The 53,608-nt window shown below is 49.1% G+C and carries 73 protein-coding genes (1 of these 73 cut by a window edge); 7 read left to right on the top strand and 66 right to left on the bottom strand.

Translation table 11 applies throughout. From position 1 onward, the window contains the following. The 19 genes from FHS19_RS33835 to FHS19_RS33740 form a co-directional block, all read right to left on the bottom strand. Positions 1-387, bottom strand: partial view of a hypothetical protein gene (locus tag FHS19_RS33835; protein ID WP_183587762.1) — the 5' portion only. It extends 114 nt beyond the left edge of the window; the window shows 387 of its 501 coding nt (coding positions 1-387); the start codon lies at positions 385-387; its stop codon lies beyond the left edge, outside the window. Between the two features lie 179 nt (positions 388-566). Continuing rightward, complete coding sequence (locus tag FHS19_RS33825) at positions 567-1,328, bottom strand: nucleoside triphosphate pyrophosphohydrolase family protein (protein ID WP_246426958.1); 762 nt, start codon at positions 1,326-1,328, stop codon at positions 567-569. Between the two features lie 441 nt (positions 1,329-1,769). Continuing rightward, on the bottom strand, positions 1,770-3,560 hold the full coding sequence (locus FHS19_RS33820; protein WP_183587759.1) for a DNA cytosine methyltransferase: 1,791 nt from the start codon (positions 3,558-3,560) through the stop codon (positions 1,770-1,772). A 2-nt stretch (positions 3,561-3,562) separates the two neighbouring features. Then, a complete protein-coding gene (locus tag FHS19_RS33815) occupies positions 3,563-4,009 on the bottom strand; it encodes a hypothetical protein (RefSeq protein ID WP_183587758.1) in 447 nt (148 codons plus the stop codon). 18 nt (positions 4,010-4,027) lie between these two features. Then, positions 4,028-4,663: a RuvC family protein gene (locus tag FHS19_RS33810; protein WP_183587757.1), complete on the bottom strand. Its 636-nt coding sequence runs from the start codon at positions 4,661-4,663 to the stop codon at positions 4,028-4,030. A gap of 15 nt (positions 4,664-4,678) precedes the next feature. Beyond that, on the bottom strand, positions 4,679-5,062 hold the full coding sequence (locus FHS19_RS33805; protein ID WP_183587756.1) for a hypothetical protein: 384 nt from the start codon (positions 5,060-5,062) through the stop codon (positions 4,679-4,681). Next, positions 5,034-6,377 (bottom strand): replicative DNA helicase, encoded by a 1,344-nt coding sequence (locus FHS19_RS33800; protein ID WP_183587755.1) that lies wholly within the window; start codon positions 6,375-6,377, stop codon positions 5,034-5,036. Before FHS19_RS33800 ends, FHS19_RS33805 begins: the two co-directional genes overlap by 29 nt. Next, a complete protein-coding gene (locus FHS19_RS33795; RefSeq protein ID WP_183587754.1) occupies positions 6,367-6,729 on the bottom strand; it encodes a replicative helicase loader/inhibitor in 363 nt (120 codons plus the stop codon). Before FHS19_RS33795 ends, FHS19_RS33800 begins: the two co-directional genes overlap by 11 nt. Next, complete coding sequence (locus tag FHS19_RS33790) at positions 6,683-7,591, bottom strand: replication protein (RefSeq protein WP_183587753.1); 909 nt, start codon at positions 7,589-7,591, stop codon at positions 6,683-6,685. The genes FHS19_RS33795 and FHS19_RS33790 overlap by 47 nt, the downstream gene beginning before the upstream one ends. Positions 7,592-7,607: 16 nt before the next feature. After that, on the bottom strand, positions 7,608-8,267 hold the full coding sequence (locus FHS19_RS33785; protein WP_183587751.1) for a hypothetical protein: 660 nt from the start codon (positions 8,265-8,267) through the stop codon (positions 7,608-7,610). Next, positions 8,268-9,020: an MBL fold metallo-hydrolase gene (locus tag FHS19_RS33780; RefSeq protein WP_183587749.1), complete on the bottom strand. Its 753-nt coding sequence runs from the start codon at positions 9,018-9,020 to the stop codon at positions 8,268-8,270. Further along, positions 9,017-9,241, bottom strand: coding sequence for a hypothetical protein (locus FHS19_RS33775; RefSeq protein WP_183587772.1), 225 nt, complete (start codon positions 9,239-9,241; stop codon positions 9,017-9,019). Before FHS19_RS33775 ends, FHS19_RS33780 begins: the two co-directional genes overlap by 4 nt. A 145-nt stretch (positions 9,242-9,386) precedes the next feature. After that, a complete protein-coding gene (locus FHS19_RS33770) occupies positions 9,387-10,304 on the bottom strand; it encodes a RecT family recombinase (RefSeq protein WP_183587747.1) in 918 nt (305 codons plus the stop codon). A 15-nt stretch (positions 10,305-10,319) separates the two neighbouring features. After that, positions 10,320-10,472, bottom strand: a complete 153-nt coding sequence (locus tag FHS19_RS33765) for a DUF6906 family protein (protein ID WP_183587745.1) — start codon at positions 10,470-10,472, stop codon at positions 10,320-10,322. After that, entirely contained in the window at positions 10,459-10,650 is a 192-nt protein-coding gene (locus tag FHS19_RS33760; protein WP_183587743.1) for a hypothetical protein, read from the bottom strand. Before FHS19_RS33760 ends, FHS19_RS33765 begins: the two co-directional genes overlap by 14 nt. After that, positions 10,647-12,215 carry an ATPase gene (locus tag FHS19_RS33755; RefSeq protein WP_183587741.1) on the bottom strand — a complete coding sequence of 523 codons (1,569 nt, stop codon included), beginning with the start codon at positions 12,213-12,215 and terminating at the stop codon, positions 10,647-10,649. The genes FHS19_RS33760 and FHS19_RS33755 overlap by 4 nt, the downstream gene beginning before the upstream one ends. A gap of 58 nt (positions 12,216-12,273) precedes the next feature. Then, on the bottom strand, positions 12,274-12,657 hold the full coding sequence (locus FHS19_RS33750) for a type II toxin-antitoxin system PemK/MazF family toxin (protein WP_221224197.1): 384 nt from the start codon (positions 12,655-12,657) through the stop codon (positions 12,274-12,276). Between the two features lie 132 nt (positions 12,658-12,789). After that, the gene (locus FHS19_RS33745; RefSeq protein ID WP_183587739.1) at positions 12,790-12,948 is read right to left on the bottom strand and encodes a hypothetical protein; all 159 of its coding nucleotides are present in this window, start codon (positions 12,946-12,948) and stop codon (positions 12,790-12,792) included. Further along, a complete protein-coding gene (locus FHS19_RS33740; RefSeq protein ID WP_183587737.1) occupies positions 12,941-13,201 on the bottom strand; it encodes a helix-turn-helix domain-containing protein in 261 nt (86 codons plus the stop codon). Before FHS19_RS33740 ends, FHS19_RS33745 begins: the two co-directional genes overlap by 8 nt. 261 nt (positions 13,202-13,462) lie before the next feature. On the opposite strand from FHS19_RS33740, the gene FHS19_RS35580 reads away from it, so the two are divergent. Next, positions 13,463-14,386 carry a helix-turn-helix domain-containing protein gene (locus FHS19_RS35580; RefSeq protein WP_183587735.1) on the top strand — a complete coding sequence of 308 codons (924 nt, stop codon included), beginning with the start codon at positions 13,463-13,465 and terminating at the stop codon, positions 14,384-14,386. Continuing rightward, the gene (locus FHS19_RS33730) at positions 14,379-14,792 is read left to right on the top strand and encodes a hypothetical protein (RefSeq protein WP_183587733.1); all 414 of its coding nucleotides are present in this window, start codon (positions 14,379-14,381) and stop codon (positions 14,790-14,792) included. Before FHS19_RS35580 ends, FHS19_RS33730 begins: the two co-directional genes overlap by 8 nt. An 83-nt stretch (positions 14,793-14,875) precedes the next feature. Here the strand turns inward: FHS19_RS33730 and FHS19_RS33725 are convergent, their stop codons facing one another. The 4 genes from FHS19_RS33725 to FHS19_RS33710 form a co-directional block, all read right to left on the bottom strand. Then, positions 14,876-15,427 carry a hypothetical protein gene (locus FHS19_RS33725; RefSeq protein ID WP_183587731.1) on the bottom strand — a complete coding sequence of 184 codons (552 nt, stop codon included), beginning with the start codon at positions 15,425-15,427 and terminating at the stop codon, positions 14,876-14,878. A gap of 58 nt (positions 15,428-15,485) precedes the next feature. Next, entirely contained in the window at positions 15,486-16,088 is a 603-nt protein-coding gene (locus FHS19_RS33720; RefSeq protein ID WP_183587729.1) for a replication-relaxation family protein, read from the bottom strand. Continuing rightward, positions 16,085-17,308, bottom strand: coding sequence for an FtsK/SpoIIIE domain-containing protein (locus tag FHS19_RS33715; RefSeq protein ID WP_183587727.1), 1,224 nt, complete (start codon positions 17,306-17,308; stop codon positions 16,085-16,087). Before FHS19_RS33715 ends, FHS19_RS33720 begins: the two co-directional genes overlap by 4 nt. 119 nt (positions 17,309-17,427) lie before the next feature. Then, entirely contained in the window at positions 17,428-17,634 is a 207-nt protein-coding gene (locus FHS19_RS33710) for a hypothetical protein (protein WP_183587725.1), read from the bottom strand. Between the two features lie 543 nt (positions 17,635-18,177). Here FHS19_RS33710 and FHS19_RS33705 point away from each other — a divergent pair. After that, entirely contained in the window at positions 18,178-18,276 is a 99-nt protein-coding gene (locus FHS19_RS33705) for a sporulation protein YjcZ (protein ID WP_145156462.1), read from the top strand. A gap of 71 nt (positions 18,277-18,347) precedes the next feature. On the opposite strand, the gene FHS19_RS33700 is transcribed toward FHS19_RS33705, so the two are convergent. From FHS19_RS33700 to FHS19_RS33685, 4 genes are all read right to left on the bottom strand, one after another. After that, on the bottom strand, positions 18,348-18,755 hold the full coding sequence (locus tag FHS19_RS33700; RefSeq protein ID WP_183587723.1) for a YmaF family protein: 408 nt from the start codon (positions 18,753-18,755) through the stop codon (positions 18,348-18,350). Between the two features lie 43 nt (positions 18,756-18,798). Then, complete coding sequence (locus tag FHS19_RS33695) at positions 18,799-19,617, bottom strand: DUF2935 domain-containing protein (RefSeq protein WP_183587721.1); 819 nt, start codon at positions 19,615-19,617, stop codon at positions 18,799-18,801. 197 nt (positions 19,618-19,814) lie between these two features. Beyond that, a complete protein-coding gene (locus tag FHS19_RS33690) occupies positions 19,815-20,150 on the bottom strand; it encodes a YolD-like family protein (RefSeq protein ID WP_183587719.1) in 336 nt (111 codons plus the stop codon). A gap of 16 nt (positions 20,151-20,166) precedes the next feature. Continuing rightward, the gene (locus FHS19_RS33685; RefSeq protein ID WP_183587717.1) at positions 20,167-20,445 is read right to left on the bottom strand and encodes a hypothetical protein; all 279 of its coding nucleotides are present in this window, start codon (positions 20,443-20,445) and stop codon (positions 20,167-20,169) included. Between the two features lie 507 nt (positions 20,446-20,952). Here FHS19_RS33685 and FHS19_RS33680 point away from each other — a divergent pair. After that, entirely contained in the window at positions 20,953-21,810 is an 858-nt protein-coding gene (locus FHS19_RS33680) for an ATP-dependent DNA ligase (RefSeq protein ID WP_183587715.1), read from the top strand. 123 nt (positions 21,811-21,933) lie between these two features. Here FHS19_RS33680 and FHS19_RS33675 read toward each other — a convergent pair whose 3' ends face one another. The 17 genes from FHS19_RS33675 to FHS19_RS33595 form a co-directional block, all read right to left on the bottom strand. Then, positions 21,934-22,899, bottom strand: coding sequence for a DUF4062 domain-containing protein (locus FHS19_RS33675; protein WP_183587713.1), 966 nt, complete (start codon positions 22,897-22,899; stop codon positions 21,934-21,936). 267 nt (positions 22,900-23,166) lie between these two features. After that, positions 23,167-23,364, bottom strand: coding sequence for a hypothetical protein (locus tag FHS19_RS33670; protein ID WP_246426957.1), 198 nt, complete (start codon positions 23,362-23,364; stop codon positions 23,167-23,169). A gap of 596 nt (positions 23,365-23,960) precedes the next feature. Next, positions 23,961-24,290, bottom strand: coding sequence for a hypothetical protein (locus FHS19_RS33665; protein WP_183587711.1), 330 nt, complete (start codon positions 24,288-24,290; stop codon positions 23,961-23,963). 158 nt (positions 24,291-24,448) lie between these two features. Further along, positions 24,449-25,252, bottom strand: a complete 804-nt coding sequence (locus FHS19_RS33660) for an N-acetylmuramoyl-L-alanine amidase (protein WP_183587709.1) — start codon at positions 25,250-25,252, stop codon at positions 24,449-24,451. After that, positions 25,233-25,517, bottom strand: a complete 285-nt coding sequence (locus FHS19_RS33655; RefSeq protein WP_183587707.1) for a phage holin family protein — start codon at positions 25,515-25,517, stop codon at positions 25,233-25,235. The genes FHS19_RS33660 and FHS19_RS33655 overlap by 20 nt, the downstream gene beginning before the upstream one ends. 23 nt (positions 25,518-25,540) lie before the next feature. Then, entirely contained in the window at positions 25,541-25,855 is a 315-nt protein-coding gene (locus FHS19_RS33650) for a hemolysin XhlA family protein (RefSeq protein ID WP_246426956.1), read from the bottom strand. Between the two features lie 63 nt (positions 25,856-25,918). Further along, on the bottom strand, positions 25,919-26,059 hold the full coding sequence (locus FHS19_RS33645; protein WP_183587705.1) for a hypothetical protein: 141 nt from the start codon (positions 26,057-26,059) through the stop codon (positions 25,919-25,921). Positions 26,060-26,075: 16 nt separating this feature from the next. Then, entirely contained in the window at positions 26,076-26,390 is a 315-nt protein-coding gene (locus FHS19_RS33640) for a hypothetical protein (RefSeq protein ID WP_183587704.1), read from the bottom strand. A gap of 14 nt (positions 26,391-26,404) precedes the next feature. Continuing rightward, positions 26,405-28,015 carry a phage tail protein gene (locus tag FHS19_RS33635; protein ID WP_183587702.1) on the bottom strand — a complete coding sequence of 537 codons (1,611 nt, stop codon included), beginning with the start codon at positions 28,013-28,015 and terminating at the stop codon, positions 26,405-26,407. 10 nt (positions 28,016-28,025) lie between these two features. Further along, a complete protein-coding gene (locus FHS19_RS33630; RefSeq protein ID WP_183587700.1) occupies positions 28,026-28,580 on the bottom strand; it encodes a phage tail protein I in 555 nt (184 codons plus the stop codon). Beyond that, a complete protein-coding gene (locus FHS19_RS33625; RefSeq protein WP_183587698.1) occupies positions 28,573-29,700 on the bottom strand; it encodes a baseplate assembly protein in 1,128 nt (375 codons plus the stop codon). The genes FHS19_RS33630 and FHS19_RS33625 overlap by 8 nt, the downstream gene beginning before the upstream one ends. Further along, positions 29,700-30,020, bottom strand: a complete 321-nt coding sequence (locus FHS19_RS33620) for a GPW/gp25 family protein (protein ID WP_183587696.1) — start codon at positions 30,018-30,020, stop codon at positions 29,700-29,702. The genes FHS19_RS33625 and FHS19_RS33620 overlap by 1 nt, the downstream gene beginning before the upstream one ends. Continuing rightward, positions 30,017-30,421 carry a phage tail protein gene (locus FHS19_RS33615; RefSeq protein ID WP_183587694.1) on the bottom strand — a complete coding sequence of 135 codons (405 nt, stop codon included), beginning with the start codon at positions 30,419-30,421 and terminating at the stop codon, positions 30,017-30,019. The genes FHS19_RS33620 and FHS19_RS33615 overlap by 4 nt, the downstream gene beginning before the upstream one ends. 12 nt (positions 30,422-30,433) lie before the next feature. Further along, positions 30,434-30,895 carry a phage baseplate assembly protein V gene (locus tag FHS19_RS33610; protein WP_183587692.1) on the bottom strand — a complete coding sequence of 154 codons (462 nt, stop codon included), beginning with the start codon at positions 30,893-30,895 and terminating at the stop codon, positions 30,434-30,436. Beyond that, positions 30,895-31,941 carry a phage late control D family protein gene (locus tag FHS19_RS33605; RefSeq protein ID WP_183587690.1) on the bottom strand — a complete coding sequence of 349 codons (1,047 nt, stop codon included), beginning with the start codon at positions 31,939-31,941 and terminating at the stop codon, positions 30,895-30,897. Before FHS19_RS33605 ends, FHS19_RS33610 begins: the two co-directional genes overlap by 1 nt. Continuing rightward, a complete protein-coding gene (locus tag FHS19_RS33600) occupies positions 31,938-32,150 on the bottom strand; it encodes a tail protein X (protein ID WP_183587688.1) in 213 nt (70 codons plus the stop codon). Before FHS19_RS33600 ends, FHS19_RS33605 begins: the two co-directional genes overlap by 4 nt. Then, complete coding sequence (locus tag FHS19_RS33595) at positions 32,147-34,774, bottom strand: phage tail tape measure protein (RefSeq protein WP_183587686.1); 2,628 nt, start codon at positions 34,772-34,774, stop codon at positions 32,147-32,149. The genes FHS19_RS33600 and FHS19_RS33595 overlap by 4 nt, the downstream gene beginning before the upstream one ends. Before the next feature lie 21 nt (positions 34,775-34,795). Between FHS19_RS33595 and FHS19_RS33590 the strand changes: the two genes are divergently transcribed. Further along, positions 34,796-35,008 carry a hypothetical protein gene (locus FHS19_RS33590; RefSeq protein WP_183587684.1) on the top strand — a complete coding sequence of 71 codons (213 nt, stop codon included), beginning with the start codon at positions 34,796-34,798 and terminating at the stop codon, positions 35,006-35,008. Positions 35,009-35,241: 233 nt separating this feature from the next. On the opposite strand, the gene FHS19_RS33585 is transcribed toward FHS19_RS33590, so the two are convergent. The 21 genes from FHS19_RS33585 to FHS19_RS33485 all read right to left on the bottom strand — a co-directional run bounded on the left by FHS19_RS33585 (position 35,242) and on the right by FHS19_RS33485 (position 51,480). After that, complete coding sequence (locus FHS19_RS33585; RefSeq protein ID WP_183587682.1) at positions 35,242-35,583, bottom strand: phage tail assembly protein; 342 nt, start codon at positions 35,581-35,583, stop codon at positions 35,242-35,244. Between the two features lie 21 nt (positions 35,584-35,604). Then, a complete protein-coding gene (locus FHS19_RS33580) occupies positions 35,605-36,120 on the bottom strand; it encodes a phage major tail tube protein (RefSeq protein WP_183587680.1) in 516 nt (171 codons plus the stop codon). Positions 36,121-36,137: 17 nt separating this feature from the next. Beyond that, positions 36,138-37,577, bottom strand: coding sequence for a phage tail sheath family protein (locus FHS19_RS33575; protein ID WP_183587678.1), 1,440 nt, complete (start codon positions 37,575-37,577; stop codon positions 36,138-36,140). A 3-nt stretch (positions 37,578-37,580) separates the two neighbouring features. After that, positions 37,581-37,904: a hypothetical protein gene (locus tag FHS19_RS33570; RefSeq protein WP_183587676.1), complete on the bottom strand. Its 324-nt coding sequence runs from the start codon at positions 37,902-37,904 to the stop codon at positions 37,581-37,583. Further along, positions 37,894-38,412: a hypothetical protein gene (locus tag FHS19_RS33565; protein WP_183587674.1), complete on the bottom strand. Its 519-nt coding sequence runs from the start codon at positions 38,410-38,412 to the stop codon at positions 37,894-37,896. The genes FHS19_RS33570 and FHS19_RS33565 overlap by 11 nt, the downstream gene beginning before the upstream one ends. Beyond that, positions 38,409-38,975, bottom strand: coding sequence for a phage tail protein (locus tag FHS19_RS33560; protein WP_183587672.1), 567 nt, complete (start codon positions 38,973-38,975; stop codon positions 38,409-38,411). Before FHS19_RS33560 ends, FHS19_RS33565 begins: the two co-directional genes overlap by 4 nt. Next, the gene (locus tag FHS19_RS33555; protein WP_183587670.1) at positions 38,972-39,328 is read right to left on the bottom strand and encodes a hypothetical protein; all 357 of its coding nucleotides are present in this window, start codon (positions 39,326-39,328) and stop codon (positions 38,972-38,974) included. The genes FHS19_RS33560 and FHS19_RS33555 overlap by 4 nt, the downstream gene beginning before the upstream one ends. A gap of 14 nt (positions 39,329-39,342) precedes the next feature. Further along, positions 39,343-39,534 (bottom strand): hypothetical protein, encoded by a 192-nt coding sequence (locus FHS19_RS33550; RefSeq protein WP_183587669.1) that lies wholly within the window; start codon positions 39,532-39,534, stop codon positions 39,343-39,345. Between the two features lie 21 nt (positions 39,535-39,555). Next, positions 39,556-40,596, bottom strand: coding sequence for a major capsid protein (locus tag FHS19_RS33545; protein WP_183587667.1), 1,041 nt, complete (start codon positions 40,594-40,596; stop codon positions 39,556-39,558). A 15-nt stretch (positions 40,597-40,611) separates the two neighbouring features. Then, complete coding sequence (locus FHS19_RS33540) at positions 40,612-41,004, bottom strand: head decoration protein (protein WP_183587665.1); 393 nt, start codon at positions 41,002-41,004, stop codon at positions 40,612-40,614. Next, complete coding sequence (locus tag FHS19_RS33535; protein WP_183587663.1) at positions 41,004-42,092, bottom strand: head maturation protease, ClpP-related; 1,089 nt, start codon at positions 42,090-42,092, stop codon at positions 41,004-41,006. The genes FHS19_RS33540 and FHS19_RS33535 overlap by 1 nt, the downstream gene beginning before the upstream one ends. Then, positions 42,092-43,699, bottom strand: coding sequence for a phage portal protein (locus tag FHS19_RS33530; RefSeq protein ID WP_183587661.1), 1,608 nt, complete (start codon positions 43,697-43,699; stop codon positions 42,092-42,094). Before FHS19_RS33530 ends, FHS19_RS33535 begins: the two co-directional genes overlap by 1 nt. A 74-nt stretch (positions 43,700-43,773) precedes the next feature. After that, the gene (locus FHS19_RS33525) at positions 43,774-44,004 is read right to left on the bottom strand and encodes a DUF6148 family protein (RefSeq protein ID WP_183587659.1); all 231 of its coding nucleotides are present in this window, start codon (positions 44,002-44,004) and stop codon (positions 43,774-43,776) included. A 29-nt stretch (positions 44,005-44,033) separates the two neighbouring features. Further along, positions 44,034-45,893, bottom strand: coding sequence for a phage terminase large subunit family protein (locus FHS19_RS33520; RefSeq protein WP_183587657.1), 1,860 nt, complete (start codon positions 45,891-45,893; stop codon positions 44,034-44,036). After that, positions 45,890-46,399 (bottom strand): hypothetical protein, encoded by a 510-nt coding sequence (locus FHS19_RS33515; RefSeq protein WP_183587655.1) that lies wholly within the window; start codon positions 46,397-46,399, stop codon positions 45,890-45,892. Before FHS19_RS33515 ends, FHS19_RS33520 begins: the two co-directional genes overlap by 4 nt. 516 nt (positions 46,400-46,915) lie before the next feature. Next, positions 46,916-47,314 carry a hypothetical protein gene (locus FHS19_RS33510; RefSeq protein WP_183587653.1) on the bottom strand — a complete coding sequence of 133 codons (399 nt, stop codon included), beginning with the start codon at positions 47,312-47,314 and terminating at the stop codon, positions 46,916-46,918. Positions 47,315-47,365: 51 nt separating this feature from the next. Continuing rightward, positions 47,366-48,034, bottom strand: a complete 669-nt coding sequence (locus FHS19_RS33505; protein WP_183587652.1) for a helix-turn-helix domain-containing protein — start codon at positions 48,032-48,034, stop codon at positions 47,366-47,368. Positions 48,035-48,049: 15 nt separating this feature from the next. Then, the gene (locus tag FHS19_RS33500) at positions 48,050-49,330 is read right to left on the bottom strand and encodes a glycosyl hydrolase family 28-related protein (protein ID WP_183587650.1); all 1,281 of its coding nucleotides are present in this window, start codon (positions 49,328-49,330) and stop codon (positions 48,050-48,052) included. Positions 49,331-49,359: 29 nt separating this feature from the next. Then, on the bottom strand, positions 49,360-50,505 hold the full coding sequence (locus FHS19_RS33495) for an SGNH/GDSL hydrolase family protein (protein ID WP_183587648.1): 1,146 nt from the start codon (positions 50,503-50,505) through the stop codon (positions 49,360-49,362). Further along, positions 50,506-51,228: a hypothetical protein gene (locus FHS19_RS33490; protein ID WP_183587646.1), complete on the bottom strand. Its 723-nt coding sequence runs from the start codon at positions 51,226-51,228 to the stop codon at positions 50,506-50,508. It abuts the gene before it with no gap. Between the two features lie 72 nt (positions 51,229-51,300). Then, positions 51,301-51,480 (bottom strand): hypothetical protein, encoded by a 180-nt coding sequence (locus tag FHS19_RS33485; protein WP_183587644.1) that lies wholly within the window; start codon positions 51,478-51,480, stop codon positions 51,301-51,303. A 95-nt stretch (positions 51,481-51,575) separates the two neighbouring features. Here FHS19_RS33485 and FHS19_RS33480 point away from each other — a divergent pair, with 95 nt between their 5' ends. Continuing rightward, the gene (locus FHS19_RS33480; RefSeq protein WP_183587641.1) at positions 51,576-51,758 is read left to right on the top strand and encodes a YjzC family protein; all 183 of its coding nucleotides are present in this window, start codon (positions 51,576-51,578) and stop codon (positions 51,756-51,758) included. A 16-nt stretch (positions 51,759-51,774) separates the two neighbouring features. Further along, the gene (locus tag FHS19_RS33475) at positions 51,775-52,044 is read left to right on the top strand and encodes a hypothetical protein (protein WP_183587639.1); all 270 of its coding nucleotides are present in this window, start codon (positions 51,775-51,777) and stop codon (positions 52,042-52,044) included. A gap of 246 nt (positions 52,045-52,290) precedes the next feature. Here the strand turns inward: FHS19_RS33475 and FHS19_RS33470 are convergent, their stop codons facing one another. After that, entirely contained in the window at positions 52,291-53,517 is a 1,227-nt protein-coding gene (locus tag FHS19_RS33470) for a HEPN domain-containing protein (RefSeq protein ID WP_183587637.1), read from the bottom strand. Positions 53,518-53,608 lie beyond the last annotated feature (91 nt).

Raw genomic sequence — 53,608 nt, 5'->3', positions numbered from 1 at the left:
CGTGCCGTCCTGGTTGATCTTACCGCGGACGCCTTCACGGTATTGCTCCTGTTGCTCCCGGAACTCGTCGATATCCATCTGAGACTCCGTAATCGAGAGCAGCACGTCGGAGCCGGCCATCTTGTAGAATTCGAACGTCTGGGCGGCCGAGGAATCACCTTTGACCTCGAACTCCAGGACTGTCTTTTTCGAATCCTTGGAGCACTTCTTGAATTCGGCGGTTAGCTCCACTCCGTCCAGGCCTTCGATCTGCAGGATCACGACCTCCCGGGTCAGCTGGTTTAGCTCCGGACGTTTTTCGTCCTCGCCGGTTACGTAGAATTGGACCTGTTCCTTTTTGGAGTCCTTCGTTTGTTTATTAAAATGAGCTTTGATTTGGATTTGCATTGGTTATTTCCCCTCTCGATTGGATGATAGTTTAATTGCTTGGCCTTGCGGTTTATCGAAAATTACCTTGAGCGGCGATAGTAGGCTGACCGTCATTTCAAACATCTCCTGCTGCTCCCTCGTGAGAGAGACGGGATACAGCGTGCCGTCTTTGCAATAGAACAGGACGGGCTGGTCTTTCAATACTCCCCACCTCGTTTCACGTACTTGCCGCTATACCCTTTCCGAGGAGCGGTGATCTCATATTGAAGCTCGCTGCCTTTCGGCGCCGGCGGCTTGTCTGCTCCAATTGCCTTGAGATGTGCGGCCAAACGCTCAGGCGACCAGATTTCGGTTTTCATTCCAGCATCCATTCCTCTCATAGCTTTTTCCCTCCATGCCGGATCGGCCGGGTAGCGTTGTAGGCCATCTTTTTCGGCGATTGATTGCACCAGGTCGATTCCGTAGAATGCAGCCAGCTTTTCAACGTTCTGGATGACAATGGCGAACCTGAAAGCTTGCCAGTCATCTGTTCGAGATAAATCGGACAAATTGTCATGAATGATGTTCAGATTCTCGGCAAAGGAGTTTTCTTCTCTGACTTCAAAACCCTCTCGAGGAGTTGCTTCCCCCACCCAGTTCTCAAACGCTTCTCCGAGCCCGTACCGCCCACAGGCGTCGAACACGCGGATCACGATGTCAGCCAACTCGGAAGGGATGCCACAGGGCTTCCAAGTGGGCTCAAGGAATAGCCCGTGTTTGACGACAAACCCTTCCTCTGTCTTTTCCTCATACCAAGCCTTGTCAGGCTCGTGACCGTTCCGGTGATTCTCCAGTGCCTCCGAGGCTTCCGAATGGATCAATGCCACGATCTCACCAAAGCTGCGCGGCTCGTCCCACCAGCCTTTTACCTTCGCATTCTCATGTGCTTCCTGCACCAATTCATTAATGGATTTGTTCATACCGTTCATCTCTCCCATTCATTTATTCAAATATTGTAAGAGAACAAGGCCTCTCTTTTTGCTTATACCAATGGTTTTCCAGCCTGCTGCCTTAAAGCAGCAGCCCGGATTTATACTACGAATTTTGGATGAATCAACATATGTGATGATCCCGCCTGGTGGCGGCCCTCCCCATTCCGAAAGTGTTGCAATCACCGCAGCGTGGATCATATCAGAACTCCGATGTTTTGATTCATTCCGGAATATTGTGCACTCCCAAGCATCTAGGCCGTCATCTCGTATCCCCGACCATGTAACCCATACCGCGTCTCCGTCGGCCGTTCTAAGCGTCAGATTCTTCCCAGGTCTAGTGAACATTGGATGCCCGGGATGCTGACGCGAGTAATGGCGATCTGCGAGCAGCCGGCATGATCTATTGCGGAATGTCCAACATAATCTGATTCACAGTGAAAACTCCATCTGCCCAGCTCCGACCGCTTCTTTGTAACGTTCCAACGTCAGTGCATTTCCGGATCCCGTGCAGAGCTCTGGAAGGTTCGTCCGGACCAGTGCCTCAGCGAATGGCGGCGGTACGGCGTTCCCGCAGCGTGCGACCTGTGCGCTCTTGGAATACTTCCGGCCGTCGGCATCCGTATCGATGATGTAGTTTCGCGGGAAGCCTTGGGCCGCGAATAATTCGTGCGGCTCCAGCATCCGCATGCCGACATCAACGATCTGATAATCTACTCCGTGGATCGTTACCAAGCCGAACCTGTCCTTTGTGGTGACCGTGTGCAGCGGTTCATCCAACTGCTGGCCGTTGTCGGCGTTGCCATAATATTTGAGTAGGAAGGCTCGAACCTCCCCGACGTGCATCCCGCCGGCGGTGATCGTAGGCATCGGCTCCGTGGCTGGCTGTCCGTCTTGGCAGGTGCCGCGCAGCTTGACCAAATGTGATGTAACAATGCCGGACTTTCCACCACCTCCAGCTGTCACCGTGCCGAGAGGTACGTCTGCCGAGCTACCTACCGACTCCCCGAAATGCCGGACGACGTGCGCCGTTACCAATGCGTTATGGTCGACTGTGGTCACCGTTGAGAGTGGTTCGCCCAGTTCCGTTCCTGGCCCGGTGTAATTGCCGCCGTAATGTTTCGCTAAGAAGGCTGCCACCAGTGCATGCTTTCTCCCACCAGAGACCACCGTTCCAAGTGGTTTATGGAGACCCGGAACCCTAGGCGCTTGGCCTGGTCCTTCGCCATATCCTATTTCGATAAGCGTCGGACTAACCAACATATGATGATTACCAGTGGTAACGGTGCGTAATGGTTCATTAGGCTGGCTTCCCGGATGGCCTGTTGTATTCACAGCCAATACAGGGGTTACGATTCCCCAGCCGTTTTTTGCTGTCACGGTTTGGAGTGGTTCATCGATTGCCTGCCCACGGAAATCCATGCCGTGATGATTAACCTTGATGACGAATGGGGCAATAAATGGATTTGGATTTTCCAAAATAAAGCGTTGCAGTCCTCGTGCTATCCGTCGTTCTGTATTCTCAGCCAGCGACTTCTTCCGTTCAAAGATACTCGGACACGGAATGGACCAATCAATGATCTCCGCAGCAGTGCGCCACGGTTTCCGTTTGCCTGCAAGCACTTCCGGGCTGTCAGGAGCGCCGTGCGTCGGCTCCGGCCAGACAATGGGGCGACTATCGCACCTAGCGACTAAGAAAAGACGTTTGCGTATCGTTGGGGCACCGTAATCACAGGCCCTCAGCTCTCGCCATTCAACTCGGTAGCCTTGCCGCCGCAAGGCATTGACGAAGCAGTTAAACGTTCGACCTTTCCGGTCAGGATCCGGATATCCATCTTTCATCAGAGGGCCCCAAGTTTTGAACTCCTCAACGTTTTCCAACATGATGACCCTGGGTCGAACCGTGGCCGCCCAGCGCACTGCAACCCAGGCAAGCCCGCGTATTCCCTTTTCGACTGGCTTGCCGCCTTTCGCTTTGCTGAAGTGCTTGCAATCGGGGGAGAGCCAGACCAGACCCACCTGGCGCCCGCTGGTGACCTCCCGAGGATCGACATCCCAAACGCTCTCGCAATAGTGCTCCGTATCCGGGTGGTTTGCCCGGTGCATAGCGATAGCTGCCGGATCATGGTTAATCGCGATATCGACGCTCCGGCCGGTTGCGAGCTCAATTCCAGTGCTCGCCCCTCCTCCACCGGCGAAATTGTCGACGATGATTTCAGTCAAACTTAAACCCTCCTATCGGCTGGAATTCGCTTCTGATCTAGGGGTTTCGTGGCAGCATTTTTATAAGACCAGCCACTTCTCACACGGTCCCGAAACCGCTCAGCGCCTATTCCGTTTTTTTCTGCCAATTCAATCATGTCTGCCGGGTATTTAACTTTTGGCCCAGGTTTTGCAACTGCTTTCCCCAGAGGCTCCGTCGCAGCTTTTTCTTCCACCCAACCTTTCCGAACCCGTTCATAGAAAGCACCACGATTGATACCATTTTTCTCAGCGATCGCGAGCCACTTAGTACGATCAGTCCGTCTCCTAACTGGCTGACACGTTGCCTTTGCCTTATTCCATCCATTTTTGTAGAACCTCTGCTTCAGCAGCTCTTTACTGATTCCGTTTGACTCGGCTAACGCGTAATCTTCTGGCATGAGTTCGTATTCCATGAAATCCTCGTCCATACCAAGTCGCTCCTCTCCTCAAAATAAGAACGGTTGTTCCGTCAAATGGGTGTGACTGCCCGCCGCCGCAGGCTTCCCTGGGCGTTTGTTCGATTTATGCTGTGGCTTCTTCGCTGCAGCCGGGTTGACTATTGAGGTAATAACCTCACCTTGATACATCCTGTATGATGCCAGTGTTGTTAGCCCCTTACGGACTCGGTACACCGCCTCCGCAATCTTGGCGATTATATAGGCGTCGGTCACGTTATCACTCGGGTGCTTGTATCCAAAATGCTCGAGGGCCGCGGCCGCCATCGCTTTCTTTTTCTCGTTGCTTGGAACCCGGCCGACGTTGACGTATTTCTTGGTACGCTGAGGGTTAACATCGACGTACTCCATTCCCTTTCGATAGATCATCGACCTGAGCCCGCCGTGGATCATTCCTGTCGTTACTCCCGACTGCGTACCCATGGCCGGCTGCTCTATCGCGATGATGTCGCCGGGCTTCAGCAGCTTATAGACTTGATTCTCCAAAGAGACCAGTTGCTCCGTCGTTAGCCCGCCGGGCATCTTTTTCCCCACCCCAATGACCTCAGTCTCCACCAGGACATTCCCCAACTCGTCCAGAGCAACGAAGCCCGTTTTGGTGGCCGGATCAATTCCAACGAACCTCATTGTTTATCCAACCTCCTATTCATCCAGCCAGGCCATAATTTTGGATGCTGGAGTTGTATCAGCCTCTGGCTGCTCCTTCAACGGCTCCGGCTTTTCCGGGGTATCATTGGTATCATTGTTTCCCGGTGGCTCCGTATCAACGCTCTGAGCTGCCTCCGGTTCCCGTTCTTGCCATTGATATCCTATCTCCTCGTACGCCTTTTTTAGATAGGGATACTCCAGGACGAGCCCGCCGCGCCGATACTGCATGATGAGTTCAGAAGTGCGGTCATATATCCGCTGCTTCTTTTCACGAACTTCTGGCAGCAACAGCGGGTCCAACAATTCCCGGGCCATTTCGGGAAGAGCCTGAAGTGCCTTCTCGTACTGCTCATCGTTTTGAATTACCTTGCCGCTCACGTTCTCTCACCTTCTCTGCCATCTTCTCTTTCTCTTCTTTGGTCATGTTGATAAAACGGCCTGTGTCCTTTTGGAAAACCATCTCGAAAGTCCCCGTACCGATATCCCGACCCTTGGCGACGATAAGTTCAACTATTCCTGGCTTGATCGTGTCGGCGTTGTAGTATTCATCCCGATAAAGGAAGACCACTACATCCGCGTCGCTCTCAATATCTCCGGATTCACGTAGATCGGACATCAGCGGGCGCTTGTCCGGGCGCTTTTCGCAGTCCCGACCGACCGCCGATATGGCGACCACACACACCTGCAGCTCCCGGGCAATTCCTTTAAGCACCTTCGTGATATAACCGATCCGCTCGTTGTTCTTTGAGAATTTTCGTTCGGTATTCAGGAACTGAAGGTAATCCACATACACGACCAATTTCGGATGCTTCTTCTTGAGCTGCTTAACCTGGTGCCGTACATATTCCACCGTGGCGCCCGGGGTGTCGTCGATATATAAGCTCCTGTTGGCGATGATTTCGACTGCCTTGCTGTACGAATCCCAATCGTTATCCGACATCAAACCGGATTTGATTTTCTTGTTTTTTATTCCTCCAATGGTGGACACTAGGCGTTCCACCATTTTCAGTGCCCCCATCTCAAGGGAGAAGATAACCGCAGTCCATCCGGCTTTTGTAACGGCGTCCATGTCGTTCAGAACATATTGTGTCTTCCCCATACTGGGCCGCGCCGCGTAAATCTCAAGATCCCCAGGCTGGTGACCACCACTCATTTGGCTGATGTCGTCATTGGCCGTCTTGGCGCCTGTCACTCCCATGCTCTGCGCACGCTTCATAATTGTCTGGCCGTGCCCTTCGAGGATTGACGCCATATGAACCGGACCCGATCCCTCCTGCCCGCGCTGCAGATCCGCCAACTCGTTCATTTTAAGGCGGAGTTCTGACAGGTCCCCTCCGCCACTTACAGCGATCTGCCGGCCGACCTCTTGGATTTCCCGCTGTATCCGATCAGCCCGGACGCTTTGCTGGTAATGGCCGAAGCTCGCTGTACTGGGAACAGATTGGCGAAGTTCCATCAACCGGCTCAATCCGCCGATCTTTTGCAGCCGCTCGCCCCATTTGGAAACCAAGAGTACCGGATCAAACGGTTCCTTCTCGCCCTCAAAATGCTCTTTGGCATACTGCAGGACCCTGTAAAGCGTCCGGTTCTCTTCGTGGTCTGTGAAGTCGTCCGGTGAAAGGTAGCATTCGTCCATCAGTTCATGGTCTCGTAGAAGGGAGCCCAGGACGGCGCGTTCAGCCTCAAGATTCATCGTTGTTCACCCGCATGCCGGCGAAGAGTTGGTCCAAGCGCCGTGCGATATGCTCCGGCATCGGTTTTACCTCTTCCCTTTCGTGGTACTCTTGAAGCTCAAGGAGCTGCTGCTCGTTCTCCCGCCGCTGAATTTCGTAGATAGTTAGAGATTGATTCTCCACGCATGCCTGATAGATTTCTGCGGGGGTAGGAGCGAACTGTTTGTTTATTCGGCACAGCTCCCTGGTCTTTTGCATCGCGAGCTCGTTTGGGATGTCCATCAGCAAGTCATGCCAGACAGCAACCTCTTCAGATGCCTGCTGGTCATCGGCCGTCCGGAAGCTGCGGTATGCCCCCGAAATGTACTTCATGAGAAATATCACGCCGGCGCGATCCATGCTCTTCCAACTCCTTTCGCAGTAATCTATCGAATGCGCTGCCCGAACCTTTTGAGTTCTCCGCTAACCCTTCCGGATCAACGACATTGTAGTCCTCATATCGTTTCTGGTTTAAATAGGTCGAAGGATGAGGTATGAACTTGGTTGCTGTTTTGAGCAGCTTGCATGTCTCAGCAAAGTTCCGTGTTTGCTCAATTGCCAGTGATGGGTTAAACCCTTCCTGTTTGCATAATCTGTTCCAAGATTCCTGAGCCTTTTTCTTACTCACTTTTCTTGGGTAGATTTCATAGAATTGATCAAAGAGAGCTATATTATCTTTAATACTTTTCTTTAAAAGATCTTTTTCTTTATATGGGGGAACAATACTTCCCCCCAAAACACCATCTTGAGGTGAAGGATACTTCCCCCCGGGGGTGAACAATACTTCACCCCTGGCCACATCATCAGGGGGTGAACAATCCTTCCCCTCGGTCATTGAAAATAGGTCATCTTGATGCACAGGATTATCACCACTTTTCGATATAGTCCATTGATCATAATCTTTGTTGAAAGCGAGCCTTCGTGCTGTGGTGCTGGTCTCTTGTTTTGTCACGATCAGCACCCTATCTTTGACCAGGGCTGCAATCTCCTTTTTTATGGTTCGATCGGATAACCCCGTTGTCTGTTGTAAAAAGCTGATTGAAAAATCATGGTCTTTTCTGCCATATCCGTATGTCAGTCTCCATATCTTGAGCACGATACGCAGCTGCGCGCCGTTAAACGTGTACTGGCATATCGTGTCTAAAATCTCGTTAGCGATTGGAGCGAAGCCGTGTTCCTTTTGGACGTTCGCCATTCCACCTCACCAAATTTCAGGATGATTTCTGCAGCACATCAATGATGCCGTCGGAAAGCTCGTACAATTCAGAGTCGGTCACATCGCCGGGAACTGCGTACCATTTCTCAATGAACTGCTTCACTTTGTCCCGCGGTTCGAGTTTGAAGGTATAGCCATTCACCAAGGCACAAATAAAATCCGGGAAATTGTCGGCGGCAAAGTTTGTGATTATTCCTTTGGTTGGGTCGGCTTGATGAGTGAATGAATCGTATATGACTTCTGGCCAGTCAGCGCCCTCAATCTTAAATCTTCTATCCAGTGCCTCCGCCACATTCCGCGGTAGTTCCACCTTCTGGTCGCTCCTTGCACGATCGACCTCTTGCTGCAGCCTCAGCTTTTCGTTTTGGAGATCAACGATGGTCTGTGCATGCCGGGCAAGGTCGTCGATTGCTTCGTCTCGCTGCCGAGCAATCATTTGGCTGTTTCGCCACAGGTTTGTCAATTCTGTTTCTGGAATCTCTTTGATATCGGCCAAATATGCCAACTTACCTTTATATTTTTCGGGCATGAAAATTTCTCGTGTTTCATCGTCATAAACAATGACTGTTTCAGAATCAATTGTTACTCCGCTGTTTGGTTCATACATGTTCCGATATACCATTGGAGCCTCAACTACCCCATATTTGTAACCCATCTATACCACCTCGATCGTGTAATGTTTTCCTGCTTCGAATCCCCGCCGCCGAAGCGCCGCTTTCACGGTCATCTCCGCCAGCTGCGGGGAGTTGTTCTCTCCTGACAAATGCGTCAGGTATATTTGCTCGCCGCGGCCCCGGACGACTTGCTGCAGGACTGCAGCCGTCTGTTCATTGCTCAGGTGTCCGATATCGGAGAGAATGCGAGCCTTTACAGAGTCCGGCCGGCTGCTTAGCGGGACCAGGTCCGGATCGTGGTTTGCCTCGATGATAATGATTTGGCTCTCCATCATGTCGATGATCTCCTGGTCAACGTGGCCGGTATCCAGAACGATACAGGCACGGCCGCCGCCGTCGTCTTCCACCGCATACCCGACAGGCTCGTAAGCATCATGGTGGACTTTGAAGGGATAAACATTTATCCCGCCAAGCTTGATCATTTCATATCGCCTGTACCTGGTTTCCGCAACGCGCCGCAGCTCATCATCAACGCCGGATATCCCTTTCCATTCCCCGTCCGTGGCCCACACTGGGATCCGGAATTTGTTCGCTAAAGGTAGACCCTTCACATGGTCGTTATGGGCATGCGTTATGAAAATTCCCTCAATGTGATCTGGCCGGATGCCAGCGGCCAGCAGTCGCTTTTCGATCTTCGTCCGCGCAATGCCGGCATCAATCAGGATGATCTGCTCGCCAGAGGTCACCGCGATGCAGTTACCGGACGATCCAGATGCGAGGATGTCTACCTTCATATCGCACGCTCCCTCATCGTTTTCTCTCGCCATTCCTTGTCAAAGGTGCATGTTTTGGCGGGCCATTCGTAATGCCGGCGCCCGAGAACGTAGGAGACGAACAATCCTGTCGCCTGCTCGTAATACACGCCGTTCAGTCGATTTTCGGCAGGGGCCGGAGGGAAGTCCAGGTCAACGCCGCCGAATAGATCCAGTTGTTCGGGTTTGTTTAAGCTTTCCACGCTCCCTGCCCTCCTCCAGTTCCTTTTTACAGGCGTCACATACCCGCATTTGGAAGAACTTCTTCTCAGCACCCTGGCCTATCTCACTGCCACAAACCTGGCAGTCCGGCGCCATCTGGTAGATTTCAACAGAGGTCTGCATGGCCTAGATCGGCAGTTCGTCGTCTGCGCTCTCTGCTGCCTGCTTCTCCTGAATTTGCATTTCCATGATCTTGAGGTATGCCGTGAGCTCTGCAGCGGTAGGTTTCTCACCTTTCACTTTGCAGAACTGCTGCATGTGTGCACCCATGGCTTCCGGATCTGTAAGGCCCAGCTTCACATAATTGCGCTTTACCTGGTCTTTAAGGGCCTTCAATCGACTTGCTTCATCCTGCGATTCATCAGCTGGTACTGTGGTTTGATTGACCGTTGCCTTGTCCACTTCCTCAGTGATATCTCTCCGCTCGTAAGATCGTTCTTCTGAAGAAGGAGCAGCTGCGCCAAATTCGTCCTCTGATACCTCAATGCCATACTGCCGTTTGAATGCACGCTTGATCGCATGCTTCACAATCATGTCGTCGAAGTAGTCCTTCCACATCTGTGAATTACGGCCTTTCAGTAGATGCTCGACCTGATCTCTCGTGATGATTACGGCGATGTTCGGCGCTCCCTCCCGGTAGGCAACGCAGTACGCTCCCACCGTTTGGCCGCGGTTCATGGATGTAATCCGATGTTTCGGTTCCCCCGTTACCATATCAATCTCGAATTCGTCCTCTTGCTTAACTTCTGAGGCGATAAAGCCTTTGTATTGTGGGTGTTTCTTGGCGAGAGCAACAATGCCTTCAACAGCAATCTGGATGCTCATTGTCGGTCCATGGTCTCGCGTGTTGTACACAATGCAGTAGATTTGATTGAGGAAAGGATCAAGTCCAGTTCGGACGCACGTTTGAATAAATAGTTGAAGCTGCTCATTGCTGGTGCCTTTTGCAATGGTGGATTTGATGATGTCGAGATGCTTCTGAGTAAAGTTACCGATGACTAACTCATCGGATACTGCCTGAAGCTGTGTATTTGAATTCCCCATGATAGATGATTCCTCCTAAGGTAAAATGATTGCGGTCCTGCCAGATGTCCGGTGGACGATGTGCAGCCTGTGGGCTTCGGCTTTAAAAATCAGCCAGTCGTTTGGTTCGAAGCCCGCAGCGTGGATGGCCTTCTTCTGCTTCAGTGTGGGGTTCTTACCGTTTTTCACCGGAGTCCTCCTTTGCAACGAAGCCGATTATTGTTGCTTTTGTTCCTTCAAATTCAATGGAAATGATGCTATGAACCTTAAAAGGGGGGATCCCTTCTGTTTGGAATACTTCTCCGACCTTGATTTGAGCTGTTCGAAGCATCGGAATCTGGAGCATAAATGGATGGCCTTTCCTCATCGAACAGCGACCTCCGTTTCGATCTTGAGCCTCTGACCTTTAACAGCTCGGGCTGTAATTACCTGGTCATATACCGCAATGTTGCCGGTATACTCGCCGATCCCGTCAATAAATGTAGGGGCGATCAGGCCTGATTGTTTGTGCAGCACCTCGATCAGCTCCAGCCCAGCTGTGATTTTTTCGCCAACCGACAGAGCCGCGTAATCCTTGCCGTCCATCTGGATACTGAATGCTGGCGTGTATTCGTTGCTGCTTTTGACGTAGTCAAATAAGCGAATGCTGAGTGAGGTAAATAAGGATTGCACTTTGCCAGCTTGAATTTCCGCTTCTTTTGCGCGGTACGCTTTGATTGCGTCCAGGATAAAGATGGACTCTTTCAGCCTGGTGTGGATGTCGACCTCGGATTGCTTGGCCGCTGCAACCTCTTCCTGGAGACGCTGGCGCTCTTTCGATATCCGGATCCGCTCTTCCAGTTCCCTGCGATTTGATTCGAGACCCTGAAGTTCTAGCTGCTCATCGTCGATGTCAACCGGCTCCAAGGCGGCCAGCTCGGCCTCAAGCTGCTTCCGCTTTGCCACAATTTCCGCATGTTCTCCCCGAAGCTGCTCCTTCCGTTTCTCCTTGCTGTCCGTTACTGCCTTAACTGCTTCGTCATCCAATGGACGCTTGCAGGCCGGGCAGGAATCATCGATTGGCTCGTTGTACACCAGCATGTATCTGTCCGCCGCTGCCTTTACCTGGGTACGTACAGCTTCGATTTGAGCCGATAGGAATGACCGCTTTCGATTTGTTTCCCTTGCGGCTTCCGTCCCCTGTTCGATAACCTTGATTCGATCCAAAAGTGCGGCATGTTCTAATCGCAGCGCCTCAAGGTTATCCCCGGTATCTGATAGGCGATCCAATTGTTCCTGGAGCGTGCGGGTCCGGCTCTGCGCAGCGATGTGCTGTTTCTCCAACTGCGTTTTGTCCTTTGAAAAAGTATCTTTCAGGTCATCCAGAGACTTTTTCTTCGTAAGCTCGTCCAATTTAGAAGCAGCCGGGTTCAAGCCGATGTCTTTTGTCTTCTGGTCAGGACTTGTCCGGCTCATTTCCTTGAATACTTCTGCTTTTGCCGGCGGGACAGTGTATTTCAATATTTGCTCCCGTTGCTTAGTCCAGTGCTGTGTAAAGAAGAATCCAGGGTTGTACAGTGCGAGGAAGTCTTCCTTATCGAAGAGAGCAGCGACTGCCTCTTTGAATTTTGTGGCGGACTTAGGGGTCCCATCGACTAGGTACACCGTGTCTCCACCGTCGATCCCTCGTTCGAACGTCATTTCTTCCCCATCAACACTGAGAGTCAGGATCGCCCGAACAACGTCGTATTCGTAGTTTGTAGGGGAGGGATTATGGGTCTTACCGAACAGGTCGCACCCCCATAGTGTCCAAACTGGACCTGTGCCAATTGATGATTTACCTTCTCCGTTCTTTCCAGAAAGTTTTGTAACGTCACCGTATTTAACGATCTCGCTTCGGAGCCCGGCGAAGTTTATTCCTTCCCATTGGATGAATCTGACGTGATTTGCCATTCACGTTCCTCGCTTTCCGTGATATGATGATTTCGATTATTTTCTTATTGACCGCTCTCTATTGGGCGGCTTTTTTTATGTCTCTAATAAGTCCGAGACTGATTGCAATGCTTCGGTCTACCTGTTCCATCCCCTTCACCGGCATCCGGCCCAAGCGATCTATGAGCCTCGATTTGTCGATGGTGCGGATTTGTTCAAGAAGAACTACGGAGTCCTTTTTCACTCCGGTTATTGCTCGGTCCGCTCTGATACAGACGTGCGTAGGAAGGTACTTCTTCTTGCCGTCAGTTATTGGAGCAATGATCGTTGTTGGCGCGTGATCGTTTCCTGTGTCGTTTTGAAGTATCAGCACCGGACGGTCACCAGCCTGTTCACTACCTTCTCCAGGACCGAGGTTTGCCCACCAGATTTGCCCGCGAAGGACTCTGATTGATCGTGACATTTTCTTCACCTCCCTCCATGAATTTAGCCTCCTCTCGATTTCTTCTTTGCTTCATTTCAGCGATGAACCACAGCCGATACGCCACCCAGAAGTTGAAGATAAGCAAGGCTGCTAACCCAAGTAGTACCTCTCTCATGGCTGCGGGCGGATGCCAATTTCACGTTCGAGCCTTGCCAACTCCATTTTCAGGAGGTCAACCCTGTCAAACCGAACGAGCCCACTATCGAGAAATCTTTGAAGATTGTTGCAATAGGCTTGAACTTCTGGAATTTGATTTTTACTGTCAAGCATTAGGAACTTCCTCCTCGTCCACCTCGTTACCGAATGGTAACGGTTCTTCAAAAATAAAGAGATCGTTGAACCCCATCTCTCTACATGCACTTAAGAGACCAGCGATAAATTCGTTGCCTGGCGCTCTCTGTCCGCGCAATACCCGATAAACTTGAACACGAGAGCAACCAATCTTATTTGCCAAGTCAGTTTCACTCCAACCTTTCTGATCCATGAATTCTAATGTCTTGGGAATGTTTAGCGTCAATCTCATTGTCATAATTCCTCCTTCCTATGAATATTCTGTTACCAAGTGGGAACACTAATAAGGTAACACATCATTACCATTGGGTAAAACCCCAAAAAACAGAATATTTGTTCTTATTCGACCGTTTGAGGCAAGTTTTACCACTCGGTAACGTTTTTTCACCGATTTTCTTTACCTAATGGGAATAATCATGTATATTAACATTTGTGAGATCAACGAGAGTCATCACTTGGCCGGGTTGATTGGATCAAAGAGAGGAGCTTATTAATGAGTTCAAGTTTCGGAGAATTTTTGAGAAAACTACGTGAACAAAAGGGCCTTAGCCTTAATCAGCTTGCAGCGAAATCAGGTGTGAGTAATGCACAAATCTCAAGGATAGAAAACGGATTGAGAGATACCCCGAGACCAGATACAATTAAAAAACTGGCTGAAGGCCTGAATATATCTCAGACGGAACTCATGGAAAAGGCCGGGTACTTTGAAGGGTTTGAAGATACGAAGAAAGCTGCGGTTTTGAATTATTTTTCAACTCATGAGGAAATCGATAAAACATTACAAAATCTAATTTCACGGTTTGATCACAATAATTTTCATGATGTAGGGTCTAATGTACTGGAAACATACTTCACCAAAGAAGACCTAGAAGACTTTGCAACAGACATGGGGAAAACTCCGGTAGAATCTAAAGAATCTTTCAAAGAATTTATTGAGTATATGGGAGCAACAACGGAGCTAAAGAAAAACATTGCCCATGCACTGGAAAATGAGCTCGGTACAATCAATCACTTTAAAAGCGACTCTGAATTAGAACTCGTTAGAATCCCTATATATGGTGAAATTAGAGCTGGATACGGTTCACTTGCACAAGAGGACATTATTGGCTACGAAGTCACCTCACGCGATGCTGTTAAGGACGCGGAATATTTCTATCTTATTGTCAAAGGTGACAGCATGATCGAAGAGGGGATTTATGAAGGTATGCGCGTACTTGTCCGAAAACAAAACCATTGTGAGAATGGTAAAATTGGTGTGGTTATTGTTGATGGAGAAGAAGGTACTTTAAAGCGAGTTTATTATGAGGATGACACTATTGTGCTCCGGGCATCAAACAGAAGAATACCTCCCCGGCACTATCCTATAGAAGAAGTTCTCATTCAAGGACAAGTAACAAAGGTGGAGTTCGATGTTTAATATTTCAGTCATCTACGATTATGAATCTCAAGGAATGTTGCCTGCATGGATGTTGATTAAACCAAATGATGGGTGCTTTGACTGGAAATCAGAGGCGTTTTATATTCCTATCGAAGCACCTTTTCAAAAGATTTCAAGGGAAGAATTAAATGATTATTCTCTCGGTCTTTCTGTAACACAAGCAGATCTGGTTATGAGTGTTAAGCATCCCAATTATTTCGGTATTTTTGTACCCCGTTTAAAGCAGAGAATCAACCAAATGAGAGGTGAAAAATATACACCTTTCTTTCACTTAGCAGATATTGAACATTTAGTTGTTCAAATGACCGACATCGAGATTGTTATGGAGATGAATGTGTTGTCTAAATATGCTTGGAGACCGTCTTTCTTAGATCCTGATTTTTAATGGTGAGACGTGGTTTCAATAATTTAGGGGGCCGCTACTCAAGGGTTTATTTTTCAAAATAAAAAAGAGGCCCGTTAGAGCCCCTATTCCCCGTAAATTGAATATTTATTATCAAGCAAATAGATCCGATCTGCATAACCATTTTCATTAAACATCGCGGAAATTACATAAGTGTTTGTAGCCTCTTCATCTGACAACCTCGGAGAGTTTTTGTCTAAATACTTCCCTGCCTTACTGTCATAAACATAATCCAAATTCGATTCTGATTCGTTAGGTAAATAACTATGCCCGTATATCTCTTCAAGCTTTGCTTTTAGCATGCCGACCTCAGCACCACGAGTCGTTTTGAACACACCCTTGGACTCGTCGCTCAACATTATTGCTACTACTGCATCATCTCTGTATGCTACAAAGACACCAGAACCATATTCAAACAGCCCCCTCGAACCCGACTTTTCCCCTGTTCCCAGAACTGCCTCAGCATCCACTCGGCTCATTCCATACGTGACCTTTTTACCACTGTCGATTTTTTCGATACCCATGTCATCCTTGGTGATTTTTTCAGTTTGTTTCCCACCGCTGCATCCACTTAAAATAAAGATCGTGATAATTAATAAGACAAATCCCCGTTTCACTTACATCCCCCTTGATCTGCTACCATTTCCCTAAAGTTTACCATGCTGAATACATTGATCAAGTCCTAATTCGCTTGACCATCTCCTCTACTGTGCTCTGAAAAATACGGTATGGACGGCCATCAACCTTATATCGGCCAACGCCTACGATCCACAGATATGGAAACAGCTTCTTCGCTGCCGGCTGCCAGGACTCCTTTTCCCACTCGCCGCCCACATAGTAAGCCTCATATCGCTTGAGTTTTTCATTCATGACCTTCTGGGTGAAGTGGGTCCGCTGGATTTCCACGTACCAAGGCACACCTTTCCAGATCATGAAGATGTCCGGTTCCGGAAGCCCCTTTCCTCCCAACTTCGGCTCCACCTGGAACAACCGCGGCTGCTCCACTCGCCGCAGCTGCCGATAAAATTCGGCGATAGCCAGGAAATGATTTGCTTTTTGCGAATCCGTTTTGATCGTTCGTTCCGCAGGGAAATAAATATACTTTCGCCGATCAGTCGAACATTTGACCAGGCCATCACGCCGCAGCCGTTTCAGAACCATGTTGGCGTGGGTGACGGGATGTTTCGTGCGAGAAAAGTGGAGCTCCGCTATATCATCCCTAGACAGGCACCGGAACCGCTCCAGATCGGCCAGAATAGCCTTGTCGCGGTCGATCATAATAGACCCACCTCCACGTATTCATCCTGCTCCTCTGCGGTCTCCCGGGGCGCCTGCGCTTCGCTTGCAGTCGGCTCCAAATTTTTATACGGTTCAAGCATCTCCCTGGCTGCAGAAAGCTCCAGGTGCGGACCTTGAACGTATCGGCATCCGTCTAGCTTCAGCACAAGGCGGCCTTTTTCACTTTGTTTGATGGCAGCCGCCTCCCCGGTGCCGATCGTAATCCGACTGTTTATCTCATCAGCATGTCGGAAAGCCATCCGGACGGTCAGGTTATTTTTGAGCTTGCCGTCAAGAACGTCGGCATCCGGCCGCTGCATGGATAGAATCAAAAATACCCCTAGAGCGCGGCCGATCGTCGCGATCTCCTCTATTCCCTCCATGATGTCTGCTTTCTTCTTGAGAAGAGCCACCTCATCCACGGCTAGGATTATGTACGGCGGCCGGTCCCATGCCGGCAGGTCGTTTACGTGCGCGACCTCGTAACGGTCCAGGAGGTCCCCGCGCTCACGCATCTGCCGACGCAGCTTCAGCACAATCCTCTGCAAGCCTGCCGCATCCATTACCACCTCCTGTGCGATCCCGCGGAACAAATGGAACTCGCTGCGCTTCATATCGGCGCAGTATAGCTCCAGTTCCGGCACCCTGCGGATCAATGTGGTCAGTACCGACCGGAGGGCTACTGACTTCCCGCTGCCGGTCTCTCCAGCAATCAGCAAATGTGGATGTTCAACCATGTCGTAGACCACGTCACCAGACCGACTACGGCCCACGTAGATGGGCAGATTCAGTCCGGGAATACATTCATCCACCTCAGCCGCGTCATACTCAAATGGAGCCACAGAGGTGCTATACACGCTCAGTACAAAGGTCTTTGCATCCTCGCTCATGGAGAGCTCCGCGCCCGCGCCGAACACCTGTCGGAAAAGCCATTCATTTTCGTTAATTCTTGCCGGGTCAATACCGACCGGGAGAACGAACGCTGCCTCCGTTCGGTCCAGGTATGATGACACTCGTTTAATTATTGGGTAGCTCCGGAGCTCCCGACCCTTATACCCGATGATCTTGTAATACAGGTTCCCGAATCGAAATAAATACATCAGCTTCCGCCTGAACACCTGCTCTGGCATACTCCGCCATACAAGCCAGGCTGCCGCCCCACTCCCGCCCGCGCCGGCCAGCTTTGCCGCCGCTGCTAACGTCACTCCGCTCACTACCATTCGCTTCGCTCCTAACACTTTTGATTTTTGGCTATGCGTCGGGCGTTTGGGCCCGTATTACTCGTGTAATGAAACATGTGCAAATACATGAGCTTCAGCATATGCAGCTGAATATGCCGTCAAGGGACGTGGACACCGAAAGCAATGCCAATCATCCGGAGAGCGATCCGCCACTGGTACAAGGCAATGCAGCCGTAAATTACATATGTCGCCATCTTGACGTAGACAACCCGGCCGCCGTGCCCAGAACGTTCAATTTTGTTTTCGATAAAGTGGGACGCTATTCCAACAACAGCCAACTGGACAAAAGGAACCAAGCTCATCATTCTTTACCACCACCTTTCGGGTCGAATGGTAAATACATATGTAGCATGGCTCGGTCAATTTGCTTCAACCAATGAATAAATTTTTCATAGATTGTCCACCCTGAAAAATAGGGGAGGCGATCGTGTTATGTATGGTTTGGGCAAAAACAGGTCCTTGCTTGGCCGATATCTTGACAGGAACAAAATTAAACAGGATTGGCTGGCGAAGGAAGCCGGTTTAAGCAGAAATGTAATAGGCAGGTTATGTGATGGGGAAAGAAGCGACGATAAAATTCAAGTACGATCTAAGGTATTGGTAATTTCAGCACTTCGTAAAAACGGGCACGACGTTCGAGCTGCGGATTTTTGGGAATAAAAAAAGGACCTCCGATCATTCCGGAAGTCCTTTTATGCTTTGCAATAAGTCAAACGGTTAGGATCACCCTTATACAGCTAGGAGACCATGAATTTGAACTTGTAAAATACCTTTTCCATTTTGCCCTTACTAAATCACGGCAAATTCATATGATAGCAACGTACCTTATAGATCAAGGAGGTAATGACATGGGCGAAGTAGGCGGCTTTGGCGGTCTTGGAACAAGCGTGGCAGCTATATTAGTGCTGTTTATCTTGTTGGTAATTATCACAAAATCGTTCTTCTAAGAATCTTTCCATTGGACCCCGTGGAAACGACTGCGGGGTCTAATTTCGGGTCTTCTTTACCTTTGTATGAACTATGACCACGTCTCTTCCTCGTTCCCCGTCTTTCCACTATAACGGTGGGAATGTGGAATTCTCCCGTTTACTGTTGTGAAACCTTCAAAGTAATGATAGTGCCCTCCACTTGGTAATGGAATCGCTGGTCCTGTTGTTCCGCGAATCAAATGCGCATGTTGGTCATCAACCGTGGTCTCTACATAATAGTTATGCACATGCTGGATACCACTTGGAGCTGGTTCTGTTTTTCCGGCATAGCGATGAAAGTGCCCTACATCGAAGGATGTTTCCCCTGAAAAAGGATGAACGTGCATTTTAACCGGCCTTCCATCCCAACTAGTAATAAACAGCATGTGATCATGTTCGGAATCGGAACCGGATCCACTATTTGAATGGATTATCAAACCGGTTATTGGTATTTCCATCAAGCATTATCCCTTCCGTTCTAGTTATAATCAAAACAGATATTTAAAAAAGTATTTCTTTCTTGTTCACTTTGACGCCTGACAACGATTTCTCAAACATATCGAGTATAAATAAGAACCGTTCTGCTTCACGGAATACATGATCAGCCAATAACGGATGAATAATACTTTTAATTCGGCATTCCGCTATTAAATCACGAGCTGTCTTTTTGAAATCCCGTAGCGATGTAACCGAGACCCGGTTTTCATCAACAAACTGACTTAATAAAGGAATGGTTTGAGACTGGGGGCGCATAGAACTCAAATCCAATGCTTGATACAAGAGGGTGTCAAATTCCTGGCTAAATTCTCTGGCTTGTTCTACAAGCTTCCGCTCGGAGGGATCGAGCAAGTGCCCGATAAATTTCGCATGGTCCGCCATGATTTTTAAGAAAAATACATTCTCATCAATGATTGCATCATGTACAGGCTCTAATCTTCCAGAGTTAAGTTCGTCAAGACGATTTCTGAAATAATTTGCCTCCCTGCTAATATGATCTACAAGTAGTGGGAAATTGTTCTGGCCAGGAAGTTTACACTGTAATATCAGTCCAAGGACCTTTCTTTTAAAAGCCCAAATATGTGCCGCTGCACTATAAACTTCTTTATTAAATTCTCTGATTGTCTGTGGATCAGTTTCTACAGAAAATGCATGTGCCCTTCGTTCTATATCATCAAATTGAGCTTGGAATTGGTTGGCTTCATTTATTAATTGCGTGTCTTCACATCTAAAACCCAACCTAAGAAATAATGAATGTTCTTTCATTATTCGTGACCAAAAGCGAATTTCGTCTAAAGATCTGACTACAAACGGATCAGACAAGTAAACACCTCCGTTACGTTATGATTACAGACCAGAAATTCGGCCAAAATCAATCTGAACTCAATATATGGTGTTTGCTTGTTCCAATATGCACGAAATGCAATTGGACAAAATACTAATTTTGAAGGCGTAAATAACATAGTTTTCCTCAAAATGACAAAAAAAGGACCTCCGATCGATCCGGAAGTCCTTTTGCTTTATGTACTGGCTGCGATGATATCGCTGAATTTAATCCATTCCCATTCATCTTGGGCTATGCTTAACTTGATCTCTTTACGAAAAGTATTAATCACCGTCACGAATCCTGTAAGGTCCCGGGTACTAAAAGGGTCAAACACGGTTAGTGTCACCTTGACATGGTCGTTAAATGAATTCTGAAGAGCCTGCCCGATCAGCTGCCACTCCTGCTCATCGATGACCGGCTTCGTCTCGATCTTCACACCCATTTGATGGGCCAGAATCGCGCTTTTATGCTGCGGCAACATCATCCGTGAACTGTCAAACAATCCGTTATCGGTTAGTTTCTTGCTCATGGTTTTTTTACCCTCCTCAATACATGGTCCAGTAATCTGCCCCGCGGCTTATGTTAGGGCTCTTGGTAGGGGCCGTCCCTCTCTCCCACGCCTCCAAAATCACAATGTTCTCTACTGACGATTTGTTTTCCCACTGGACATACTCCTGTTTTTCTAGCTCCTTAAGTGACTGAATAATTTGATCCTTGCGCTTGCCGGCCATAGTCTCAAGCTGCTCCATGTTCGGCATTTTATTGTGCCGGGTCAGATAATTACTGAGGATCCGCAACATTTTTCGTTCAGAATCCGCAAGCATTCAAACCCCTCCTTGCAAACATCTGTTCCTGTATTATACCCAAACAAATGTTCGATAATCAATGTAAAAAAAAGCCACTGGCTGTTTTTTGAATCGGTGGTTTTATTTTTATGATATAGTTGTAAAAATTACTGTTTTTGCTACAAATAAGGAGTGTTTTCATGAGAAGATTTGCTACGTTCTTACTAAGTGTAATAATTAGCGTAATTGTTTGCTATTCGCTTGCAGCAGTATTAGGAGAAAGTGGTACTGGAGATACAGGCCTTATTGTTTCATTATTAATTACAATCTCACTTCAAATATCATTCTTAACCGTTGTCTGCATTTTTAAAAAGCAATAGCAAAAAATTACTCGTTATACGAATGCTTTCTTTTATTAGTGATGCGACTGAGGAAATCAATGAAATCTAAATTTAGACGGATTCATAATTAAATGAATCGCAATTCCAGTAGTTCCCGCCCCTATAACGATTTCATGAGCGCTATAATCGGTTTGGGGGTGTTCTTTTGTTCATTGAACCTATGTTACTCGCAACTGCACCGAGTCCCTTTTCCCACTCGGATTATATATTCGAACCCAAAGTCGACGGTCACCGGCTCATATATTCCCAGCAATCCGGGGTTATCCGGCTGTACACCCGGCACAATAACGACTGCACCCGGCAGTACCCAGAACTACATTTTCCCTTCGACGACGATATTATATTGGACGGAGAGATTGCATGCGTCGATCCAGCCACCGGTATATCGGACTTTGAGGCAGTCATGACTCGGTTCCAGGCCAAGAAGGCAGACATGATAGATCGATTGCAACGAACTCTTCCTGTCACGTTCGTCGTCTTTGATATTCTGCAATATAAAGGGCGCGACCTCCGCAAGCTGCCGCTGACGGAGCGCAAGGCAATTCTCAGCAGTCTGACATTGCCGGGCCCATCTTTCGGTGTAGTTCCCTTTATTGAAGGCGCCGGAGAGGAGCTTTTCGAACAGGTGAGAGCCTGGGGGATGGAGGGCATGGTCGGAAAACGTAAAAATAGCCGGTACGTCAGCCGCCGGTCGGACGCATGGCAGAAGGTTATAAATTGGTCGTATGCTGAGGTATTTATCACAGGGTATCGTAAAGATGAGCTCGGATGGCTCACGGCCGTCCTGGATGGATCCGGAAAGCTCCGGCCAACTGGGATCATTGAGCACGGACCGGGGCCGAAGGAAAAGAAGGCTTTCTATGGGGTTAGCAAAGGAATTGTTTCAGGTGAGGACAAGAACTTTGTTTACCTTGAGCCGCTGATCCGCGCCGAGGTAAAAATGAGGAACTGGACCAAGGCAGGGCTGCTGCGCAGTCCAGTGTTCACACGATTTATAGTTTAACCCAGCAATGGAGCAGTTTGCCGTTGGCAACTGCTCCATTTTTCGTTAAGCTAATGGGCGGTTTAGCGCAGCCAAGATATTTGAGAATAAGATACGGTTCAACACGTAGACCATGTCTGCTCACTACTTTTCTTTAATTTTTTTCGAATGAAATAGCGCTAAAAATTTAAGCCCATCCTTACTAGTTCGTGCCTGATCGTACTTGATACCTGTTGCCTTATAGGTTTCCATTAGACCATAACGCATTAACTTTGGAGCTACGTTGTAGAACAGGAATATCCTCGTCTCCGTTGTATGTCTGCTATTGGATACGCCCGTAGCTAGTTCATTTTCAAATGTTATGAACAGACTCAATAAATTAATCTCTTTGCGACCAGTTGCTTCAGCCAGTTGACTATCCAATTTAACATTTTCCTTTAATAAAAGGCCTTTTAATTCTGTATATGCTAAGCCATTAAAAGTTTCATCAATTTTTAGCTTATCTTGAACTTTTTGAAGTTCATCTCTTAGTTTATCGTTTTCTTTCCTAAGTTTCATATTTTCCTCAGCGTATGTAACAACATTAGGGACATCCTTACCAGAAACCCAACCCGATAGGTCCTCCCGTCTTTCAATTTCCCTTAATGATTTGAAGATACTAAGCTCAATATCTCTGCTGTCATCTATAGCACTAACTAATTTTGACGAGAACAAACCATCCCTGAAGTCTTTATATTTTTGGGGGTGAGTAAGCTCCTGAACGTTCTGAAACCCTATTTCTTCAATTTTTGATTGTAATGATTTGTCGCTTAATACAACTGCAAACCGTGGCTTTCCAATCTCGCCTGCATAATCATATTCCCAATGTGTGTAGCTCTTCGACCCATCTGGTAGCATAGATCCATACCGCCCGCCAAGGATTAGCATATAAGCATCCGATTCTTCGATCCATCTTTTAATTATATCTTGTTGGGACTCATCTCCTGCTGTAAATAACTCCATACCAGCAGGGATGTGCCCAGCATTTAATATCGCTTTGACAGCTGTCTGCCTCTCTGGTATTAGATCTGTATAAGTTGATGACACAAAAATTTGGAGTTTCTTCTTCATAATGTCTCCTTTTTGAGTTTTGATAGAACACTATAACATTAGTTCAGAATACAATTCATTACAATATTGCCCCTTACTTGCGATAAGGTTCACCGTGTAATTATCTTACAATTTATCCATATTGAATACACTTGATTAATCATTGAACTTACGGGGAAACGTTAATTCAAGAAGAAAGAAGCAATTCGCCGGCGGCAACTGTTCCTTTCTTGAATTAAGCTAAGGTCATGGTAATTTATCTATGAATTTAGTCAGGGGGTATTTAGTTTAGACCGCATATTTAAACGTGCAGGCTTCGCGTACATAGAATTCATCGCCGATTTTTACAGCGAAATCTGTAATTTCAACAATTTTCCCGCTGCCGATCATTTCTTGGCCGGTAAAGACGGCCACCGGGATTTGCTCTATCATAGCTGTATGGAAATGGATCGGGGAAGTCAGGGGCTTCATAAATCTGCTGTTCATCGCATTTCACTCCCTAAATATAAATCGAAACAAAAAAACCGCCAAAAAGGACGGCCGTGATGACACTGGTAGCTACTAATTTATATATGTATTTAAGTGCTATATCACGCTTCCAGTTTTTTAATAATTAACTTAACATGAAAATAGTAGTTACAATCAACACCGAAATAATTAACAAATAATTTCTGGTGTCAGGAGCTAATTTTTTTATTTTAGGACCAATTATTTGGCGGTGTACTACAAATAATAAAATTAAGTCTGCTATTGCTAGAGGCACCATAAGACCCATTCTACCGTCGATTCTCAGTATTAATTTTTTTTCAATAAAATTCAAAACACATAATCCTAATAATAAGTAAATAACATTTCTAAGTACCTCAAAAAGAACACCACTTACTGTTTTAATTATGATAATCACCTCTCTTTAAGTAAGTCTCATTATACATTAAATGGCCAGAGTTGACACTTTTTATCCACCTGCCCATTCCCGAAATTTTACCATATTCCCACAAGGAATGGTTAAAACAAAAAAGGCCGCCCAAAAAGACGGCCGGGAGAGGAGCAGATCCTTTTTCGAATAAAGCGATTGGACCACATCATCTTAATCCTTTTTCATCACCCGGATACGAAATCTGTTCCAACACCCAAGGTTTTCCCTTTTCTTGACTATAAGTTGAAAAATACTCTTTGTCCTTTTCGATCAAATTCCAGACCATAGGTTCCCTAACAATAATTTTCATCGGATCTTTTTCTTCCGAATTGTATGGATTATAGGCCATAATCCAAGCTTCCTTATAGTCACTGGAGGTTTCTTTATCAATAACCTTGATATACGAGCTTGCCGATGTATATGATCCATCTCTATGGTGAGTACAACCCACTAGTGCTAAAACAAAAATGGTAAGAAGTAAACCCACTTTCTTCATGTTTGCCCCCCATTCCATACAATACATTCAACCGGAGTAGCAATTGCTCTAATTATGAAACAGCCATTACCCAAAACCAAGTTTAGTGTGGGGAAATTTAGGAGTCAACAAAAAAATAAGGATCCTGCCAGCGCGTAGCCGGCAGGATCTTCTCGTTTCTATTTAAGGTCCTCTTTCTCAATTTGCAGCAGGCGAGTTTCCAGGTCCTTAATCTCCTGTGTATTGCCGGATATCAACTTCAGCAAATTGGTCCGCAGCCGGTTGAAAATGACTGCTCCCTCTTCCCGCGTCATGGTAGCTCCTGGGCGCGTTCCATCAACATAGCCGTTTTGGGTCATCGCTTCCCAGGCATCGGCAGCCCAATCACTTACTTGGTTAATATCTCGTTCCTGTGTCACTGGCTTCTCCTCCATTCGCTCGAGTTCCAGATATTTAGCGATCCCAGCAACATGACCATCGATTAAAGCGTTAATGACTTCTTGACGTTTCAGTTTGGATGCATCGGATGCTACATCGATAAAGAGGTTTTCCGTCAACACAGCCGGCATTTTGCTCTCACGGCACATGTGGAGGTTTGCAGCCTTTTGGTTGCGATCGATGACACCAAATGGTTTAAGCCGTGACATGATTTCCGTGTGTAGTAAGTTTTGAAAAGCAGCAGAAGCAACTGACGCCGAAGTATACCGATAAGTCTCAAAGCCACCAGAGCCTCCACCAGCGTTACAATGGATGCTAACAAGGATATCTGCACCGGCTGCATTTGCCTTATCAGTTCGGTCCTTCAATTCAAGGAACACATCTGTGCTGCGGGATAAAAAGACTTGCACACCATCATATTTGGATTCCAATTGTCTTTTGACTGCAAGCGATAACTCAAGCACAACGTTCTTTTCTTGCAATCCGTTAGCAGATGCGCCCGGATCCTTACCGCCATGCCCTGCATCAATCCATACCTTTTTCATTCTGGTCAGCTCCAATCTGGGCCTGCTTCACAACCTGATGGCCAAACACAGCAAAGGCGCCGGCAAGGATACCCTGTATGACCGCCTCAGAGGTCCAGCCCAGCATCCAGACTGTGAGCACAACGGCCAAAATCAGTACAATATAAACGATACTCCAATTAGGTACCAGTGGTGTGTGTTTAAGTACATATCCAATCACCCAACATACGGCCACCACAATAAGCAGCTTAGGGTCAATCAATTGCCAAATCATATTCCAATCCATTTTTCATCAACCTTTCAATTTTATTATCCAATAAATTTAATTGCAGCGACGATAACACCAATTACGATTGTGATTACAGAACCGCTAACTGTTCTCCAAAGCCATTTCTGGCCGTCTTCAATTTTGTCCAACCGGTGATGAGCTGATTTGGCCGATTGCATGGCCTCTCTAGCCAAATCCCTGGTCGCTTCAAGCGTCGCGGTTAATGTCGGTACAGTTTCAAGTGTCTTCTCAATCCGGGCTAACTGGATCTGTATATCTACCAGCGCTTTTGTGGTTTCCTCCAACTCACTCACCCTTTCTTCTGGCACATCATTTCCCCCTTTGATCAATATCAATAAAAGATGCCCCCCGGACCACTCCCGAGGGCATAAAAATAGCGCTCCGTTTTTCGGAACGCTTTAGGCTGCTGTGCCAGTTATCACTTCAGTAACGACTTCTTTCAGGTTGAAAAGCTTCGGCACCTGCTCAAGTTTGTAATCGCCATTCATCACTAGGCCGACCCAAATCTTTACAAGACCACTGTCCTTTGTGTATGTCATGAAATTCACCTCCTTCCTAGCCTGCCATTACAGCGGCCAAGGTCATCGTTAGATCGGCAATGGCCTGCTTAAGCTCTGCATTTTCTTGCTGCAAAGCGGAAACCCTCGTTTCAAACGTTTCACGAAGGATGTAATCATAATACAGTTCCTTAGTTTCCAGGTTAACCCGGAGATAGGCGTCCATGTTCGGGATGTTCTCCCGCTCAGGATAGGTTAGGTCCTCCGTATAGAAACTATCCTCCGTGGGTTCTTCATAAATAGGATTCTGAACAATCATTGTAACGTTCCCGGTCGTATCCGAGATTTTTTCATATTTAACAAGGAATTTCATTTGAAGCACCTCCATCACATTAGTATACCAATTCCCTTGATATAGGCATCCCCGTTAATGGTGTTTGATCCGGCATTTCTAGGATTGTAAATATTATACCTAACAGAAATAACCCGCGGTCCATACCCGCCTGATAGATTCGACCACCCATTTTGGACTGTATTAGTTGAACCATATGAATATCTCCAACGCATATTCACTAAATCAACTTCGAGCATCGGGATATAAAGATAACTGTACCCGCCATTACTTGACGAATAAGCGGACAAAGTTGCTGATTCTGAAGACCCGTCCGGTGTTCGTATGGATAGAGATACGCTTAGATATTCGCCAGCATCTGAAAACGTCCCTGTATACGCCCTAAGAAACGTAACATCACCATTATCAGCAGGTAATAACGTGAAGGTTTTTCCTGCTGGAACGGTGATCATGTCTGTATAAGTAAGACCATTCCTGAAATAGCTGTCAGATAAATTGTAATACGTCCGTGATCCTGTGTTGATCTGCCCGATCTTCGTTGCTAGTTGAGCGTTTGTATCTGACGAGCCCGCCGCGACTCCCTTAGCTACAATGGCCGCTATGATGGCGTTTCGATCTGCTGTAGTTAGACGCTCTAAGACACCCTGTATTCCGAAAAGGCTCACATCTTTCGGAAAGTTACCAGAGATAAGGTCAGCATCCCCCAGGATCGTAATCGCGCCATCGTAAATACCGGCGGGCTTCACGATGTTCGATGTGCCTGGGGTTACGGTTTGAGCACCAGTCGCCTGCGTCACTAGCGTGCCCGTCACTTTTGCCGCGCCTTTATAGGCTGTTTTCCCTGAACGGATATCGCCCGCAGCAGCCGTTGCATCTGCCGTGAACCCGGCGGGAATACTCTTTACTCCCGTAACCAACTCATCATATGTCGGTACCCCATCCCCGTCCGCGTCCGCTACCGTCCCTTTCACGCCAGTGATGGCATCGCGGACCTTACCTTTTCCTTCACTGGCTGATGTAAAAGCCGCATCGGCCCGATCATATGCCGCTTTTACGGCCTTTGGCGTGGCTGCCATAGACTCGGACGTGCTATTCGTTGCGCTGGATAGCTGAACTTTCCCCTTCTCTGTGAGCGAGGCATCCGGAATATCCGGGTCCAGGCCAGCAAGGGCCTCATCTAATTCGTCATGCGTAACATAAGCGAGATTTTGATCGATGGTCAACGTGACGTTTGAGGCCGTCCCTACGTAAACCAACATATCAATTGTCTTATTGACCACATCCCCTGTGTTCGTCGGCGGGATATAGTCTGCTGTGTCACCGGCATTGGCGTACCAGTACAGGATCTCTCCCTCGTCTGGGTCCAAGGCGTACAGACCGAGCTCCCGAAAGTAAAAACCCGTCGCAACATCCTGATTAGAAAGAACAAACCCGACCATCGCCTGATCCGGCGGGTTCATCTTCAACCGACTTACCTCAACCGTTTTTTTTGGGCTTACCACGTTTATGAGTGTCGCGATTGACTGCCCGGCAAGTTGGCCGTCACCCAGCACGAACTTGGTGTATTTCAGCTGCGACCCTGCTTGTGCCTTTGCCTGCAGCACTCTCCCTTTATTGGTTAATCCCTTAGCTCCAAATGATGACATTTTTTCACCCCTACCTGATAATGATGTGTTCATTGACGACCATGCCGGTCCCGAAATAAAGCTGCAAAGATTCGGTTTGTGACAGGATAACCTCTTCCAGGTGTGCGCTTAGGCGCTTGACCGATTCAATCGCTCTGTAAAACTCCTGTGCGCGTTCCAGTGTTACAGCCGGGTTGTTCGTGATTACCCGAAACCGCCCTGGCTGCCCGTTGTACTCAAACCATTCCTCGACCTTCCCTTCCCCGAATAGGATGGTGATCAGGTCCTCGATCGCCGCGGGCGTCCCTTTCCGCCGATGGAATTTGAATGCGTTCTTTACAAGCTCGCGCTTCTGCTCGATCGGCAGCGTAGGGTCGTAAAAGTCGACGTGGAATTGCCAAGCCAGCTCGTCGGCTTCCTCGTCGGTCAACTCGTCAAGCCGGGAGAAGAGCGGCAGCTTGTACATCTCGTCAACGGCCACCCGGACTTGTTCGTCCAGCGCTTCCGCGATCGCGATCACCTCGGGATCGTATTTAATGCTCGTCGGCAGCAAGTCGAGCAGGGACATGTTTCTCACGTCAGTCATCGGCCAACCCTCCATAGGTGATATTTACGTTGCCCTCTTGAGCTACCTGCAGCTCGGACACCTCGATGTTCGTGGGTGCCGATACATCGACCCGCAGCGCCCCGGCCGACTTCACACGCCAAATAAGCTCCGATGGGTTAATGTCCCGCCCGAGCTTTGATTTTTGCCATAGCCTATATTCGTCGATAGCCTTGTTGACGGCCGCCTGGATCGTCGTCTCCGCCGCCACATTAGATGATGAAATGTAATAGGTCAGGGTGATATCGTAGGGCACCACCTCCGGCGCCTGCACGGTTACGTGGTCAGTGAGCGGCCGGACTGCCCGGTCATTCACGGCGGCGCTGACCTGATAAATGATGTCCTGGGTCGGCAACTCGCCGCCCTGCAGCAATGGTATGACCAGCACCTCGCGATCTGCCGGGGAGACAGCGGCCACGTCGATGATCGCTGGGCTGGCCGTCTTGGCCCAGTAGATGTATCCCTCCCGCGGCCCCGCTGCGCTAAAGCTTTCCGGCGCCAGGCGTATTCGCGTCCTTAATGCCTCATCAGATTCGACGTCCGCGCCGCCGGCACTCTCCGTCACATTGACTGCGCTCTGCACATACGGGAGTGGGTCCATGATCGTGTTTACCTGCCCAGGGATGAATCCATTCCCGGCTGTCCCTGTCACACTGGCAGCGGCAGAAATGTCCTTGACCGTGCCCCCTGCCGGAATCACGGCCGCCTCCGTCGTCGAGAAGTACATGGCGCCCCCGCTATTCTGGACACCCACCCGCGTCCCGGCCGGAATTGTCTGGGGAGAGGTCAGAGGCATCGACAAAGTAAATCGAATGGTCGTACGCGCCGCCTCCGCGTCGAGTCGGTATACATTATAAAAAGCGCCCAAATGTTCGAGCGCCCCGCCTCTTGCGTATTTCAGCAGATCCCCTTTCTTCACCTGGTCGATGAGAACCCGCAGCTGAATAATTTCGTCCACCAAAGCCAACATGAAAATCCGGTCCGGATCCGCCCGGTTCATCGTCCTGCCCGTCTTCGCTTCGATCGACGTGAGCACCGCGTCCTTGATGCTCTGGACCTGTTGGTCGGTGAATTGGATATCCGGTAAATTCACGAATTCCATCAGCCGGCCACCTCCTCTGTCAGCACAAATTTAATTGTGGGTATTAGCCTGGTCGATCCCCAGTTTAGGGTGATGTCAGTTACCGTCGCGCGCGGCTCGAATTCCTCAATAGCCGACTGGATGTTCACCTGCAGCAGGGCGCCCGCCGCCGGTAGCGCCTGGTCTATGACAACAGGGTCAACCCCAAGAGCCCGATCCAAGGGGCAGGTGCCGATCACGGTCGTGCAAATCAGGCGGATATTCTGTTTCACCGACTCCACCCCCGTCATGCCGAACTTAATTTCGGTGGAATCCACGGTAACCGTGTACGATGTCGTCATACGTATTCCTCCAATGTGAGCGAATAGGTCGCGCTGATCAGGTTGCCCCGGTTATCGAGCGTTTCCCAGTTTTGGGTCATGCTTGTGATCTTCACCCGATCCACGCCCATTCCTTTACCGCCTACTGTAAATTTCATGACTTTTCCCTCCCGGCTGTATTGAACCAGTTTATCCACCTCAGCCCGGGGATTCAGACCCAGCCTCGCGTCCACTCGGACCGTCAAGTCGAAGGTATCAAGCCCCGGACCGAGGAACTGACTGCGCGGCTTTTTGTGGATGATTTCATTATTGGCCCATCGATCATTCGAGGTCCGAGTGAGCCCTTCAAATGTCCGGACCTTGTATGATGTCACGATAAACACGATGTCGCCCAGGACGCCAACGCCATCAGGTAATGCCATATCCGTGCCTCCTCATTCAATGTTTGCGGCAGTTACATTCCCGGTTACAGCGAGGTCTCCGTCAATCTTTGCACCGCTTGACACAGTCACACGTCCGGTCACCGTGAGATCTCCGTCTATTTGTACACCGCTGGCCGCCTTGACCATCAACTTTTGCTGGGCCCGGTCGAAATAGACGTAGCTGCCGTCCTCGAAATAAACGCCTTGCTGGTCGGATGTACCCGGGACAGTGTCGGGTATGACGCCCAGGCATACCCCGTTACTCAGTCCGTTTCCAAGCATCAGACATACGACGGTGTCGCCTTCCTTCGGCATCCCGTTTCCCGCCCCGAATCCACCGGCGAAGATTACCGGAATGTCCCGGGTCACCGTGTTCTGCCGGTCTTGAAAAGTCACGGTGAGCGTACCCGTCTCATGATCAACGGTTGAGCATTCACCGATCTTGACCAACTCCGCGAGTAAATTAGCCGCCATTACCATCCCAACACCTTTCTAATTTGAATGTCCGTCGCATAAGCGCTCGTAGCATCAATGTTATGGTTTGCGTTCTCGATGATGTACTTCCCGTCAAAATAGCCCCAGCCTTTGATCTCGATGGTCTGACCGGCTGCAATGCTGGTATTTCCCTCGAGCGTGATCCGGGCTAAGCCGGACTTCTTGTTCTGCTCACGGAGTCGATTTTTCGCCAGCCGGTTCGCCTCGGAGACAGTGTCTACTTGTTCATTCACACGAAGCACCGGGAGGCTAACTGCTTTGGGGAGCTTATACGACCCTTTGATCGTCTTGGACTTGGAGGTCTTGGTCTTGGGTGCTGTGTACACGACCTCGCACGAACCATACGCCGCGCTCTCGCTGTTCATTTCGAATGAATAATCCAACACATTCGATATGCCAAGTTCGATCGGCATGACCGGATCCTTTTTCTCGTACGTTTCTTCGTCAAACATGATCAATTTCGAGCCGCTCACCTTCAGCGTAATCCCTTCCCGCTGGGCGAGGTCGAGCAAGAATTCAAAGTCCGTTTGCTCCGTCTGGTCCAACCTGTCATAGGTCGGGTTCGAAGATGATTCATACACCAGCTTCAACTTCGCACGATTGGCAATCTCTATGGCCACCGTTTGAAGCTTGATCTTTTCCCAGGACTTCGACCGTTTCTCTTGTTTGGAGGAATTCCCCTCCACGGGCAGAGCGCTTGCTTCCATCGTGACCACCCTGCCTGCATAGGTGAAGGATTTGAGATAGAACTTGCCACACGGCAGCTTCTTCTTTTCACCCGCCTTGTCCCAGTGCCATGTCACGATTTCAGCCTTGATTTCATCGCCGATGACCGGGACCCAGCCTTTGATCCAGCGGCCTTCCCGATCATCAAGATTAATTGTGATGTCGTCGGCCTGACCGGAGTATCCGTCGTTGTAGGCGAAGCTCATGAGATAATCCTGAAGGTCTTCATCTTTAACCTTCACGCCATTGAAAAAAAGAGAGAGGAAGGCGTACCGCCCATTTTCCACTAGGCTGGTCATACGTCTTCCTCCCTTCTCCACGGAGGCAATATATCAGCTGCTTGAATCACGACATCAGGGATATTCAGAATGATTCCCGTCGGAAAGATCACGATCTCAGCATAGTCGGGATTGGCCTGCATGAGCGGCGTCATGAACTCCTCGGTGCCCGCGATCTTATAGGCTATCCCGTCCCAGGTATCGCCCTGGATCGTTCTGTACGTACTCATTGTGCAAGGTTTCTCCTTTGCTGCTGCCGCTGGTACGCGGCCATTTTTTGCTCCCATCGTTTCTGGTCGTCATTTAATACCGAACGGATCACTTTCTCATCGGCATTGCCTTGGATCGTGATTTGAGGATTATAAACGAAACTGCCGCCGCCAGCAGGGGAGATACCCAGCGCCTCACCAGCAGCTGCATACAGCCCTCTGGAACGCTTGGAATTATTGACCGGGATGACGAACTCGTCGTCTCCGCCCTCGCCGATCCATGCCAGGGTTGGGCGAGTCACAAGGTCACCTTCTGCATATGCTGCGGGCTGGACGCCAGCAACCTTTATGCCGACATTTGCTTTGCCGCCAAGTGATTTCTGAGCAGCCTGGATGGCATCAAACCCGGCCTGCTTCCAAACGACGGAAAGGTCGATTTGCTTTGAGAGAGGCAGATCATCCATCTCGGAGTTTAGAGTCTGAATATCTCTCATTGCCTGGTCGAACCGTTTTTTCTCGGAGTCGCTAAGCTTAGCATATTTTGCCGCTTGGCTTTCGATCGTTTGCCCGCCCAAATCATGCAACTCGATAAGCTTCAATTGAGCATCATACGTTTCCTGATAGCTCTTTTTTGCCTCTTCCATGTCGCTTTGGGCAGCGTTAACCTTTTCCCTAGCCTTATCATATGTTTTGATAAAATCAGCAAGGTCAAATTCGAGAGTCCCGAGTTTATCCGTGTAATCCCTACCCGTTTGGCTTCGGATTTTATCGGCCAGTGCAGAAAGCTGTTTGGCTTGTTCTTCACTACCATCAGACGTTGAACTAAGGATTAAGTCCCGCTCATTGATGTATGCTTTATATTGCTCGCGGGATTTGAGCGCATCCATATATGCCTGATCATACGATTTGACGCTCTTTTCAAGGTCTTTGTACTCTTCCACCAACTGAGGTAACTGATCCTGCTTATCCATCACCTCGGATTCGAGATCACGGCGGGCCATTTCCTGTTGAGTTTGGTTGAGCTTATCCAGATATCCGAGCTGGTCCCTGAAGCTATCCTTTTTGGCGTCTTCTGCCTTTAGGATTTCGGGGTTAAGGTCAATCAGTTCTTTCTCCACATCGGCCAGCTTTCGGCGGGCTTCAGTCAACTCGTTTGCGGGGGTTTTCGTGTTGTTGATCTTTTCGGTCAACCGGTCGTACTCACGGATCAGGTTCTGCGTCCGCTTTGCTTGATGGTCAACGGCGCCATAATCATCAAAGGACTTTTGCAGCGTATCCCCCATGTTCAATAGGGCCTGCCGCGCCTCTTCCTGGTGATGTTTATAGGCAATGACGCCCGTTGTGATCAATCCGAGAGCGCCGACGGCAATTCCCACCGGATTGGTCATAAACGTAAGAGCTCTGCCGAATTTGCTGACCCCGTTCGTCGTGTCGAATAGCGATTTGCCGACCTTGGCGAAATCCTTGCCCATCAAGTAGACATTTCTGGTCAGCATGGCTGCCGGTACGCCGAGGGCCAGGTTCTTGACCAGATCCTTGTTGTCGGAAGCCCAATGAGCCACGTTGTTGAGCGCCGGCATAACGTCCTCGCCGATCGGAATAACCAGGTTTGTCATGAGCTCCCGGCCAAGCCCCTGCAGTTCCTTCTTCACGCTGGTGTATTTGACATTGGAAATCTGCTGCATGGTATCGAGAGTTTTGTCATACTCGCCATTGATATCCTGAAGAGAGTCGACAGCCGCACCCTTAAGGTCCTCGTACTGAGTACCAAACAACTCGACAGCGAGTTGGTTTCTGTACTGCTTGTCATCAATCTGATCGAGCTTTTTGATGATCTCATTCAAGGCATCTTTAGCTTGCAGAGACCCGTTTGATAAACCGCTGAGTATCCGACCGCTATCACCCATCATTTCGGTGATTGCAGCGGCAGCCGTCGAGTATTTCTTGGCTGATCCATTCAGGTCTTTAACCAAATCGTTAGCCGTATCTTTGTCGACATGTTTTAGGAGTTGGGCAAACTCTTTGGTCTTAGCTCCACCCTTTTTAAGGGCAGTAATAAAGTCCTCTATCCCGTCAGAAGCAAACAACGCCGACAAACTATCGTTGACATTTTTGTCTCCGCTGCGGATCCGGATATTGAATTCCTTCAGCAAATCCCCCATTTTATCTGCGTTAAAGGTCCCGTTTTTCAACCCAGAGTCCAATATGCTGAACATTTGCTCAGCACTGTACCCCGCATCTTTAAAATGGACGGAGTACTCATTCAAGGTATCGAGGAGGTCATCAGAACGGTTCAGCCCCCGCTGGCTGCCTTGAGCAATCAAGTTGAATGCTTGGTCTGCCGTAACCCCCATATTCCTCATAAGTGCGTCAATGGTACGGACAGACTCGTTCACGTCATATCCGAAGGTATCCCGCAGAATGAGCGCGTTCTTTGTCGCCTGCTCCAGCGCATCCCCGGCCAGTCCGGTAACCTGACGGACATTTACTAGGGAGTCGGCTATATCATCGAACCCCTCACCGTAATTGCTGTTGTAAATGTCCTGGATTGTATCCTTGAACTGGGCCATCTCCTGCTGCGTGGCCCCCGTCGCCGCACCCATCTGGTGAACAGAGTCGTCCAGCGCGCCGACCTCGCTGATCATGTTGGAGAACATATCACCGACTTGAGTGATAATAGCGTGTGCTCCTGTGAACTGCAGCGTCTTTTCGAATACCTCACCGAATTCCTTGACGTCCTCCCGCAGCTCGTGGAATGCGCCCTGTGCTTCCTCCGCGTCCTGGGTGATCTTCCGGAATCCCTTCGTCCGCTGCAGGCTGTTGAAGTCCCGGCCGAGCTCTGTGACATCCTTGGAAAGCGAGTCAAACGTCCGCGATAGTCGGGGGTCAATGTCGCCATTGAGCTCGAATGACATCTCATATTTTTTTGGCATCGGTTAACCCCCTTCCTTCGCCGCCTCTTTAATCTCGTTACGTTTTTTCACGAAACTGTTCCGCGCCTTCAGCCATTTCCTCAGCTCCCGGATGGATCGGGACATGTATTCGACCGGAGAGCCCCCGGCCTCAGCGATCACAAAGCAGATTTCCATCAGCTCAGCTGGGGGATCGTCGATCAGCCCCAGTTGTTCAAAAAATTTCGCGCAGCGTCCACCACAGTGTTAAAGTCCTTCGCAGGCAGTTTCTTCATAAAATTGAAATGGACACCCTGTGCCTTGGCAGCGAGTACCGCCAGGTAAGCAGGATGGTCCTTTTTAAATGCAGGGAGGAAGTTTCTGCCTTGGTTCATCTCCAAGAAATCACCTTCAAGGGAGATGATGTCGTCACCGGACAGTTTTTCAAAATCGAGGTTAAGTTCCTTATATTCGGTGTCCTCCCAAATAAAAGGCCGGGACAGTTTAACGACCGTCCCGGCTCCTTGTGTTTGCTGCAATTCTTCTTTTTTCGTCTCTTCCATAACCATGTTTTCTCCTCTCTATTAGGCCAAACCAAGGGCTTTTCTGACATCGTAAAGTGCGTCTTTTCCGTTAATTCGGAAAACATAGTTCAACTTATCCAGTTCGAACCAAGCGCTACCATCGATGAAAATTTTCAAGTAAGTCAATTCGACGGAGTTGGAGGTACCAGTGGTCGCATTTTGAGCTAACGTACCAAGATCGATCCCTTTGCTCTGTCCTTTAGCGACGATCTTCACGGCTTTGGTCACGTTACCTTTGCTTACCACATATTCCTGGAATGCCCCTCTAAATTCAAGGGAATTTTCTTCAGGGCCTGCAATTTCGAAGACTCCTTCGTTAATCGTCCGCCAGGCAATCCCAAGTTCCAATGAAGAATAGTGTCCCGGGGAAGGAAGATCAATCTCCCCAAGGATGCCCGCTCCGGATAACGTATCCGTCATTTGCGTAAGCGATGGCAGCGTAATGTCTGCAGTTGCCCGCTCCGTACCGTTCAAAAAGGATCGGAGCCCTACCAGTTTTACCGGGATTTGATTCATATATTATCAGTCCTTTCTTACGCCGCTGTCAGCGAAGCCAGATAAGAAGCATCGTAAGCGACAATAAATTCGATTTCCTGTGCCATTGATGGCGGCGTGACATACACCCGGTAGACCATTTTTCCGTTTCCGAGTTGATCAGATGGATTGTCGGAGGCAAGAAACTCCACCCGGCCGCCAAGCAAGTACCCGGCTCCTACCAAGCCGTTAAGCCAAACGTTGGCATCATCGACAACGGATTCAATCAATTGACGATTAAGCGGATCATCTACTTTCTGCCAAAAACGGAGGATCAGGTTATTTTTGATGTAACCAAACATCCGCCGGACTGGGATAAATGCCCGCTGGGCATCTGTAAACTCGGGATATCCGCCTGTTCGGTTCCCCCATGCCTTAAATCCATCCGGCCAACGGATCGCCGTTACAATCCCGTTTGCATTCAGGATGTTTGCTTGATCAAATGGAATGTTTACTGGAGTGCCATCTTTATAGACCGTACCGTCTGCCGTGATCAGTTTGTTCGATGGGGTTTCAACGGGCACACCGTCGTTTGACTGGTCCGTGGCTACCATGGCCGCCGTGATGAGCGTCGAGGCGTGGTATATGCGGCCCTTGTACGTCATCATCGGGTAGGTGTTCGCCTGCAAAGGATCGGTGTACCCGTTGTCCTCTTTCCAGGTCGCGATGTCCATGTATTTCTGACTCGCATCCAGGTCCGTAACGGCGAATGCCTCAAATAGCCCGTTGATGTTCTTCGCTTTGGCGACCATCAATGCTGCCACCGTCGGATCGTCCGAGAAGCCAGGGGCCACGATCAGGTTCGGCACAAATGATGTTTCCATGAACACGTCCTCGATGAGCTCTAGACCCGTCCGGACACCCGTCTGCGAGTCGGTCCCGCCGATGATCCGTGCAGCATTAATCGCAGAAGGTTTGAGGGCGTCATACCCTACCTGTAGCGACGTCGTGCCAGCCGGGATATCCCCTCCAGCCAGGATGGCAATCACAAGCTTGCCGGCATCGTTGAACGTAAGGGAGAAGTCCTTTCCTGCCACATACTCAGTAGTCCCGTCTTTGACGGTAACCGAGGCTTTCAGGACCCCCTCTTTTTCGATCGTATAAATGCCGTCAGTGAATTCTGCAGCTGCCGGCGCTGTCGCTTCTTTGTCGGTCACATCAAGGACGTTTACGAACGCGACCGGGGATTGCTCATTATTGACGAAATGAGCCTGCGCAGCCTCGCAAAGCGTGAAGGATTTCCAGTCCCATGAAAATCCGAGTTTCTTCTTGAAGTCTTCAAGGTTGTACGTCAGGATCACCTTGTTCACTGCGGCGGCCGGGTCCGCCACCTGGTTGATTGGTGCCGTGCCATAATAAACAGGCAGCGTGTTGGTTTGCACCACCGCTGCCTTAGGGGCGAATGTTTCCGATGCTTTTACACCGTGAAATTCTGCCATGCCTTACACTCCCTTCAGGGACAGGAGGGCGGCGTTCAGAGCCGTTCCTGTCTTCTTGATTTGTTTTTGTGCTTCCTGCAGCTTATCCACCGGAACGAACAACTCCTTGATTTGTGGATAAGCTGTGTATAACGGCTTGAAATACGCCGGGTGCCCGCCGAGAAAGGTCTGGTTCGTCCGGATTCCGACACCGCCTTCACGGAGGGGAGGGCCGATGTATATCAGCTGCTCCCGCTCCGCCGCCGCGGGCACCGTCTGGACCTCAGTATCGGCCGCGACCACGGCCTGCCGCTCTTCCTGCTTCTCTTCGTTCTTCTTAGAACCCATGCTTCCATACCTCCTCTTCAATCGATGGTACTTCCCATGTCGTGGACATGTAGCCCGTCCAGAATGGATCGGCCTGCTCTTCATCAAACCCCATTGAGAGCGGCCGGCTCAGCCGGAAGGACCATCCTTCGTATGTTTCTCGTAATAAAGAGGCCCGCACGTACTCCATGAGATGCAACACATCCATGTACCCGTCGGGACCTGTTCCTTCACAGCCAAATATAAAATCCATCGGGACTGTCCTGTATCCATCCTCGTTATCCTCTGCCGGACCAGTAAAAACGACGATAATGAACGGCCAGCGCTCATCTCGTTCCTCGGGCAGTGTCGACTCAACAGGAGGCGGTATATCCGTTTCCTGCGTCTCTGGGTCATAACCTGGCGTCGCCCGCGCGGGCAGGTCCACTTTGTACACGTTCGGCCGGAGCCGATCCGGTCCAAGGGCCATCTCCTGGGTTATGTCCTGCAGGTATTTCTGCAGCTGATCCATGATCATGCTTGGAGTCACATCTTCAGCCTCCCTAACGTGCGGTCAAGCTCATGCGGCAGGCGCTTCTGCATTTCCTCGCCGTACACCTGCTGCACATGCTCCCGGACCACTTCATTTCCGACCATCGAAGGTACCGCAGGCCCTCGCAGCTCCTTGATCGGCAGGCGCTTCTTTCCGACCCGCTCGAACACGCCAGTATGACTGCCGGCATTCGCGATGAACGCACCCGGAATCGGCTTCTTAGAGCCGCCCCGGTACACCGCTGCTTTCAGGGCTTTGGGCGCCCGCTTGAGCCGTCGTTTCGGGGAAACCGAGAACCGAATCAGGGGTATTGCGTGTCCCTGGGAAGTCATTGTCGCTTTCAGAGCACTGCCGGTCGCCTTCCGGATCCTGATCGTCTCCACGACTTCCTTCTGCTTGACCACATAACGCTCCCGCGTCTTCCGACCGGCTTCTGTCTTGGCCCGCTGCGTGGCCCGGTTGAGGCTGGACAGGACCGCCTGACGGACGGCCTTGTCCATTTGCTTCAATGACCGGTTAACCTGCTTGAAATTGTCCTTGATCTGAAAGAAGTCACTCATGGCCGCGTACCATTCGCCTGCAGGACAATCTTCAGAACACCAGTGTCATTCGACACGCCCATGACCTTATACCGCATAAGGTCCAAATAAAAATTCTGGTCCACCCGAGGGGTATAGGCCAGAATGTGAGGAGCAATATGAACGATTGCGTTATGGGCGGACACGCCGTCAGCACTTTGGATTGGTCTGCCGTCCAGAGTGAACTTCTCGATGATCATCGGGAGCTGCCGGTCTTTCCGGCCGGACTGCTTCTGTTCATCCGTAAAGGTAGAGACCGTGTGAAGCTCGGCGAACTCATTCGTATTCATAAACGTCTGCTTCACATCTTTCGCCATTTGTTCACGAAGATTCATCAGGGATCAGCTCCTTATTCGGCCTCATCCTTCGCTTTCTTCGCGGCAGCTTCTTTGATAGCCTTTGCTTCAGCTTCTGGGTCCTTGATCGCCTTGATTTTAAGCAGGCGGTCAATCTCCTCTTTTTTCATGTCCTTGGGGATTTCCTCCCCGATTGCGATTTTCTTACCGTTATGACGGATGTTCCATTCTGCGATATATGCCATGATTATTTATCCTCCCTTGGATTAAAGAACTTTAGCGACGTACCAGCCATCGACATTTACAGGAACGCAGATCGGACGGGACAGCAATTGAAGTTTCCGGCTTGGCGGCTCAATTTCGTTCAAAACCTGCGGGTAGATCTTAGCCTCGGCAAACACGAAATTACCGTTTTCATCAGCGACCAAGTTCGCTCCGTACAAGAATTCGAACGGTTGACCATCAGGCAGCAAAGCGAGCGTTCCCGCTGGGATATAGCTCACTTCCTTACCGTCCTCATCGGTGTAGGAGTTGGTGTACGACCAGATTTGCAAGTTGGCTTGACGCAGGTAACCGTGATAGACAACGCCCTCTGGCAAGATTTGTTGATTCAGATCGCCCATGTCCAGATTCTCTTTACCGTTCTTGATCAAATCTAGAACTGTTGGGTGACGCACGATGGTTTTAGCCACATCGTATGTGGTGAGAACTCTGCGCATTGTACGTCCACTCTTTGACATTACCTCCTGAACTTTTTCAGTGAGATATCCAATAACGTCGGTCTCTGGGTTGGAGAACAAGTCAGTGCCAGACAGCACTTCAATGTTCGTGAATCCCCAATCGAGAATCTGACTCACGCCCTCGCCGACCTGCTCGGTTTTACCCGTAAACATGATTTCGGAGAGCTGCTGCACTTTACGACGATCGATGGTATCTGTCAGTTCAGACAAATCCTTTACGATCAGTTCCTGATAACGTTCTTCAGGAGACTTAGGGTTCAACAGCGTTTCGCCGGCCTGCTTTACCTTCAGATCGTGGCGTGTGATGACGCGCATCGGCTTCAACAGCGCAGGCGTGTACGTCTTGGAAGTAAATCCAGTACGCAATACAACCTTACCTGGGAGCAATTCGTTCACATATGGGGCCAACGGACGATGGCCCTTTTTGGTTTGGATCTCGACTTCATCTGTCGTGAACGTTTCGCCTTCACTTGCGAATGTGTTCGTCAAGTAATACGAATCTTCAGGGAATGCCTCAACGACCTGGACCAGTGTTGGAATTTCTAAAATTTCGTGATAAGATGCCATGTTTTTTATCCTCCCTTATTTAACAACTCGTTTTGTGATCAGACCGATATTGCGCATAGCAACCTCATGTTGGGCCACTTTATCAGTACCGCCAAACTTGAGTGCATCGCGGTTGAATTCACCATCCAGGTAGGCAGCAGCGCGAGCATCGCCAGTTGTAGCGTCGACAACGGAGTCGGCCAGGATGCAATACGGTGTTTGTGACCCGTCCGTCTTGGTAGAATCAACCGGAACGACGACAGGAGTGCCAGCATACAGATCGGATTCGGGCAGTTGACTTACACGGCCCAAAACGGTGCCACGTGTCACTACACCGGCGCCGGACTTGATGATGATCGCCGTCATTCTCTCGGGCTGTACGCCCCCTGCAAACAATTCGTCAAACGATGGGCTTGTATACTCTGCCATTACTTACGACCTCCATTCTTAGATTTCATTTTTTGGGCCATAGCAATCATGTTTGCCGCCGCATTAACCTTTTGCTCTTCTTTGACAGCATCAGGAGTTTTAGCTTCGATTGCCGCCACGTCATCAACTTTGCTGTCTTCTGCATCAAGTGCGCGGTTTGTAGCTTCTTGGCTGGCGCGCTTCATCGATGCCTCCATAACCTTAAGGGCGACGTCCTGCACGGTACCGCCGTTAGCGATGGCTTCGATTACAAATTGCTCCGCTCCTGGTGCTTTGGCATAGGCTTGCAAAGCAGTAACTCGCTCGCGTTCGGCCGCTTTTGCTTCGCTAGTGATCTGCGCATACAGATCGGGGTGCTTTTCTTCCAACTCGTTCTTATCCATAATTTTTGTTTCCTCCTTGTTCTCAGTAACCGCCTTAATTGAGGCTGGTTTTTCCGGTTCCATAGATGCAGTTGGGGCTCCCGGAAACATGTTTTCTCGGATCAATTTCGACTTGATCTTGTTCATAACTTCACTCGAAAATAATGGAGCTGCTGCAGAAGCAGCCACTTTCTCCGTTTGGGCAAACATAATTTCGTCTGCAAACCCATTTTCAAGTGCTTGCTGAGCATTAAGGAAGGTCTCTACATCCATCAAGGCAAGCAATTCCTCACGGCTTTTCCCTGTCTTGTGTTCGTAGGCATTAACCATTCCCTCGTCAACGCTGTTGAGCATTTGCGAAGTTTGATCAAAGGTGTTTTTGTTTCCCCACGCTCCCGTCGAGGAACGATGCACCATGATTTGTGCCGTAGGAGAAATCATGACCGACTTCGCACCGCACATGGCTACCGAAGCAGCACTTGCAGCAATGGAAACTACCTTTGCAGTCACATTACCGGAATACTCGCGCAGTGCTGTGTAAATTTCAGAGCCCGCCCACACATCACCACCTGGAGAATTGATGTACAATTCAACATCATCGCCATCTGCTTGTGCTAACTGGTCGGAAATCATACGAGGTGTGGTGTGGTCCATTTCGAACCACTCGTAAAGCCAAGCGTCATCACTCGCCACAATGGTCCCATACAGATTAATCCGTTTCGGCATTAGTTTTGTTCACCCCCTTCCTCGTCGTCATTGTCTTCGTCGCCTACATTAGAAGGTTCTGACGGTGTGACCGGGGCAGCCGCCCCTTCAGTCAGACCCAGTTGAGCAAGGCGTGCTTTCTCATAGGCACGCTGCTGAACATTCTGTTCCCACGAACCGCCGTTCAGTTCTGCCGTTTCGCGCTCTGCTGTCGACATGTTGTACTCAATCCGAGTAACAGCGGCGGCGACTTCCTTGGTCGGATCAAGCAATCCCTGAGACGGACCGTGCCATTCCGCTCGAGTGTAGGCAGCAAAAATAGCCGGATCATCAAAGATGCCGGGTGCGTCGATTCTTCCTTTGGATACTGCCTCCACAAACCATTCTTCATAGATCGGCTGGCAGAACGTTTTTGAAAGCCAAGCACGGCGCATGCGATACATTTTCCAAGCTTCCAGCAAGGCGCCACGAGATGCTGAATAGGAACTCGTGAACTGCTTTGTCAGGATCTCATAAGGAAGCTCGAGGGCCGCGGCCATCTGCTTAAGCAAAGCGCGCACGAACGCCTCATAGTTGGGGTTCGGTCTGGTCGGATCGGCAAACTTCACATCCTCGCCAGGATCGGTCCGCATAATAGCTCCTTGCCCGAGTTTAATTTCGTCGCCCGAGGCCCCAGGAGCATTTTCAACGCCATCCAGATCCTCGTCATCCATCCCAATTCCATCGAACGGACTTTCTCCCTCGTCATCAGCTGGTGTCGTAATAAAGACCGTGTACATGGACGTAATCACTGCGGCGGCGAGCTCGGCATTCGTGTACTGGCTGAGCTGCTTCAGCGATTCGATGATTGGAGCGATGACCGGGATGCCCCGGCGTTGTCCTGGCCTTTCCGCCTCAAACAAGTGCAGCACATTTACTCTACCAGTGCGTTTGCCGTATTTTCCAACCCGAACCCACTCGTTCGCCCCGCTCAGGTTGTATCCGCCTGCTCCAGGATGACGGTTGCTGAAGTGGTAAGCGACAACCATCCCATCGGCGTCAACTTCAACCCCGGATTGAATGCGTTCCTTGTCCAAGTTGACCTTATCAGGAGGGGTAGCGCATCTGTCTGCTTCGATCAGGTGGATTTTCAGGTCATACACCGACCAAGGACGAGGCTTGCTCGGCATCAACGCGAAAACATCGCCGCTCATAAGGGTTGAAATGAACGCCAAACCCTGAAGCTCATAGAAATCGTTCAGGCCGGCTGCGTCGCACTTTGTCGTCTCTGCCCACAAGGCCCATTCTCTCTGAATGGAGCTGCGCAGTTTCTCCGCCTGTTCCTTGGTTAACCCCAGGTATGAGGCATCGAAGGCCGGGTTCAGCCGCAAACCGGTTCCCACAATGTTGGTCCGCAACCCTTTGTGAGCTGCAGCGACGATATCCGAACCCATATGCAGATCCCGCGCCCTCTCGCGTAGCTTAGGGACGTTCTGGTGGATGTCGGTATCAGCATCGCCGACAGGGGTTTGCCAGAACAGCATGGACGACTTGGTTGTGCTGGCCCCATGCTTACCGTATCCCCGCCCGTTGCTCCCGGCACTCCCAATAAAGCTGTTCGTCACCTTGCGCACCGCTTGTTGCCTCACAACCTCCGTCCTAGCCTGCTCACGTTTGGCGGCAATACCAGGAGCGAATACATTTAGCGCCTTATCAATGATGTTCATCGGTCAACAGGGTAAAATCCCGACGTTCTGGAACGACGTCTTCCGCCATTCTCATAAGCGTCGACGATACGACCGTATTTTCTTTTCATCATCAGGACCGTGTCCATGTCGGCACGCGTTAACGATCTTCCCGCAATACTATAGGCTTTACCGGTTGCAATGGCATCCTCGGCCTCGTTCCACAATTGGTATTTCGCTTTGGCTTCCTCATAGGATATTCTCGGCATTTTCCCTTTTTCACCTCCTTCATAGGGTCTCAAATACTGCTAGAAACGTTCTTCTTCTTCGGCCTTTTTTGGCGTTTGGCGCCGGTTGCCACACTTCCCGGTTCAGGCAAAGGCAGGTCGAAGTTGGGGTTGATCATCTCAATCGCTGCCCGGTTGTATACCGCCAAATCAAGAGCTTCATTTCGGGCTCTTGTTTGCACCCACGCGGTGTATGGCTTGCCCTCTTTGTACCGAGTGACGAGCTGTTCGGACGTGAGCTGCAGGAAATATTCCTCGTCGTATACAAATGGATCAGGGTTGTCCGGGTGCGGCAGCGGAAAACGGCACGATCCTGGCTTACCTGGTTCCAAACTAAGTGATGAAAACACTGTTGCCTTACCTTCGGATACTCCGACGCGGACCACCGTTGCGCCGACGATGTTGTTGGTGCTGACCCCATTCAATAATGGAGTTTCCTGGCCGTCGCCCCGCTCCTCACCTTTCAGGGCGTATATATTTCGGCCCTGTCTGGGCTTGCAGAACTTGTACACCTTTAACGTGAAGTGGCCGCCGGAGTCAATCAAGGTTCGGACCGGACGGAACGAACGTCCGTCTGCATCCTTCCAGGTACGAGACAGGAATTCATCCAGCTCCTGCCACGGCTGCTGCTGGTTGAGGTCGCCGACGATGACGTGGCGCTGTATCCTCCAGCTGGAGTACCCTTTCCCCCAGCCGACCACGTCAATTTCGAACCGTGTATCTTGGGTATCGACGGCCGCTGTGATGTACCTGACCCCCTCGGGTACCCGGGCTTTGTACATTTCACGGCGGTTCAGCAGTATTTCATGCTCAAGCTTCTGCCCCTCTTCTTCCCACGTTTCTGCCAGCACGGTGTTGATGAAGACCTTTATGGCCTGTTTGCCCTCTTTGTTGGCCTGGATCCACTCCTTGACGGCCATCTTCCAAGTGTAATTGATGGTTGCAGCCAAGGCGCTGAGGTGGAAACCACGGGTTGTGGCATGCTTCTTGCCTGCTATCCACTTGGTTCGGTTCGCATAATCCCTCTTCCATTCATGTTCCTCGTGCATTGCACCGCACTTTTCACATGCATGGGTAACTTCAACGCACTGACTGGTTTCTTCGTCGTATTCGTATTTGATCCGACGCCAGGACAGCGTTTGTAGGTGGTCACAGCTCGGGCACATGAAGTGCAGCCGTTCCTGAGTGCTGTCCTCATAAAGCTTTTCGATTTTCGAATGACCCTTGATCGTTGGTGTCGAGACGAAAATCATCTTCCTGTTGTGGAATGTGGTTGTACGCTTGATTGCAAGGTTCAGCGGATCACCCTCGGTGCCGGCCGACTTCGCAAAGCGGTCAATTTCGTCTGCCAGCAGGATACGGATCGGCTTGGAAGCCAGTGAGGCCGGCGCATTCGAACCGGCTATGTTAATCCGTCCACCGGGAAAGCTCTTATAGTAAATCGTATTGCGGCTATCCCGGCTCTTTCCCTTCCCGAAAAGCCGTGCAAGCTGCGGCGAATCACGGTACATCGGTGTTAATCGGTCGTTGGAGAAGTCCTTTCCCACCCCTAAATCTGGTTGAACCATCATGATCGGGGAGGGGTCATGGCCCGTGTAATATCCAATTACGTTAAGTTGAATTGCCGTTTTCCCGAGTTGGGAGCCCAACATCATGACGACTGCATCGATTTCCGGGTCTGTCACGGCATCCATAATCTCTTTTTGGAATGGGGAACGGCTAGTTCTCCACGGCCCTGGCTCCGCTGAGTCTTCAGGCGACAAAACCCTGTTTTCGTCTGCCCATTCCGATACCTTTATTGGCTTGGGAGGCGCAACGAGTCGAAGCGTATCTTTTAAAAGGATCCTGGTCCGGCGTTTGCTGGCGTTCATGCCCCTTCACCGCCATACGGCGCATCACTCTCTTCGAGTGGGTCATATTTGGACAGCTCGATGAGCGCTTCCGTCAACCTGGACTCAAGTAAGGTTCTGATTTCCTTGGCGTCAGTCATATAAGTGAGCTCCCCGGCGAGTTTCGGAGGAAGAACCATGAGCATTCCACGGAAATTCACGAGCAAATCGCCCCATGCCTCCTGTACATCTTTGGTGGTATGGAGGTTTTTCCGCTTTTCCTCAAGCTCTAGCTGCGCGATTTCCTTTTTGATCTGCTCATGCTGCGCCTTCTCGTCGTTATAGCTGACCTTTCCCTCCTCAGCCACGCCTGTAACGTGCTTGATATAAGCCTGAACAGATTCAGCAAGGTTGTATTTTCCCCGCGATACCTGGGTGAGCACGCCGTCACGCGTCAACTGGCTGATCCACTGCTTGGTTTTGCCTACGATTGCGGCTAATTCGCTCGTTCCTACAATGCCTTCCGGCTTCTTATCTCCTTTCCTCAATTTCGTTCCCCCACTTTCCATTTTTCATCTATATTTTGACGGTGCTCTCAGGCCGATTTTAAGGCTGTTTTTAGGGATGCATAATTAGAAGCGATAAATTACACTCACCAAGCAAAAAGAGCCCTCAACGGGGCTCCTGTTAGGCGACAGACACATATAAAGGGAAAGTAATTTGCAAAATTAAAATCTAGCGGGAAATCGGGGTCGTTCGCACCCGCACTCAATCCGAGACCCCAGAAGGACCCATGACCGAGAATTTGCCACGTATTTGCCCTTGAATTTCCTCTCATGTCTTTTTATTCATCTTCACATCAAAACGCCTACAAGGGCCATTTCTGTCGTTCTTACGGTGTGATGTTAAACACCTCCATAATACGGTCGCCGTAAACTGAACCAATCCCGCCTTTGTCAAACTCCATTGGATTCATAACACCACCCTCTCCTCAAAATAAAAAGCCACTCATATTCGAGTGGCTAATCCATTCCCGTTTATTCACCTGGTCATCTTAACTGTTCTTAATCGCTTGACCCCACATTGGTAATTCTTATTTTGATATCGTCAAAGTCGTCATCGCCAATATAATCATCAAAGCCTATTTCTACTCCATTTTCCAGCACTTTCACTCTTGACTGCACCCATTGTGGCCGAGGCACAGGAAATAGACACCAACCTGTTATCAGGTATTCTGCTTCAATGTCATGGTATCCATGTAACTCTATAGTTTGTTGATTATCCCTGCTATGTTTGACTTTAAATTTATATTTATCCTCAGTATAAATGCAGACTGCCTGCTCAACATCTGCATTAACCGAGAAATGAAGTATTTTTGTTATTCCACTTGGCACTGTTATGGAAAAGCAATTTTCAAGTCGTAAATTTTCTGAAGTAGCTGGAATAGGTAGATTCGATGGCATTTTGGTTCACCCCAATTTTTTTATGGGTAGCATTCGAAAAACATCCACTATTTATTCAACCATAATTTCAAATCGCCTTGGTGCAGCATGCAGGAACGCAATGATATTCCCATTGTTAGTCTTCGGCAGTTTCTCGAAATGATCCCTCACCTCAGCCTCCCATTCCTCAGGGGTAACGCCGTATTCCTTCAGCTGCTCGATCTGTTCATGGATCGCCTGGTATTGCTCTACAGTCACTCTCATGTGCTGTTTTTTCTTCTTCAGACTGAAGTATTTCAGATACGTTTTTACGTATGATTCTTCACTGTTTGTAAAAGTGATGTATTTATTTAATCTTGTATCATTCGTTAGTATTTTATCATTAGTTACTAGCGTTGGATTTTCCACAACTGGAAAACCCGATTCTGGACGTAATGACGGGCTTTCGTATAAATCAAGTTCCCAGGACATGATCTTTCCTCGGGCATCTTTGACTGGATATCGATTCACGTACCCGAGCTGCTCGAGCTCCTTCATGCCGCTGCGGATGCTGTCTTTCTTCTCGGTTGTGTGGTTCATCAGCTCGTCCAGGTAGAACCGAAAATGATCCGGCTTGGTCAGCATGTAGGCGAGCAGGCCGCGGGCTTTGAAGCTCAGGCGCTCATCCTGCAGCATACTGTTGTCGATCCGGGTGAATGGCGGCGGGTGCCGTCCGGTCTTAATCACTCGATGGGTGGTCACAATGAAACAGCCTCATCATCCACTCTTGCTCAATCCCCAACCGCGTTGGTTTGTGTTCCTAAGTTTGCCAAGCGTGGCATTTGTAGTAGTGATCGTGTAATACCACCCTGCCCGAACATAAAACGAATATGGGAGCACTTGGCCTGCAGGCGCTCCAGCAGGAATGGACATATCCAAAATGGTTGTTGTATTTTCCGGGGAGGTGTCTGGTCCTACACTGATCGTAAGGGTCGCAGCTTCAGTGGATGTCGGGTTTAATGTGACGCTGCCTAACATGTGGCCGCCTTTCCCCATTTCATTCTTGTTACGGTTACCCGATGTGGGGACGTAATCTGTGAACGGCTCCCTCACGAATCCTAAATAGCCTCCCTCTGATACATCCCATCCCATCTGCCCGTACCAATTGTCCAGAATACCGATCCCACTTTCGAAATCTCCGTCGATGATAGTGCATTGAGCAGTGTTCCAGTCCCCATTCACCGGATGCTGTGCGTTGGTCGGACTAACACCTCCCAATCCTGGGAGCATGCTTTCGACGTTCACCTGGGGCCGAATCATCGTCACAAAATTCAGTTTGTCCGTCGTGGATTTAAGCCTGTATCCATCCGCAGATCCGCCCTGCATGAGAATGCCGTATGGATGCATTACTACGGTATTCCCATAATGCCATCCACCCGCACTGTCATTGTCAAAGCAAAGGATACCTCCACCATATCCCCTCAAGTTAATGAAAGTGTCATATAGCGGATTCACGATGTGAAATGCATAATGATTTCCATCGTGTCCGGCGACCTTGATGTTTTCCCAAACTGACGAAAACAAACCATGGTCATAGTGATCATCTACAGAAGGAGGTATGGCGTTAATGCCGTGACCGGTATCAACGAACTGCTTGTCGAACAGGATGCCAAAGTTCTTAAGATTAACTGATTGAGCACTGACCGTGATTCTAATAGCGTCTTTCCCCGATGCTGTCATCAATAGGATAGTTCCTTTTAAGAAAGGTTTCGATGATGGTCTATCTGTGTTGTCAAAGGTTTCCCAAGACCCGCCACCGGTAATAGTCAGGGGCTTGTTTATCAATAATGTATCGCTGAATGCGTATATCTTGTTCGGTGATAGGTAAACTTCTTTCCCAGTGGTCTCCGCGACCTGTATGGCTTGCCGTAATCCAGATGTGTCATCATGAACTCCATCACCTTTAGCCCCGAAATCTTCGGGAGAAACAAATGCTTGCTGTAGGGGTTTTGCTGCAATCTCAGCCGCCAACGCCATCGCTATTTTACCCAAATCCATCTACATCGTCACCGCCTTTCCTTTCTTGTTTAGGACAACACGCTTTCGATATTTGCCAGACTCTGCCCGCCGATGAAGTTGAATAACGCCTCCCCGATCAGTGGATTCGCTTTGGTCGGGTGCGGATGAATCGAGTCATTCATCAGGCCGGCCCCGTTCGCTGCCGTATAGTTTCCGATCACCCACCGGGTGTCAAAAATGAGAGCATCAAAGTCCAGGGCGATTTTCAGCATTTTCAGGCGGTAGGTTTCCAGCAGCGTATTCCTCGCGATGTCTGCTGTTTCATTCGGCATGACCAATAGAATGGCCGCGTTTGGATTGGCGGCCCTGACCCATCCAAGGATGGTCCGGATGTCTGCGTCCACGGTGCTCGCCGGGAAGGCAGTGGTGCCGGAGTCGTTCATTCCCGCGTTCAAAATAAAGAGGTCACAGCCGATGCTCTTCAGTACATCCGTATACATTCCGCCATCCAGCTGTGCGACCTGCCGCGTCTGAGTGCCGCCCTGGGCCAGCCGATGTACCCGGATGCCACTGTTCCCGTTCCGCAGGTCGACTCCCATGATTTGAACTGGACCGACAACACTTGATACCTGGGCGATGTTCCCCGTGGTCGCGGGCAACGTGCCGGTATACTCCACAAACTTGGCTGCCTTCTCGCCGTCTGAATTGATGGTCATTAAACCCGAAGCATTCTTCCCGTCGCCCCACTTGAAAGTCCCTCCACCTGGCTGTTGCAGGTACAGAAGCTTGGCCTTGGTGAACCGGTGGATTTTGTCCGTGAAATTGGCGTACCCGCCTGAGCCGGTGAATACCATCGAGAACAGATTGGGGCAATACTTGTCATCCGTCGCCGGGTCGAATGTTGCATTGGTCTTCTGGGTCGCACCAGTTATTCCTAATGTGCCGCCTTCGGCTACGACCGCCGAATTATTGGCCGCCATAAATCCGACCCCGCCGTCGCCCAGTATCTCCTGAAGCTTCGGTCGCAGGAAGTCTATCGGGCTCGTTCCTCCGGCCCCAGCCATTAGCGAATCGATCGCGCACACCACATTAAGCTGCTTCCCTTCCCGCCGCGCATAAGAAACGGCATAAAGCCATTTATTCAGCCCCGTACCCCACAGGTATTTGACCCGCGCCTGATTCGCCATGCTTAGCGCGACTTTTCCCAGGTCCATTTACGTCACCGCCTTGCCCTTGATCGTCACGTTTCCTCCAGCGACGGAGCTGAGGCGTGCCCGGAACGAATAGCCGGCTGGGACTTCTACCTGCCAGCTTTCCGGCGCTCCGTTGCTCCCTCCGGTCGTCTGCGGGCCGTACTTGGTGGGATCAGTCACGTTAAACGCTGTGGTCGGGATAAAGACGCCGCTAGGTCCTGCAATCTCAAACACCACCGTCCGGCTCGTGCTGGTGCCGGTGATTTCATATGTCAGCGTGTAATTGCCGTCCGTCGGTGCGAATGGTTTGCCGTCCCCAGCAGCCGTTGTAGCGTTCTGGAGAGTGACGTCCTGGGCGGTTGCCTTGATCTTCACTCTCTGTACGTCCCCTTCATATGTGTCTGCCGGGTTGACGATCTCACCCGCGCTATTAATTTGCTTGGACTGTGTTGGTGTATCGTAATACGAGCTGCTCATAATGTTGCTCACTCCTTCATCATTTTGTATAGAGACTGACCCAGGAGCTAGTTTTGCGTATGCCTGATATTCAGGGGTGCCCGACTGCTCCAATCTCCGCCGGATCGCCGGCATCAGGTGAATCGGAACTAGCAGCCTTTGCAGCGCTGCAGACACCCGAAGCATGTCGTACACCCTTCCTGGGATTCCATTAAAAAAGACCTGGTTCTGTACCAGGCCATCTTTTGGCAGCGTCGGGCCGATGTATATTGTTTGGTCGCGGATCATGTCGGGCACCTCCTATGTTTTGTTTTGAGTATGTAAAAATTAAAAAAGCCGCTCAGTTGAGCAGCTTTACGATTATTTCTTCTCCTGTTGTGATCTCCAATCCAAGTATTGCTTCAACACCTGATCCCCAGTTGTACCATGCTTTTCAGCAATTTCCCACCAGCCCTTCTGCAAATGAGGTAGGGCTTTATCAAATGGTACATCTTTATATTTTTCTTCTAGCTTAATGCATGCCTCTATGATTTCATTCATTTTAGTTACACCTCCCCTATCATCACGTTTCGACAGTAAGGAAGGGATTTCCTTTTTTTGTGTCGAAGGAACTAGTTCAAAGGGAGGTGAAATGCATGGCAGACAGATACAAACCAGGTCAAAAAACCCCTGAATCCGGTCAGTATGTCGAGAAGGGGCCACGAGGAGGAAAAGTCGGCAACACTGAAATAACGGGTGTACAAAACAAGCCTCTTCCTCCAACAAGTAAACCCGGAAACTCCTGGGAACTTGTTGATAAGACCAAACACAAAAAATAACCGGGGAGTTGAGTGCATGTCTCTTATTTCAACATTTAATTACGGCAATAAAAAGTATGCTGTTGGTGAAGAAAGATTTTCTGTTTTAGACTCAGACGGAAACGAATTAGTGACTTACCGATATGAAGAAACATATGGTGCAAGTGCTGTTCAAGGAAATAACGGTTACTTTGACTGCACTATTTCTTTGTTTAAGGATAATTCGGTTATCATAAAGTTACCCGACACACCGGAGGGGAACCAGTTTTATCTTGAATACCGCAAACAAAAGGACAAGTTCAATTAATTGTAGACCTGGCAGAGTCTGATTTTCTGCCAGGTCTTCAACTCTTACCACAATAATTCTTTTGTGGAAGTCCGCCGGAAGGGAGCTTTCACCACCAATAGAAAAGGCCGGCTCATTGGCCGACCTGGTAAGCAGGGCATTCATGCCCCTGTGGTGTCCTCTTCTCGATTTTCCATGATACAAATATATCACGTCTAAAACCTAATGGTTCACAAGCTTTTCGCAATATTTTCTTATTTTTTTCTTTTAACTAAACTTCTTTTCATCAACCCATTTCAATAAATCGGTAAATTCACTAAAATGCTTCAGTTCTTCATTTTTGATTAGCATATCCACCAAACTTCTGACTAGATTACAAGCATCGTTCAACTCTTCATTACTTATTGAGTGCGATCTTCCATGAGCAATAGCAGACCGCGTGCCATACAGATTCTTAACCATTCTAACAATACCTTTTCTTTCCTCACTACTTTCCTTCAAAACAAAAGCTGAAAATTCTGAAATTTGGTTGGCAATTGATGGGCTAACTAATTCTCCTCTTTTCTGATACGTGAATAAAGACTCTAATGCGAACATGTACTGAATAAATTTGTTTGAATGATCAACATCATTTATTCCTTTCCCAACCCACATAATTGCTGCCAATATTCTCGACTCCATATCAGTTAACCTAACGGCATCAATTTTGTTCCAAATCCATTTTGTTACTTCATTTTCAGTAAAAAAAGGTGTGCTCATATCAATTTGAGAAAAGGGAGCTGATCTTTGTGAATTATTATGAAAAGCACCATCTTCGTGACAAACTGCGTAAGTTTCTTTCCAACTATCCTTTGACTCAATTCGTACATCGAATATTGGATGTTCGCCAATCAGATACTTCATAATAATTTCAAACTGATTAAACTTTTCTTCGCTTAATTCAGCAGCTCTGTCACCACTTCTATTTTCAATGGTAACAGCAATGAAAATATTGGTTAAACTATCGAACATTGTAGTCATATTTATTTCATCGTTCATATAAGCCCGAAGGTGATCCGGTAATTCCTCAATAGTATCACTGTTTGATTTTTCAATTTTATAAAGGGTATATGGTCCAAATTCCAATTTATTACATTCATCCGGAATTGTAGCTCCAAAAAGGGGCTTGAGAACATCCCATTTACGAATCTTGAGATCTAAAATCTCCCTAAAAAAGGCATCATTATCTTTTGGCTCCGGTTTGAACTCCCTGCTTATTAAAAATGAAATCATTCTATCTTGAAACTCTTTATAAGTTAGGTTTGTATAAATTTCATTATTATAATTCCACAATTTTGACATGTATTCGTCATGCAACATTTTATCTGTACTGTGTATATAGAATTTTATACCTGGTCTCGTTATGAAGGTTCCTCCTATATCTTTAGGCGGAGGATCAAATTTTATAGTTCTAACGAGCTCACTAATGACTTCATCTTTATTAATTTTCTCCAAGAATGCTGCCCCCTTGTCATTTGTTTGCAGGACAAGTTTACCATAATTTATAACCAACCTGTTATTTGCGTGCTTCAAACTACACTACATT

It is taken from the genome of Paenibacillus rhizosphaerae (genome assembly GCF_014192015.1).
GTDB classification, from domain to species: Bacteria; Bacillota; Bacilli; order Paenibacillales; family Paenibacillaceae; genus Paenibacillus_AQ; species Paenibacillus_AQ rhizosphaerae.
This window is presented reverse-complemented; position numbering and strand designations above follow the sequence as displayed.

Bases quoted from the DNA above. Each gene is read 5' to 3' on its own strand.
- FHS19_RS33825 (WP_246426958.1), bottom strand. From the start codon at position 1,328: ATGAACAAATCCATTAATGAATTGGTGCAGGAAGCACATGAGAATGCG.
- FHS19_RS33815 (WP_183587758.1), bottom strand. From the start codon at position 4,009: ATGGACGAGGATTTCATGGAATACGAACTCATGCCAGAAGATTACGCG.
- FHS19_RS33810 (WP_183587757.1), bottom strand. From the start codon at position 4,663: ATGAGGTTCGTTGGAATTGATCCGGCCACCAAAACGGGCTTCGTTGCT.
- FHS19_RS33800 (WP_183587755.1), bottom strand. From the start codon at position 6,377: ATGAATCTTGAGGCTGAACGCGCCGTCCTGGGCTCCCTTCTACGAGAC.
- FHS19_RS33795 (WP_183587754.1), bottom strand. From the start codon at position 6,729: ATGAAGTACATTTCGGGGGCATACCGCAGCTTCCGGACGGCCGATGAC.
- FHS19_RS33790 (WP_183587753.1), bottom strand. From the start codon at position 7,591: ATGGCGAACGTCCAAAAGGAACACGGCTTCGCTCCAATCGCTAACGAG.
- FHS19_RS33785 (WP_183587751.1), bottom strand. From the start codon at position 8,267: ATGGGTTACAAATATGGGGTAGTTGAGGCTCCAATGGTATATCGGAAC.
- FHS19_RS33780 (WP_183587749.1), bottom strand. From the start codon at position 9,020: ATGAAGGTAGACATCCTCGCATCTGGATCGTCCGGTAACTGCATCGCG.
- FHS19_RS33770 (WP_183587747.1), bottom strand. From the start codon at position 10,304: ATGGGGAATTCAAATACACAGCTTCAGGCAGTATCCGATGAGTTAGTC.
- FHS19_RS33760 (WP_183587743.1), bottom strand. From the start codon at position 10,650: ATGAGGAAAGGCCATCCATTTATGCTCCAGATTCCGATGCTTCGAACA.
- FHS19_RS33755 (WP_183587741.1), bottom strand. From the start codon at position 12,215: ATGGCAAATCACGTCAGATTCATCCAATGGGAAGGAATAAACTTCGCC.
- FHS19_RS33750 (WP_221224197.1), bottom strand. From the start codon at position 12,657: ATGTCACGATCAATCAGAGTCCTTCGCGGGCAAATCTGGTGGGCAAAC.
- FHS19_RS33745 (WP_183587739.1), bottom strand. From the start codon at position 12,948: ATGCTTGACAGTAAAAATCAAATTCCAGAAGTTCAAGCCTATTGCAAC.
- FHS19_RS33740 (WP_183587737.1), bottom strand. From the start codon at position 13,201: ATGAGATTGACGCTAAACATTCCCAAGACATTAGAATTCATGGATCAG.
- FHS19_RS35580 (WP_183587735.1), top strand. From the start codon at position 13,463: ATGAGTTCAAGTTTCGGAGAATTTTTGAGAAAACTACGTGAACAAAAG.
- FHS19_RS33730 (WP_183587733.1), top strand. From the start codon at position 14,379: ATGTTTAATATTTCAGTCATCTACGATTATGAATCTCAAGGAATGTTG.
- FHS19_RS33720 (WP_183587729.1), bottom strand. From the start codon at position 16,088: ATGATCGACCGCGACAAGGCTATTCTGGCCGATCTGGAGCGGTTCCGG.
- FHS19_RS33715 (WP_183587727.1), bottom strand. From the start codon at position 17,308: ATGGTAGTGAGCGGAGTGACGTTAGCAGCGGCGGCAAAGCTGGCCGGC.
- FHS19_RS33710 (WP_183587725.1), bottom strand. From the start codon at position 17,634: ATGATGAGCTTGGTTCCTTTTGTCCAGTTGGCTGTTGTTGGAATAGCG.
- FHS19_RS33705 (WP_145156462.1), top strand. From the start codon at position 18,178: ATGGGCGAAGTAGGCGGCTTTGGCGGTCTTGGAACAAGCGTGGCAGCT.
- FHS19_RS33700 (WP_183587723.1), bottom strand. From the start codon at position 18,755: ATGGAAATACCAATAACCGGTTTGATAATCCATTCAAATAGTGGATCC.
- FHS19_RS33690 (WP_183587719.1), bottom strand. From the start codon at position 20,150: ATGAGCAAGAAACTAACCGATAACGGATTGTTTGACAGTTCACGGATG.
- FHS19_RS33685 (WP_183587717.1), bottom strand. From the start codon at position 20,445: ATGCTTGCGGATTCTGAACGAAAAATGTTGCGGATCCTCAGTAATTAT.
- FHS19_RS33675 (WP_183587713.1), bottom strand. From the start codon at position 22,899: ATGAAGAAGAAACTCCAAATTTTTGTGTCATCAACTTATACAGATCTA.
- FHS19_RS33670 (WP_246426957.1), bottom strand. From the start codon at position 23,364: ATGAACAGCAGATTTATGAAGCCCCTGACTTCCCCGATCCATTTCCAT.
- FHS19_RS33665 (WP_183587711.1), bottom strand. From the start codon at position 24,290: ATGAAGAAAGTGGGTTTACTTCTTACCATTTTTGTTTTAGCACTAGTG.
- FHS19_RS33660 (WP_183587709.1), bottom strand. From the start codon at position 25,252: ATGAAAAAGGTATGGATTGATGCAGGGCATGGCGGTAAGGATCCGGGC.
- FHS19_RS33655 (WP_183587707.1), bottom strand. From the start codon at position 25,517: ATGGATTGGAATATGATTTGGCAATTGATTGACCCTAAGCTGCTTATT.
- FHS19_RS33645 (WP_183587705.1), bottom strand. From the start codon at position 26,059: ATGACATACACAAAGGACAGTGGTCTTGTAAAGATTTGGGTCGGCCTA.
- FHS19_RS33640 (WP_183587704.1), bottom strand. From the start codon at position 26,390: ATGAAATTCCTTGTTAAATATGAAAAAATCTCGGATACGACCGGGAAC.
- FHS19_RS33635 (WP_183587702.1), bottom strand. From the start codon at position 28,015: ATGTCATCATTTGGAGCTAAGGGATTAACCAATAAAGGGAGAGTGCTG.
- FHS19_RS33630 (WP_183587700.1), bottom strand. From the start codon at position 28,580: ATGACTGACGTGAGAAACATGTCCCTGCTCGACTTGCTGCCGACGAGC.
- FHS19_RS33625 (WP_183587698.1), bottom strand. From the start codon at position 29,700: ATGGAATTCGTGAATTTACCGGATATCCAATTCACCGACCAACAGGTC.
- FHS19_RS33620 (WP_183587696.1), bottom strand. From the start codon at position 30,020: ATGACGACATCGTACACGGTTACCGTGGATTCCACCGAAATTAAGTTC.
- FHS19_RS33615 (WP_183587694.1), bottom strand. From the start codon at position 30,421: ATGGCATTACCTGATGGCGTTGGCGTCCTGGGCGACATCGTGTTTATC.
- FHS19_RS33610 (WP_183587692.1), bottom strand. From the start codon at position 30,895: ATGGCGGCTAATTTACTCGCGGAGTTGGTCAAGATCGGTGAATGCTCA.
- FHS19_RS33605 (WP_183587690.1), bottom strand. From the start codon at position 31,941: ATGACCAGCCTAGTGGAAAATGGGCGGTACGCCTTCCTCTCTCTTTTT.
- FHS19_RS33600 (WP_183587688.1), bottom strand. From the start codon at position 32,150: ATGAGTACGTACAGAACGATCCAGGGCGATACCTGGGACGGGATAGCC.
- FHS19_RS33595 (WP_183587686.1), bottom strand. From the start codon at position 34,774: ATGATCAGCGAGGTCGGCGCGCTGGACGACTCTGTTCACCAGATGGGT.
- FHS19_RS33585 (WP_183587682.1), bottom strand. From the start codon at position 35,583: ATGGAAGAGACGAAAAAAGAAGAATTGCAGCAAACACAAGGAGCCGGG.
- FHS19_RS33580 (WP_183587680.1), bottom strand. From the start codon at position 36,120: ATGAATCAAATCCCGGTAAAACTGGTAGGGCTCCGATCCTTTTTGAAC.
- FHS19_RS33575 (WP_183587678.1), bottom strand. From the start codon at position 37,577: ATGGCAGAATTTCACGGTGTAAAAGCATCGGAAACATTCGCCCCTAAG.
- FHS19_RS33570 (WP_183587676.1), bottom strand. From the start codon at position 37,904: ATGGGTTCTAAGAAGAACGAAGAGAAGCAGGAAGAGCGGCAGGCCGTG.
- FHS19_RS33560 (WP_183587672.1), bottom strand. From the start codon at position 38,975: ATGAGTGACTTCTTTCAGATCAAGGACAATTTCAAGCAGGTTAACCGG.
- FHS19_RS33555 (WP_183587670.1), bottom strand. From the start codon at position 39,328: ATGAATCTTCGTGAACAAATGGCGAAAGATGTGAAGCAGACGTTTATG.
- FHS19_RS33550 (WP_183587669.1), bottom strand. From the start codon at position 39,534: ATGGCATATATCGCAGAATGGAACATCCGTCATAACGGTAAGAAAATC.
- FHS19_RS33545 (WP_183587667.1), bottom strand. From the start codon at position 40,596: ATGGCATCTTATCACGAAATTTTAGAAATTCCAACACTGGTCCAGGTC.
- FHS19_RS33540 (WP_183587665.1), bottom strand. From the start codon at position 41,004: ATGGCAGAGTATACAAGCCCATCGTTTGACGAATTGTTTGCAGGGGGC.
- FHS19_RS33535 (WP_183587663.1), bottom strand. From the start codon at position 42,092: ATGCCGAAACGGATTAATCTGTATGGGACCATTGTGGCGAGTGATGAC.
- FHS19_RS33525 (WP_183587659.1), bottom strand. From the start codon at position 44,004: ATGCCGAGAATATCCTATGAGGAAGCCAAAGCGAAATACCAATTGTGG.
- FHS19_RS33520 (WP_183587657.1), bottom strand. From the start codon at position 45,893: ATGAACGCCAGCAAACGCCGGACCAGGATCCTTTTAAAAGATACGCTT.
- FHS19_RS33510 (WP_183587653.1), bottom strand. From the start codon at position 47,314: ATGCCATCGAATCTACCTATTCCAGCTACTTCAGAAAATTTACGACTT.
- FHS19_RS33500 (WP_183587650.1), bottom strand. From the start codon at position 49,330: ATGGATTTGGGTAAAATAGCGATGGCGTTGGCGGCTGAGATTGCAGCA.
- FHS19_RS33495 (WP_183587648.1), bottom strand. From the start codon at position 50,505: ATGGACCTGGGAAAAGTCGCGCTAAGCATGGCGAATCAGGCGCGGGTC.
- FHS19_RS33490 (WP_183587646.1), bottom strand. From the start codon at position 51,228: ATGATCCGCGACCAAACAATATACATCGGCCCGACGCTGCCAAAAGAT.
- FHS19_RS33485 (WP_183587644.1), bottom strand. From the start codon at position 51,480: ATGAATGAAATCATAGAGGCATGCATTAAGCTAGAAGAAAAATATAAA.
- FHS19_RS33480 (WP_183587641.1), top strand. From the start codon at position 51,576: ATGGCAGACAGATACAAACCAGGTCAAAAAACCCCTGAATCCGGTCAG.
- FHS19_RS33475 (WP_183587639.1), top strand. From the start codon at position 51,775: ATGTCTCTTATTTCAACATTTAATTACGGCAATAAAAAGTATGCTGTT.